At 72.4% G+C, this 56368-nt stretch carries 50 protein-coding genes (1 of these 50 cut by a window edge); 14 read left to right on the top strand and 36 right to left on the bottom strand.

Going from position 1 to position 56368, the window contains the following annotated elements:
- Both ACGFZK_RS36125 and ACGFZK_RS36120 read right to left on the bottom strand, forming a co-directional pair.
- On the bottom strand, positions 1-544 hold the 5' portion of the coding sequence (locus ACGFZK_RS36125) for a bifunctional salicylyl-CoA 5-hydroxylase/oxidoreductase (protein WP_393853067.1). It extends 1709 nt beyond the left edge of the window; the window shows 544 of its 2253 coding nt (coding positions 1-544); its start codon is at positions 542-544; its stop codon lies beyond the left edge, outside the window.
- 4 nt (positions 545-548) lie between these two features.
- Positions 549-1376, bottom strand: a complete 828-nt coding sequence (locus tag ACGFZK_RS36120) for an enoyl-CoA hydratase family protein (RefSeq protein ID WP_393853066.1) — start codon at positions 1374-1376, stop codon at positions 549-551.
- A gap of 181 nt (positions 1377-1557) precedes the next feature.
- On the opposite strand from ACGFZK_RS36120, the gene ACGFZK_RS36115 reads away from it, so the two are divergent.
- Positions 1558-1986, top strand: a complete 429-nt coding sequence (locus tag ACGFZK_RS36115) for an ATP-binding protein (protein ID WP_393853065.1) — start codon at positions 1558-1560, stop codon at positions 1984-1986.
- Between the two features lie 27 nt (positions 1987-2013).
- Here the strand turns inward: ACGFZK_RS36115 and argF are convergent, their stop codons facing one another.
- From argF to ACGFZK_RS36080, 7 genes are all read right to left on the bottom strand, one after another.
- Positions 2014-3036, bottom strand: a complete 1023-nt coding sequence (argF, locus tag ACGFZK_RS36110) for an ornithine carbamoyltransferase (RefSeq protein ID WP_393853064.1) — start codon at positions 3034-3036, stop codon at positions 2014-2016.
- Positions 3037-3164: 128 nt separating this feature from the next.
- A complete protein-coding gene (locus ACGFZK_RS36105; RefSeq protein ID WP_393853063.1) occupies positions 3165-4391 on the bottom strand; it encodes an arginine deiminase in 1227 nt (408 codons plus the stop codon).
- A 46-nt stretch (positions 4392-4437) separates the two neighbouring features.
- Complete coding sequence (locus ACGFZK_RS36100) at positions 4438-4944, bottom strand: hypothetical protein (protein ID WP_393853062.1); 507 nt, start codon at positions 4942-4944, stop codon at positions 4438-4440.
- A 173-nt stretch (positions 4945-5117) separates the two neighbouring features.
- Positions 5118-7673 carry a polynucleotide kinase-phosphatase gene (locus tag ACGFZK_RS36095; RefSeq protein WP_393853061.1) on the bottom strand — a complete coding sequence of 852 codons (2556 nt, stop codon included), beginning with the start codon at positions 7671-7673 and terminating at the stop codon, positions 5118-5120.
- Positions 7670-9166, bottom strand: coding sequence for a 3' terminal RNA ribose 2'-O-methyltransferase Hen1 (locus ACGFZK_RS36090; protein ID WP_393853060.1), 1497 nt, complete (start codon positions 9164-9166; stop codon positions 7670-7672). The genes ACGFZK_RS36095 and ACGFZK_RS36090 overlap by 4 nt, the downstream gene beginning before the upstream one ends.
- 71 nt (positions 9167-9237) lie before the next feature.
- A complete protein-coding gene (gene mmuM, locus ACGFZK_RS36085; protein ID WP_393853059.1) occupies positions 9238-10167 on the bottom strand; it encodes a homocysteine S-methyltransferase in 930 nt (309 codons plus the stop codon).
- Positions 10168-10181: 14 nt separating this feature from the next.
- A complete protein-coding gene (locus ACGFZK_RS36080) occupies positions 10182-11105 on the bottom strand; it encodes an LLM class F420-dependent oxidoreductase (protein WP_393853058.1) in 924 nt (307 codons plus the stop codon).
- Positions 11106-11308: 203 nt separating this feature from the next.
- On the opposite strand from ACGFZK_RS36080, the gene ACGFZK_RS36075 reads away from it, so the two are divergent.
- On the top strand, positions 11309-11563 hold the full coding sequence (locus ACGFZK_RS36075) for a hypothetical protein (RefSeq protein ID WP_393853057.1): 255 nt from the start codon (positions 11309-11311) through the stop codon (positions 11561-11563).
- A 46-nt stretch (positions 11564-11609) separates the two neighbouring features.
- Here the strand turns inward: ACGFZK_RS36075 and ACGFZK_RS36070 are convergent, their stop codons facing one another.
- The 4 genes from ACGFZK_RS36070 to ACGFZK_RS36055 all read right to left on the bottom strand — a co-directional run bounded on the left by ACGFZK_RS36070 (position 11610) and on the right by ACGFZK_RS36055 (position 14357).
- On the bottom strand, positions 11610-12095 hold the full coding sequence (locus ACGFZK_RS36070) for a DUF6099 family protein (RefSeq protein ID WP_393853056.1): 486 nt from the start codon (positions 12093-12095) through the stop codon (positions 11610-11612).
- 123 nt (positions 12096-12218) lie between these two features.
- Complete coding sequence (locus ACGFZK_RS36065) at positions 12219-12614, bottom strand: nucleotide pyrophosphohydrolase (RefSeq protein ID WP_393853055.1); 396 nt, start codon at positions 12612-12614, stop codon at positions 12219-12221.
- Positions 12611-13894 carry an AAA family ATPase gene (locus ACGFZK_RS36060; RefSeq protein ID WP_393853054.1) on the bottom strand — a complete coding sequence of 428 codons (1284 nt, stop codon included), beginning with the start codon at positions 13892-13894 and terminating at the stop codon, positions 12611-12613. The genes ACGFZK_RS36065 and ACGFZK_RS36060 overlap by 4 nt, the downstream gene beginning before the upstream one ends.
- 67 nt (positions 13895-13961) lie before the next feature.
- Positions 13962-14357, bottom strand: coding sequence for a cell division protein SepF (locus tag ACGFZK_RS36055; protein ID WP_214941072.1), 396 nt, complete (start codon positions 14355-14357; stop codon positions 13962-13964).
- Positions 14358-14514: 157 nt separating this feature from the next.
- Here ACGFZK_RS36055 and ACGFZK_RS36050 point away from each other — a divergent pair, with 157 nt between their 5' ends.
- Both ACGFZK_RS36050 and ACGFZK_RS36045 read left to right on the top strand, forming a co-directional pair.
- Entirely contained in the window at positions 14515-15234 is a 720-nt protein-coding gene (locus tag ACGFZK_RS36050; RefSeq protein WP_393853053.1) for a DUF2470 domain-containing protein, read from the top strand.
- A 58-nt stretch (positions 15235-15292) separates the two neighbouring features.
- A complete protein-coding gene (locus tag ACGFZK_RS36045; protein WP_393853052.1) occupies positions 15293-16213 on the top strand; it encodes an NADP-dependent oxidoreductase in 921 nt (306 codons plus the stop codon).
- 54 nt (positions 16214-16267) lie between these two features.
- On the opposite strand, the gene ACGFZK_RS36040 is transcribed toward ACGFZK_RS36045, so the two are convergent.
- The 8 genes from ACGFZK_RS36040 to ACGFZK_RS36005 all read right to left on the bottom strand — a co-directional run bounded on the left by ACGFZK_RS36040 (position 16268) and on the right by ACGFZK_RS36005 (position 24096).
- Positions 16268-16621 carry a 4Fe-4S dicluster domain-containing protein gene (locus tag ACGFZK_RS36040; RefSeq protein ID WP_393853051.1) on the bottom strand — a complete coding sequence of 118 codons (354 nt, stop codon included), beginning with the start codon at positions 16619-16621 and terminating at the stop codon, positions 16268-16270.
- Entirely contained in the window at positions 16618-18207 is a 1590-nt protein-coding gene (locus ACGFZK_RS36035) for an FAD-binding protein (protein WP_393853050.1), read from the bottom strand. Before ACGFZK_RS36035 ends, ACGFZK_RS36040 begins: the two co-directional genes overlap by 4 nt.
- A complete protein-coding gene (locus ACGFZK_RS36030) occupies positions 18204-19535 on the bottom strand; it encodes an LLM class flavin-dependent oxidoreductase (RefSeq protein ID WP_393853049.1) in 1332 nt (443 codons plus the stop codon). The genes ACGFZK_RS36035 and ACGFZK_RS36030 overlap by 4 nt, the downstream gene beginning before the upstream one ends.
- An 83-nt stretch (positions 19536-19618) precedes the next feature.
- Positions 19619-20647, bottom strand: a complete 1029-nt coding sequence (locus tag ACGFZK_RS36025) for an ABC transporter permease (protein ID WP_393853048.1) — start codon at positions 20645-20647, stop codon at positions 19619-19621.
- Positions 20644-21465: an ABC transporter ATP-binding protein gene (locus ACGFZK_RS36020; protein WP_393853047.1), complete on the bottom strand. Its 822-nt coding sequence runs from the start codon at positions 21463-21465 to the stop codon at positions 20644-20646. Before ACGFZK_RS36020 ends, ACGFZK_RS36025 begins: the two co-directional genes overlap by 4 nt.
- A gap of 6 nt (positions 21466-21471) precedes the next feature.
- Positions 21472-22506: an ABC transporter substrate-binding protein gene (locus ACGFZK_RS36015; RefSeq protein WP_393853046.1), complete on the bottom strand. Its 1035-nt coding sequence runs from the start codon at positions 22504-22506 to the stop codon at positions 21472-21474.
- A gap of 48 nt (positions 22507-22554) precedes the next feature.
- Positions 22555-23112, bottom strand: a complete 558-nt coding sequence (ssuE, locus tag ACGFZK_RS36010) for an NADPH-dependent FMN reductase (RefSeq protein WP_393853045.1) — start codon at positions 23110-23112, stop codon at positions 22555-22557.
- 21 nt (positions 23113-23133) lie between these two features.
- Positions 23134-24096 carry a TauD/TfdA dioxygenase family protein gene (locus tag ACGFZK_RS36005; RefSeq protein WP_393853044.1) on the bottom strand — a complete coding sequence of 321 codons (963 nt, stop codon included), beginning with the start codon at positions 24094-24096 and terminating at the stop codon, positions 23134-23136.
- A gap of 1243 nt (positions 24097-25339) precedes the next feature.
- On the opposite strand from ACGFZK_RS36005, the gene ACGFZK_RS36000 reads away from it, so the two are divergent.
- From ACGFZK_RS36000 to meaB, 4 genes are read left to right on the top strand one after another with little or no spacing between them, the layout of a single operon-like run.
- Complete coding sequence (locus tag ACGFZK_RS36000; RefSeq protein WP_393853068.1) at positions 25340-26581, top strand: ROK family protein; 1242 nt, start codon at positions 25340-25342, stop codon at positions 26579-26581.
- A complete protein-coding gene (locus ACGFZK_RS35995) occupies positions 26565-28430 on the top strand; it encodes a methylmalonyl-CoA mutase family protein (protein WP_393853043.1) in 1866 nt (621 codons plus the stop codon). The genes ACGFZK_RS36000 and ACGFZK_RS35995 overlap by 17 nt, the downstream gene beginning before the upstream one ends.
- A complete protein-coding gene (gene scpA, locus ACGFZK_RS35990; RefSeq protein ID WP_393853042.1) occupies positions 28427-30613 on the top strand; it encodes a methylmalonyl-CoA mutase in 2187 nt (728 codons plus the stop codon). Before ACGFZK_RS35995 ends, scpA begins: the two co-directional genes overlap by 4 nt.
- A 10-nt stretch (positions 30614-30623) precedes the next feature.
- Positions 30624-31613, top strand: coding sequence for a methylmalonyl Co-A mutase-associated GTPase MeaB (gene meaB, locus ACGFZK_RS35985; protein ID WP_393853041.1), 990 nt, complete (start codon positions 30624-30626; stop codon positions 31611-31613).
- A 32-nt stretch (positions 31614-31645) separates the two neighbouring features.
- Here meaB and ACGFZK_RS35980 read toward each other — a convergent pair whose 3' ends face one another.
- A complete protein-coding gene (locus ACGFZK_RS35980) occupies positions 31646-35080 on the bottom strand; it encodes an NACHT domain-containing protein (protein WP_393853040.1) in 3435 nt (1144 codons plus the stop codon).
- 65 nt (positions 35081-35145) lie between these two features.
- Entirely contained in the window at positions 35146-36147 is a 1002-nt protein-coding gene (locus ACGFZK_RS35975; protein WP_393853039.1) for an asparaginase, read from the bottom strand.
- 142 nt (positions 36148-36289) lie between these two features.
- Between ACGFZK_RS35975 and ACGFZK_RS35970 the strand changes: the two genes are divergently transcribed.
- Entirely contained in the window at positions 36290-36745 is a 456-nt protein-coding gene (locus tag ACGFZK_RS35970) for an Lrp/AsnC family transcriptional regulator (protein WP_393853038.1), read from the top strand.
- Positions 36746-36977: 232 nt separating this feature from the next.
- Positions 36978-37214 carry an MbtH family protein gene (locus tag ACGFZK_RS35965; RefSeq protein ID WP_393853037.1) on the top strand — a complete coding sequence of 79 codons (237 nt, stop codon included), beginning with the start codon at positions 36978-36980 and terminating at the stop codon, positions 37212-37214.
- 112 nt (positions 37215-37326) lie between these two features.
- On the opposite strand, the gene ACGFZK_RS35960 is transcribed toward ACGFZK_RS35965, so the two are convergent.
- From ACGFZK_RS35960 to ACGFZK_RS35910, 11 genes are all read right to left on the bottom strand, one after another.
- Positions 37327-39135 carry a galactose oxidase-like domain-containing protein gene (locus ACGFZK_RS35960; protein ID WP_393853036.1) on the bottom strand — a complete coding sequence of 603 codons (1809 nt, stop codon included), beginning with the start codon at positions 39133-39135 and terminating at the stop codon, positions 37327-37329.
- Positions 39136-39539: 404 nt separating this feature from the next.
- Positions 39540-40508 (bottom strand): ABC transporter permease subunit, encoded by a 969-nt coding sequence (locus tag ACGFZK_RS35955; RefSeq protein WP_393853035.1) that lies wholly within the window; start codon positions 40506-40508, stop codon positions 39540-39542.
- Positions 40505-41413 (bottom strand): ABC transporter ATP-binding protein, encoded by a 909-nt coding sequence (locus ACGFZK_RS35950; RefSeq protein ID WP_393853034.1) that lies wholly within the window; start codon positions 41411-41413, stop codon positions 40505-40507. Before ACGFZK_RS35950 ends, ACGFZK_RS35955 begins: the two co-directional genes overlap by 4 nt.
- A 28-nt stretch (positions 41414-41441) precedes the next feature.
- Complete coding sequence (locus ACGFZK_RS35945) at positions 41442-41819, bottom strand: GntR family transcriptional regulator (protein ID WP_393853033.1); 378 nt, start codon at positions 41817-41819, stop codon at positions 41442-41444.
- 93 nt (positions 41820-41912) lie between these two features.
- Positions 41913-43739 carry an ABC transporter ATP-binding protein gene (locus ACGFZK_RS35940; protein WP_393853032.1) on the bottom strand — a complete coding sequence of 609 codons (1827 nt, stop codon included), beginning with the start codon at positions 43737-43739 and terminating at the stop codon, positions 41913-41915.
- A complete protein-coding gene (locus ACGFZK_RS35935; protein WP_393853031.1) occupies positions 43740-45236 on the bottom strand; it encodes an alpha/beta hydrolase family protein in 1497 nt (498 codons plus the stop codon).
- Between the two features lie 58 nt (positions 45237-45294).
- Positions 45295-46146, bottom strand: coding sequence for a hypothetical protein (locus ACGFZK_RS35930; RefSeq protein ID WP_393853030.1), 852 nt, complete (start codon positions 46144-46146; stop codon positions 45295-45297).
- Position 46147: 1 nt separating this feature from the next.
- Positions 46148-46435, bottom strand: coding sequence for an actinodefensin-associated protein B (gene adfB / locus ACGFZK_RS35925; protein WP_393853029.1), 288 nt, complete (start codon positions 46433-46435; stop codon positions 46148-46150).
- Positions 46432-47940, bottom strand: a complete 1509-nt coding sequence (locus tag ACGFZK_RS35920) for a hypothetical protein (protein ID WP_393853028.1) — start codon at positions 47938-47940, stop codon at positions 46432-46434. The genes adfB and ACGFZK_RS35920 overlap by 4 nt, the downstream gene beginning before the upstream one ends.
- Entirely contained in the window at positions 47937-48338 is a 402-nt protein-coding gene (locus tag ACGFZK_RS35915) for a lasso peptide biosynthesis protein (RefSeq protein WP_393853027.1), read from the bottom strand. The genes ACGFZK_RS35920 and ACGFZK_RS35915 overlap by 4 nt, the downstream gene beginning before the upstream one ends.
- A gap of 175 nt (positions 48339-48513) precedes the next feature.
- Positions 48514-48696: a hypothetical protein gene (locus ACGFZK_RS35910; protein WP_329378290.1), complete on the bottom strand. Its 183-nt coding sequence runs from the start codon at positions 48694-48696 to the stop codon at positions 48514-48516.
- 289 nt (positions 48697-48985) lie between these two features.
- Between ACGFZK_RS35910 and ACGFZK_RS35905 the strand changes: the two genes are divergently transcribed.
- From ACGFZK_RS35905 to ACGFZK_RS35895, 3 genes are all read left to right on the top strand, one after another.
- Positions 48986-50365 (top strand): phosphotransferase family protein, encoded by a 1380-nt coding sequence (locus tag ACGFZK_RS35905; protein WP_393853026.1) that lies wholly within the window; start codon positions 48986-48988, stop codon positions 50363-50365.
- Between the two features lie 153 nt (positions 50366-50518).
- Entirely contained in the window at positions 50519-52048 is a 1530-nt protein-coding gene (locus tag ACGFZK_RS35900) for an alpha/beta hydrolase (RefSeq protein ID WP_393853025.1), read from the top strand.
- Positions 52049-52180: 132 nt separating this feature from the next.
- Positions 52181-53560: an AAA family ATPase gene (locus tag ACGFZK_RS35895; protein WP_393853024.1), complete on the top strand. Its 1380-nt coding sequence runs from the start codon at positions 52181-52183 to the stop codon at positions 53558-53560.
- 314 nt (positions 53561-53874) lie between these two features.
- Here the strand turns inward: ACGFZK_RS35895 and ACGFZK_RS35890 are convergent, their stop codons facing one another.
- Positions 53875-54687 (bottom strand): helix-turn-helix domain-containing protein, encoded by an 813-nt coding sequence (locus ACGFZK_RS35890; protein WP_393853023.1) that lies wholly within the window; start codon positions 54685-54687, stop codon positions 53875-53877.
- Between the two features lie 111 nt (positions 54688-54798).
- Between ACGFZK_RS35890 and ACGFZK_RS35885 the strand changes: the two genes are divergently transcribed.
- Positions 54799-55233, top strand: a complete 435-nt coding sequence (locus tag ACGFZK_RS35885; protein ID WP_393853022.1) for a hypothetical protein — start codon at positions 54799-54801, stop codon at positions 55231-55233.
- A gap of 4 nt (positions 55234-55237) precedes the next feature.
- Here the strand turns inward: ACGFZK_RS35885 and ACGFZK_RS35880 are convergent, their stop codons facing one another.
- On the bottom strand, positions 55238-56110 hold the full coding sequence (locus tag ACGFZK_RS35880; protein WP_393853021.1) for a class I SAM-dependent methyltransferase: 873 nt from the start codon (positions 56108-56110) through the stop codon (positions 55238-55240).
- Positions 56111-56368: the final 258 nt, after the last annotated feature.

The raw sequence follows: 56368 nt of genomic DNA, 5'->3' as shown, positions 1-56368 counted from the left end.
CGATCTCGAAGCGGAAGGCGTCGAAGGCGAAGTCGGCGGCGAGCCAGATGTAGCGGCAGCGTCCGCTCGTCAGCGTCGGCCCGTAGTGCGCGGCGCCGGCCTCGCGGATGGCGCTGTGCACCCCGTCGGCGGCGACCACCAGGTCGTACGAGGCCGCGAGCACGGCCGCGGCCGGGGCCTCCGAGCGGAAGCGGAGGCGGACGCCGAGTCCGGCGCAGCGCTCGTGCAGGATCTCCAGCAGCCGGCGCCGGCCGATGGCCGCGAAGCCGTGGCCGCCGGAGGTCAGCAGCCGCCCCCGGTGCACGATGTCCACGTCGTCCCAGCGCACGAACTCCGCGCTCAGGGACGCGTGGACGACGGTGTCCGCCCGCTCGATGCCGCCGAGGGTCTCGTCGGAGAGGACCACGCCGAAGCCGAAGGTGTCGTCCGGGGCGCTGCGTTCCCAGACCTCCACCCGGTGGCCCTGGCGGGCCAGCAGCGCGGCGGCGTACAGCCCTCCCGGTCCCCCGCCGACGACGGCGACCCGCATGGCACCCGGAGTCATGTGGCTACCTGCCCTTCCACTCCGGCGGCCGCTTCCCGGTGAAGGCCGCGTGGAATTCCGCGTAGTCCTGGCCGTGCATCAGCAGGGCCTGGGTGGCTGCGTCCAGCTCCACGGACGCGGCCAGCGGCATGTCGAGCTCGGCGGTGAGCAGCGCCTTGGTCTGTGCGTAGGCCAGGGCCGGGCCGGCGGCGAGGTGCGCGGCGAGTTCGGCGGCCCGTACGTGGGCCTTGCCCTCCTCGGTGAGCTCGCTGAGCAGTCCGATGCGCTCGGCCTCGGCCGCGCGGACGGGCTCTCCGAGCATGAGCAGCCGGGTGGCGTGGCCGAGGCCGACGACCCGGGGCAGCAGGTAGGCGGCGCCCATGTCGCCGCCGGAGAGGCCGACGCGGGTGAAGAGGAAGGCGAAGCGGGCGGTGGGGTCGGCGATCCGGAAGTCGGCGGCGAGCGCGAGGACGGCTCCGGCTCCGGCGGCCACCCCGTGCACGGCGGCGATCACCGGGAAGGGGCATTCGCGGATGGCGCGGACCACCTGGCCGGTCATCCGGTTGAAGTCGAGCAGCTGGGCGGTGTCCATGGCGAGGGTGGCGCCGATGATCTCGTCCACGTCCCCGCCGGAGCAGAAGCCGCGCCCCTCGCCGCCCAGTACGAGGGCGCGCACGGAGCGCTCACGGGACAGTTCGCCGAGCAGGTCGCGCAGGTCGGCGTAGGCGCCGAAGGTGAGCGCGTTCAGCTTCTGGGGGCGGTCGAAGGTGACGGTGGCGACGCCGTCCTGCCGGGTGATCCGGAGGTGGTGCCACCGTTCGGTCGCTGGTGTGGAACCGGTGAAGGGGCTCACAGGACCGAAGATATCACCAGATCGTGACTGCCGTCACAGAAGCGCGACACATTCGCGCGGGGGTGTTCTCGCCGGGGCGCCCTGCGGAACGATAATTCGACTTCGTATCGTTGAAAGCGGGAGTTCCCGCTCCCCGCCCGACCCCGACCCCGACCCCAGCCCCGGAACGGATGGCCCCACCTTGCCCGACCCCTCCGCCTGGCGGATCGCCCTGCCCCACACGGCGGCCGCCGTACCCCTCGCCCGCGCCCTCGTCCGTACCGCGCTGGCCGAGACCGACGCGCCCGCCGACCGGGACACCGCAGAGCTGCTGACGGCGGAACTGGTCGCCAACGCCGTGGAGCACACCCGCCCCGGCGCCCCGATCGAGCTGGTCGTGGAACTGCTGGCGAACGGCTGCCAGGTCGAGGTCCACGACGGCGATCCGTGCCCGCCCGCCGATCCGCCGGACGGTACGGGCGAGGTCCGGCCCGACCCCTGGCAGGAACACGGCCGCGGACTGCTGCTGATCCGGAGCCTGAGCTCCGAGTGCGGCCATCGCCCCACCCCGCTGGGCAAGGCCGTGTGGTTCACCCTGCCCGGGCAGCGGAGTGGGCCCGCCGCAGGGTGATCCGCCGCCGCGCGGCCCGGCGTATGACTATGCGTCACCCCGGCGGCCGGGCCGGCCGAGCGTGGCGACGAGCACGGCCTTGATGGTGTGCAGCCGGTTCTCGGCCTCGTCGAAGACGACGGAGTGCTCCGACTCGAACACCTCGTCCGTCACCTCCAGCGAGTCGAGGCCGTGCCGCTCGTGGATCTCGCGGGCCACCTTGGTGCCGAGGTCGTGGAAGGCCGGCAGGCAGTGCATGAACTTCACGTCCGGGTTCCCGGTGGCACGCAGCACGTCCATGGTCACCGCGTAGGGGGACAGGGCCGCGATCCGCTCGTCCCAGACCTCCTTGGGCTCACCCATGGACACCCAGACGTCGGTCACGACGAAGTCCGCCCCGGCGACCCCCTCGGCGACCTCCTCGGTCAGGGTGATCCGGGCGCCGCTCTCCGCCGCGAGCGTGCGCGCCGCGGCCACCACGGACTCGGCGGGCCAGTAGGAGCGGGGTGCGACGATCCGTACGTCCATGCCCAGCAGCGCACCGGTCACGAGGTAGGAGTTGCCCATGTTGAAACGGGCGTCGCCGAGGTAGGCGAAAGCGATCCGGTTCAGGGTCTTGGTGCTGTGCTCGGTCATGGTGAGCAGGTCGGCCAGCATCTGGGTGGGGTGCCAGTCGTCGGTGAGGCCGTTGAAGACGGGGACGCCGGACTGGGCGGCGAGCTCCTCGACGGCCTGCTGGCTGTCGCCCCGGTACTCGATGCCGTCGAACATCCGGCCCAGGACCCGTGCGGTGTCCTTGACCGACTCCTTGTGACCCATCTGGGAGCCGGCGGGGTCGAGGTAGGTGGTGTGTGCGCCCTGGTCCGCGGCGGCGATCTCGAAGGCGCACCGGGTACGCGTCGAGGTCTTCTCGAAGATCAGGGCGATGTTGCGACCCTGGAGCAGGCGCTGCTCCACCCCGGCCTTCTTGGCCGCCTTCAGGTCGGCGGCGAGCTCGATCAGGCCGCGGAACTCGGCGGCCGTGAAGTCCAGCTCCTTGAGAAAACTACGGCCGGCGAGGTCGATGGCCATGGGGTCGCTCCAGCGTCACGGTGACAGGGGATGGTGGAAGTCTATACGATCTACTGTATTGATATACAGACCGGCCTCCCCGGGATCCCTCTCCCGGGTCCGGGGCCCTCCCCCGGACCCGGCCCGCCTCAGACCGCGTCCCGCTCGACGGGACAGCTCATGCAGCGCGGCCCGCCCCGGCCCCGCCCCAGCTCGCTGCCCGGGATCTCGATCACCTCGATGCCCATCCTGCGCAGGTGCGTGTTGGTCGTCACGTTCCGCTCGTAGGCGACCACCACCCCCGGCTCCACGGCCAGCACGTTGCAGCCGTCGTCCCACTGCTCCCGCTCCGCCGAGTGCACGTCCTGCGTCGCGGTCAGCACCCGGATCGAGTCCAGACCGAGCGCCCCCGCGATGGCCCGGTGCATGTGGTCCTCCGGGTGGTCGGTCACCTTCAGCTCGTGCGGCCCGCCGCCCGGCTCGATCGTGTAGGAGGGGAGCATCCCCAGTCCCGCGTACTGAGTGAACGTATCTCCGTCGACCATCGTCATCACCGTGTCCAGGTGCATGAAGGCGCGCCGCTTCGGCATGTCGAGCGCCACGATGGTCGTCGCGGAACCGGCGGCGAACAGACCCCGCGCCAGCATCTCCACCGCCTGCGGCGTGGTCCGCTCGCTCATCCCGATCAGCACCGCGCCGTTGCCGATGACCAGCACGTCACCGCCCTCGATGGTCGAGGGGTAGTCCGCCTGCCCCTGCGACCAGTAGTGGAAGGCGCCGGAGGTGGTGAAGAGCGGGTGGTGCCTGTAGATCGCCTCGAAATGGACCGTCTCGCGCTGCCGGGCCGGCCAGCGCATCGCGTTGATGGAGACCCCGTCGTAGATCCAGGCCGAAGTGTCCCGGGTGAACAGGTGGTTGGGCAGCGGGCCCAGCAGGAAGCCGTCCAGGTCCAGCGCGTGGAAGCGCACGGACACCGGCTCGGCGTGCCGCTCCAGGAACTCCCGCTTGGTCATCCCGCCGACCAGCGCCTCCGCCAGATCGGCCGAGGGCAGGGCGTCGAAGACCGATCTCAGATGGTCGGTGGCGAGCGGCCCGTACTCCTTCTCGTCGAAGACCCGGTCCAGAACGAGGTGTCTCGCCTCCGGAATCTCGAGGGCCTCGCGCAGCAGGTCCCCGAAGAGGTGGACCTCCACGCCCCGGTCCCGCAGCACGTCCGCGAATCCGTCGTGCTCCTGGCGGGCCCGGCGCACCCACAGCACGTCGTCGAAGAGGAGTGCGTCCTTGTTGCTCGGTGTGAGCCGCTTCAGCTCCAGGTCGGGCCGGTGGAGGATGACGCGGCGAAGCCGCCCGGTCTCGGAATCGACATGGAATCCCATGCCGTACACATTCCCAGACCGAACGGCTTTTTGACGTGGCGTCTGCTCAGCGGGGGGTGGTGAGACCGAGAAGTGCCGCAGGGGCGCCGACGAGCTCCGGGGTGGTCAGGCCCAGTTCGGGCGTCTTCAGGTTCGGCACCCCGGAGTTGGAGGCGTCCGGCATCGTCAGCAGACCACCGGCGACCAGGCCGGGGGTCCGGGCGAGCAGGTCGGTGGCCGGCGCCTCCACCGAACCCTCCCCGTCCGTCTCCGGCTTGCCCAGCAGGTTCGGCACCGGGGAGGTGACGAGGGTGCTGCCGAGCTCGGTGCCGACCGGGATCACCGGGAGCAGTGGGGTCGGGAGCATGTTCCCCTTGTGGAAGCGGGGCGCCTCGGGCGCTCCCACGGCCGGCACCGGCACGCCGGTGGCCACGCGCGGGGTGTCCACGCCCAGCGTGGTCTTCACGGCGTCCAGCGGGACACCGACCGGCACCGACTGGGCCACGGCCGGGGTGGCCGCGCCGGCCGCGGCCATACAGGTCATGAGCGCCGCAATGCTTCCGCGCGCGGTCATCTTCATAAGTGACGTTCCGTCCTTCCAGGGTCGCGGACATTCCGCTGCCCTGGATGAACGATCCCGCCGGTGGTTTTCCCGGAGTTCTCCGCGAAAGTTCCCCCATACGACCTAATTAGGGGCCGTACGGGGGCCACCGCTTTACGGGCTGTGCTGACGGCCGCCCGGCCGGCTCACAGGCGCGGGTCCACCGGCTCCGACTCCAGCGCGAGCACCGCGAAGACCGCCTCGTGGACCCGCCACAGCGGCTCCTCGGCCGCCAGCCGGTCCAGCGCCTCCAGCCCGAGCGCGTACTCGCGCAGGGCGAGCGAGCGCTTGTGCCCGAGGAACCGTTCGCGCAGCCGCTCCAGGTGGTCCGGCCGGGTGTACTCCGGGCCGTAGATGATCCGCAGGTACTCGCGCCCGCGCACCTTGACCCCGGGCTGGACCAGCCGGCCGCGGCCGTCCCGGGCGTACGCCTGGAGCGGCTTGACGACCATGCCCTCGCCGCCGGCCGCCGTGAGCTCCAGCCACCAGCCGGTTCCGGCCCGTACGGATTCCTCGTCCCCGGTGTCCACCAGGATCCGGCCGGTGCGGCGCAGCAGCCCGGTCCCGGCCGCCTCGTCGGCCGCGACCAGCCGGTCCAGCCAGAAGAGCTGCTCGTCGTGGGGCACGGCGGCCAGCGACCGCCCGGCTGCCGCCAGCAGCTGGAACGGCGCGAACCGTACGCCCTCCAGCCCGTCGGTGGTCCAGCAGTAGCGGCGGTAGGCCTCGGTGAAGGCCGCCGCGTCGGTGGCCCGGCCGCGCTGGCGCTCCAGCAGCTCGCCGGTCTCGACGCCCCGGGCGGTGGCCGCCTCCAGGGCGGCGATGGCACCGGGGAAGACGGCGCCGGAGGCCGCGCCCACGGCGGCGTACTGGTTGCGCAGCAGGCCGGTGGACTTCAGGGACCAGGGCAGGAGTTCCCCGTCGAGCAGCAGCCAGTCGGCGGCGAGCTCCTCCCAGAGCCCGGCATCGGTGATCGCCGAGCGCAGCCGGGTGAGGACCTCCTCGGTGACCTCCGGGTCCTTGAAGAAGGGCCGCCCGGTGCGCGTGTAGACGGAGCCGGTCGGGCCGTCGACACCGAAGCGCGTCCGGGCCGCGTCGGCGTCCTTGCAGACCAGGACGGTGGCGCGGGAGCCCATGTGCTTCTCCTCGCACACCACCTGGACGATGCCGTCCTTGCGGTACTGGGCGAAGGCCTCGGCCGGGTGCTCCAGGTAGCCCTCCTCCCGCGAGGTGGCGGTCGGCGCCATGGTCGGCGGCAGGTACGGGACGAGCCGGGGGTCCACGGCGAAACGGCTCATGACCTCCAGGGCCGCCGCGGCGTTCTCCTCGCGCACGTTGACGTTGCCCAGGTGCCGGGTCTCCACGACCCGGCGGCCGTGCACGTCGGCCAGGTCGAGCGGGCGGCCGTCGTGTCCGCCCGGCGCCTCGGCGACGAGCGGCTTGACCGGCTCGTACCAGACCTTCTCGGCCGGTACGTCGACCAGTTCGCGCTCGGGCCAGCGCAGGGCGGTCATCCGGCCGCCGAAGACGGCGCCGGTGTCGAGGCAGATGGTGTTGTTGATCCAGGCGGTGTTCGGGACAGGGGTGTGGCCGTAGACCACGACGGCCTTGCCGCGGTAGTCCTCGGCCCACGGGTAGCGCACGGGCAGGCCGAACTCGTCGGTCTCGCCGGTGGTGTCCCCGTACAGGGCGTGCGAGCGCACCCGGCCGGAGGTGCGGCCGTGGTACTTCTCGGGCAGCCCGGCGTGGCAGACCACCAGCTTGCCGCCGTCGAGGACGTAGTGGCTGACGAGACCGCGGATGAACTCCCTCACCTCCTCGACGAACTCCTGCGGCTCCTGCTCCAGCTGCTCGATGGTCTCGGCGAGGCCGTGGGTCCGCTGGACCTTGGAGCCCTTCAGGTAGCGGCCGAGCTTGTTCTCGTGGTTCCCGGGCACGCACAGGGCGTTGCCGGACTTCACCATGCCCATGACGCGGCGCAGGACGCCGGGGCTGTCGGGGCCGCGGTCGACGAGGTCGCCGACGAAGACGGCGGTGCGGCCCTCGGGGTGGACCCCGTCCTCGTAGCCGAGCTTGGCGAGCAGGGTCTCCAGCTCGGAGGAGCAGCCGTGGATGTCACCGACGATGTCGAAGGGGCCGGTGAGGTGGGTGAGGTCGTTGAACCGCTTCTCCAGGACGACCTCGGCGGTCTCGGCCTCCTCGACGGAGCGCAGCACGTGGACCTTGCGGAAGCCCTCGCGCTCCAGGCCGCGCAGCGAGCGGCGCAGGTCGCGGCGGTGCCGCTGGATCACCGCGCGGGGCAGCCCGGCCCGGTCGGGGCGGGCGGCGTTGCGCTCGGCGCAGACCTCCTCGGGCATGTCCAGGACGATGGCGATGGGCAGCACGTCGTGTTCGCGGGCGAGCTGGACCAGCCCGCGGCGGGCGTCGGCCTGGACGCTGGTGGCGTCGACGACGGTGAGGCGGCCGGCGGCGAGGCGCTTGCCGGCGATGTAGTGCAGGACGTCGAAGGCGTCCCGGCTGGCGCTCTGGTCGTTCTCGTCGTCGCTGACCAGGCCCCGGCAGTAGTCGGAGGAGATGACCTCGGTGGGCTTGAAGTGCTTGCGGGCGAAGGTGGACTTGCCCGATCCGGTGGCCCCGATCAGGACGACGAGGGACAGGTCGGTGACGGGAAGTGTGCGCGTACGGGCGGTCTCGGTGCCGGTCATGCTGCCTCGCCCTCCTTCGGGGTGCCGGTGGCTTCGTCGGTGTCGGTGATGGTGTCGCTCTGGGTGAAGACGGCCATCTGGGTCGGCGGCCCGACCTCGGGGTCGTCGTCGCCGACGGGCAGGTACGCGACCTCGTAGCCGTGGCGCGGCGCGACCTGGTCGGCCCAGGCGCGGAACTCCTCGCGGGTCCACTCGAAGCGGTGGTCACCGTGGCGGACGTGCCCGGCGGGCAGGGTCTCCCAGCGCACGTTGTACTCGACGTTCGGGGTGGTGACGAGGACCGTACGGGGGCGGGCCGAGCCGAACACCGCGTACTCCAGTGCGGGCAGCCGCTCCGGGTCGAGGTGTTCGATGACCTCGCTGAGCACGGCGGCGTCGTATCCGTTCAGCCGCTTGTCGGTGTACGCGAGCGAGCCCTGCAGGAGCGTGATGCGCGCGCTCTGCCGCTCGCCCAGCCGGTCCAGCCGCAGCCGCCGGGCCGCGATGTGCAGGGCCCGCACGGACACGTCCATGCCGACGATCTCGGTGTACGCCGGGTCCCCCAGCAGCGCCTGGAGCAACTGCCCCTGGCCGCAGCCGAGGTCCAGCACCCGCTGGGCGCCGGCGGCGCGCAGCGCGGCGAGGATCGCCTCGCGCCGCTGCACGGCGAGCGGCACGGGCCGCTCCTCCGTGTCGCGGTTCTCGTCCACGGCGTTGTCGAGCTCCTCGACCTCGCTGCCGTCGGCCTCGGCGAGGCGGACCAGTTCCAGACGCTCGATGGCGTTCTGGGTCAGCCGCTTGTGACGGGCCAGGTAGCGGGAGGTGATCAGCCCGTTCTCGGGGTGGGCGGCGAGCCAGCCGTCTCCGGCGCGCAGCAGCTTGTCGACCTCGTCCGGGGAGATCCAGTAGTGCTTGGCGTCGTCGAGCACCGGCAGCAGCACGTAGAGCTGCCGCAGGGCGTCGGCCAGGCGCAGCTCGCCCTCCAGGACGAGGCGTACGTAGCGGGAGTCCCCCCACTCGGGGAACTGCTCGTCGAGCGGTACGGCCTCGGCCCGGACGAGGTCCCAGCCGAGCGGGCCGAACAGCCGGTGCACCAGGTCGGCGCCGCCGCGGGCGGGCAGCACCGGAATCTCCACGCGCAGCGGCCGGGTCTGCTCCGCAAGCTCCGGGCGGGCGGCGCACTGCCCCTTGAGCGCGGTGCGGAACACCCCGCTGAGTGCGACGGCGAGCAGCGAGGACGCGGCGTACGGCCGGTCGTTCACGTACTGCGCGAGCGCGGCGTCCGGCGCCCCGCCCCGGCCCTTGCCCCGGCCGCGCCGCACGAGCGCGACGGGGTCCACCTCCAGCAGCAGGGCGGCCGTGCACCGCTGGGCCGAGGCCTCGGGGTAGAACACGTGGGCGGTGCCGTGGGAGGTGGAGAACGCCTGCGTCTTCCCGGGATGCTTGTGCAGCAGGTAGCCCAGGTCGGTGGCGGGTCGTTCGGGGGAGCCGGTGGTGGAGATCGTCAGGAACACACCAGCGATTGTCGCTGGTCACCAGCCCTGTCTGCCTCCGGTTTTTCGCTCCCTCGGCAAGGCTCCCCCACCTAGTGCCGCTGGTACCGCGGGCGGTCCCGCGGCAGTTGCGCTCCGAGGGCGGCGATCCGGTCCGGGCCGATGCGGCAGCAGCCGCCGACGAGGCGGGCGCCGGCGGTGCACCAGGCCCGCGTGGGCCAGGGGGCGGGGGTTTCGGGGGCGCGCCAGGTCTGCGTGGTGGAGTTCCAGACCGAGCCGTCGTTGGGGTAGGCCAGCAGCGGTCCGGCGGTGACGGCGGCGGCCGCCTCGAGGGCGGGCAGGACGTCGGCGGGGTCACAGCAGTTGACGCCGACCGCGATGACCTCCGGGGCCTGTGCGGCGAGGGCGAAGGCCCCGGGGAGGGGCTGGCCGGCCCGGGTACGGCCGGCGGCCACCGTGTACGAGAGCCATGCGGACGCGCCGGTCTCCGCGAGGACGGTGAGCACGGCCTCGGCCTCGTCGGTGTCGGGGATGGTCTCCACGGCCAGGACGTCCGGGCCGGCGTCGAGCAGGGCCTCGATGCGGGGGCGGTGGAAGGCGGCGAGCTCGCGCACGCCGAGGCCGTACCGGCCGCGGTACTCGGAGCCGTCCGCGAGCACCGCTCCGTACGGGCCGACGGAGGCGGCCACCCAAACTTCGTGGTCGGCGGCCTCGGCCGCCCGGGCGGCCAGCCGCACGCTGCGGTGCAGCAGGGCGGTGGTCGCGGCGCGGTCGTGGCCATGGGCGGCGAAGGCCTCGTAGCCGACCTGGTAGCCGGCCGTGACCAGTACCTCGGCGCCGGCCCGCACGTACGCCGTGTGGGCGGCCTCGACCTGATCCGGGCGCTCGGCGAGCACCCGGCCCGTCCAGAGACCGCCGGACAGGTCACAGCCCTGGGCGGCGAGCTGGTTGCTGAGCCCGCCGTCCAGGAGTACGGCCCTGCGGGCGAGGGCTTCGGCGAGCGGGCCGGACGCGCGGGGCACGGCTTCCCCCTTCTTCAGCCGAGCTGGGAGAGCACCTGGGCGGAGATCAGCTCCAGGTGGTCCAGGTCGTCGAGGTCGAGCAGCTGGAGGTAGATGCGGGAGGAGCCGGTGGCGCCGTAGGCCCCGATCCTCTCCACGACCTCGGCCGGGGATCCGGCCAGGCCGTTGGCCTTGAGCTCGTCCACGTCGCGGCCGATGGCGGCGGCCCGGCGGGCCACCTCGGCGTCGTCCTTGCCCACGCACACGACGAGGGCGTTGGAGTAGCGGAGGTCGTCGGCCTTGCGCCCGGCCTCCTCGGCGGCCTCCCGGACCCGGCCGAACTGCCGCTCGCTGTCCGCGATCGACGCGAAGGGCATGTTGAACTCGTCCGCGTACCGGGCGGCGAGCCGCGGCGTGCGCTTGGCGCCGTGGCCGCCGATGAGGACGGGGACCTTGGCCTGGGCGGGCTTGGGGAGCGCGGGCGAGTTCTCCACCCGGTAGTGCTTGCCCGTGTAGTCGAAGGTCGCGCCGGGCGCGGTGGCCCACAGGCCGGTGACGATGGCCAGCTGCTCCTCCAGCCGGGACATCCGGTCCGCGGGGAAGGGGATGCCGTACGCCTTGTGCTCCTCCTCGAACCAGCCCGCGCCGAGGCCGAGTTCGATGCGGCCGCCGGACATCTGGTCGACCTGGGCCACCTGGATGGCGAGGACTCCCGGCAGCCGGAAGGTGCCCGCCGTCATCAGTGTGCCGAGGCGGATCCGCTTGGTCTCCCGGGCCAGGCCCGCGAGGGTGATCCAGGCGTCGGTCGGCCCGGGCAGGCCGTCGGCGGATCCCATCCGCACGTAGTGGTCGGAGCGGAAGAAGGCGTCGAAGCCAAGGTCCTCGGTGGCCTTGGCGACGGTCAGGAGGGTGTCGTAGCTCGCACCCTGCTGCGGCTCGGTGAAAATGCGGAGATCCATACCCCCCATCCTGCACTTCCCGCCCCGGCAGGGTGAATCTTCGTCAACCGGACGGCCCGCCCCCGGGCCCGCCAGTGACCAGCCCGGAGGGGGATCGTTGGCTCGGACGGAGCCGGACCGCCCGGCCCGCGCGCCGGCGGCGTCTCGCCGGTGCGTCCACCGCCCCCTTCCGCCTTGGAAGGGCCAGGGCCGAGGAGGCCGCCATGTCCCACGAGGCCGTGCCGGAGACCCGCCGACACACCGGACCCACCGGACAGGCAGCGCAGGCAGCACACGACCCAGCAGGTCAGGAGCCCCCGGTGCCCGCCCAGGGCGGCGGCGCGCCGAAGGGCCTGCTGCAGCAGATGGAAGAACTGATGGCGGCGCTGAACGCCGACCTGTCACAGCTCGACGCCGACCTCCAGGCCTCCACGGACCGCACCCCCGAGGGCGAGCGCCCGTCCTACCGGTCGTCCTGACCGTGCGGGTCCCGTCGCGCACGGCGGGACCCCACCCGTACCGCCCTCAGGCCACGCCCGAGGCCGACCCCCGCTCGCGCACCGTCATCCGGCGCAGGATCGCCCGTACCCGGTCGCTCGACTCGTCGGCCGCGTCGATCGACTCTATGCACTGCCAGTACAGGCCCTCGTCGTCCGTCCCGCAGGCCACCCCGACCAGGGCTATGCCCACTTCGCCCAGCAACGCCTGGAGTCCGAGCAGCGCCTGCCGGACATCCGTCACCTCGCTCAACCGCGCCGCCCGCGGCGGGTGATCGGGCGCACTGCCCTCGCCGCGCAGGGCCGCCCGGTCGAGCACCCCGCAACCTCTGCCTCCCGCTTCCCCCAGTCCCCGTGCCTCCGATCTCAGCTCCGGCGGCCCGGTGACCGCCAGATAGCTCCCTATGCCCTGCGCGAGCGCCTGGGCCTGCCAGGCCTCGCCCACGATGTCCCACGCAGCCCCGCTCTGTGCCAGCGCGTGCCGGCCGGCCGCGATGAGCCGTACCGCATCCATATGCCGTCCCCCGTCCGCACGACATCCCGCCGTCCTCACCACTACCCAGAGTGAGGGCAACACGCCAGTAAAGCCAGGGGTATTCGGAAAATGTGGACACAAACGTGATTGTGGATGAGTCCATCACTCCGAAGAGTGACGATTCGATGTCGGTTCACCCGGCACGGGGAAGCGGAGTTCGTTCCTTTCGATCTTCGCGGCGAGCGCATCCAGCACATCCACCCCGAGAACCTCACAGAACTGCAGCAGATACGCGAGCACGTCGGCCACCTCGTCGGCCACACGATGGGCCGATTCCGGCTTCTCCATGATCTTCGCCGACTGCTCCGGTGTCAGCCACTGGAAGATTTCGACCAGTTCGGCCGCCTCCACGCTGAGCGCCACCGCCAGGTTCTTGGGCGTGTGGTACGGCTCCCAGCCGCGCGCCGCCGCGAACTGCGCGAGCCGCCGCTGCAGTCGGTCCAGCCGCTCGTCGGGCCGCCGCTCGTGCGGCCCGGGCGGCTCCTGCGTCTCGTTCATGCCCCCAGGTCTACCATTGCGACGCCCGGGAGGTCGCGGGCGCCGGCCGCCGTCCCCTCCCCCACCGCCGCCACCAGCCGGATGTGGCCTCGGCCGCAGGACAGCCGGGCCAGGCGCAGCAGTTCGGCGCTCTGCCGCCGGTCCAGGCCGCGGTCGAAGCCGTCGGCCAGTACCGTCAGCGCCTGCCGCGCGGAGAGCAGTTCGGCGGCCGGGTCCATGGCCAGCACCCCCGGCCCGGTGAGCAGGACCAGCGCCAGTGCGAGGAAGCGCAGTTCGCCCGCGCCCAGCCGGGCCAGTTCCGTGGCGGGCCGGCCGGGGCCCCGGTCCAGTACCGCCACGACGGGGCCGCCGCCCGCGGGAGCCCGTACGTCCAGTCCCGCGACGGGCCCCGCGCAGCCGGTACGGGCCGCCTCCGCCAGCAGCGCGTGGCGGGTGCCGCATTCACTGCGGGTCCGGCGCAGCACGTCGGCCAGGTTGGCACAGTCGCCCAGCAGCCGGCCCTCGCCCGGCGGGACGGCCGCGCGCATGCGGTCGGGACCGGGGTCGCACGGGAACACCGAGCGCAGGGCCACGACCACTTGCTCGGCGGCGGCCAGGACCTGCCGCTGGCCCGCCGTCGATCCGGCGACGCGCAGCGGGAGCAGGGCCGTGCCGAGCCGGTCGTCGGGCAGCGGGGCCCGGGTGACACCGATGGCGCCGCCGGTCAGCCAGGCGGCCTGGACCGAGCGCCGGCCGGGGTCTCGCAGGGCGGTGGCGAGCAGGATCTGCCCGTCCTGCGAGAGCCGTTCGCCGACGATCCGCACGGTGGGCTCGGCCTGGACGGCGAGGTCGAGCCGGACCGGGCCGGCGGGTCCGTCGACGGTGCAGCCGAGGCGGAATCCGCGGCGCCGCTGCGCGTCGGGCACCGCCCGGTCGGGGATGCGGGCGTGCGGATCGGGGAAGGCCTCTTCCAGCGTGGCTCCGGAACCCAGCCCGGCCAGGGCCGCGTAGGCGTCGAGGGCCTGGGACTTGCCGCTGCCGCTCGGCCCGGCGAAGAGGGTGAGGGGGCCGAGCGGGAAGACCGCCGACCGGTGCGGCCCGAAGGCGGAGAGCCGCAGCTCGGTGACCACGGGCCTCGGCTGCTGCTGCGCAGGCGGAGCGCCGGGGGCCGCGGCGGCCTCGGCGGAACGGGCGGCCTCGGGGGAACGGGTGACCTGGGCGGCCTGGGCGGGAACGGTACGGGGATCGGCTAACGCGACGGGGGCGGTGCGTTGCGCCGTCGCGTCCGGGGTGGCGTCCATGCGCGGGACGGTACGGCCCGCCGGACCCCCCGTGGCTCCGGCGAACCGTTCCCTCGCGGGGACCTTCCTACGATCGGGGGACGGCCGCGGCCGCGATCCCCTCGACCTCGGTCCCCACCGGGGCGAGCAGGAAGACGTTCCGGTCCACCCGGTGCATCCCGCTGCCCAGTCCGAAGACCACGCCGCTGCTGAAGTCCAGGATCCGTTTGGCCACTTCGCTGTCCGCCCCGGTGAGGTCGAGCAGCACCGGGATCTGCGCGATCAGGTACTCCGCCACCTCCCGCGCGTCCGCGAAGATCTGGACTCTGATCACCACGAAGCGCCGCTGTTCCGCCGCAGACGCCCCGGGCGTCGTCGGAATCGTGCGGTGGTCCACCCGGGAGGGCCATTCGTTGCGACTGCGCAGGGGGACCACCTGCGCGAGCCCCTCCCACTGTTCGTCGGTGACGTCGTACCTGCTCACCGGGCCGCCTCGGCCGTGCGCTTCATGTGCATCCCCCCATCCTCTCGTGTTTCACCCGTTCAGCCCAACAACGACACGAGCCATGACGGGTACTCTCGACGGGCCAGGTAGGTTAGGTTAGGCATACCTAAGTCACTCGGACGATGGAGAGATCCGCATGCGCCTGTTCGGTGCCCCCGCCACCCCGGCCGACCGGCCCACCGATGCCGAGCGCATCCGGTCGATCCTGACCGCCGCCCACTCCCTGACCGTGGTCACCGACGGACTGCGCTCCGAGGTCCGCCACCTCGACGGCGGTGACCCGATGGGACGACTGCACCTGCACCCCGCCGAGCCCGGCGGCGAGGCCGAGCACCGGCCCACGATCCGGCTGGAGTTCACCGACATCGCCCCCACCCCCGTACGGGACCGGGTGCGCGCCCGCGTCACCGTGCTGGGCCGTCTGCTCACCCCCTACTCCGACCTGGCCGAGGGCTCCGGCGCCGACTCCACCTGCATGGAGTTCGACCGGGCCGTCCTGGAGACCCCGGACGGCCGCGCACACGTGGGCCTCGACGAGCTGGACGCGGCCTGCCCCGATCCGCTGGCCCCGTACGAGGCGGGCATGCTCACGCACCTGCTCGACGACCACCACGACCTCGTCACTCTCCTGCTGCGCCTGGTCCGGCCGCTGCCCACCGCCGCCGTGGTCCGTGCGCTGCCGGTCGCCATGGACCGGTACGGGATCACCCTGCGGCTGGAGGAGCAGCGCGGCCACCGCGACGTACGGCTGCCCTTCCCCTCCCCCCTCGACGACGTCGAGCAGGCGGGTGCGCAGATCCAGGCCCTCTTCAGCGCGGCCCGGCGCAGCTCGCACCGCAACACCCTGCCGGCCTGACGGCCGGGCGGCCGGACCGCGCGGAATAGGCGGCCGCGGCCCCGCGTTGGGTTCGATCATGAAGGCCATCACATACAGCGCATACGGAACTCCAGCCACCATCACGCTCGTTGATGCACCGAAGCCGAAGGTCGGCCCGGGGGAGGTGCTCGTCCGCGTCAAGGCCGCCGGGGTCAACCCGGTGGACTGGAAGCTCGCCGCCGGATATCTCGACCCGATCCTCGAGGTCCGCCACCCCGTCATACCGGGCTGGGACGTGGCCGGTGTCGTCGAAGCGGTCGGCGAGGACACCTTCGACTACGCCGTCGGCGACGAGGTGTACGGCTACGTCCGCAAGGAGTGGGTGGAACTCGGCACGTACGCCGAGCTGGTGTCCGCCCCCGTCCGCACCCTCGCCCGCAAGCCCCGCGAGCTGAGCTTCGAGCAGGCCGCGGGTCTCCCGCTGGCCGGCCTCACCGCCTACCAGTCCCTCACCCGCGTCGGCCTCAAGGCCGGGGAGACCGTGGTCATCCACTCCGCGGCCGGCGGCACCGGATCCTTCGGCGTGCAGATCGCGGTCGCGCTCGGCCTGCGGGTCATCGGCACGGCGGGCGCGCACAACCACGACTACCTGCGCTCCCTCGGCGCGGAGCCCGTGCTCTACGGGGAGGGCCTGGCGGACCGGATCCGCGAGCTCGCGCCCGAAGGCGTCGACGCGGGCCTCGACTTCTACGGCGACGACGTCGTCGAGACCCTGCAGTCGCTGGTCAAGGAGCGTCACCGGGTGGTCTCGATCGCCGACTACAATGCGGCCGCCAAGGGCGCCCACCAGCTGTGGGTACGCCCGGACACCGCCGACCTGACCTTCCTGGCGGAACTGGCCGACGCGGGGAAGCTCACGGTCAACGTGGAGCACGCGCTGCCGCTCGCCGAGGCCGCCAGGGCATGGGAGCTGAGCGCCTCGGGCCGCACCCGCGGCAAGATCGTCCTCACGGTCTGAGCGCGGACGAAGGGGCGGGCCGGCCGGGGACCGGCCCGCCCGCCTCCCCCGCGGTCAGGACGTGATCGGCGGCGCCGCCGGTGCCGGCGCCGGTCCGACCGCCCGCAGCGCACCGGGCGTCCGCCCCTCGCCCCAGCCGATCTCCCGCCGGTAGCTGCCGAGCAGCCCGCGCCCCACCAGCCCCGCCTCGTCCCGTACGGCCGGGTCCTGCGGCAGCGGCCGGGTCAGCGGGGACACGTACAGCGCGTCCACCGGACAGTTGGCCTCGCACAGGAAGCAGGTCTGGCAGTCCTCGTGCCGGGCCAGCAGCGGAATGCCCTCCGGCCCCCGCTCGAACACGTCCGTCGGGCACACCTCGATGCACTTGTCGCAGGCGATGCACCTGGCGTCCGAGATCAGTTCGATCATGCGGTGGCCTCCGTTCCGGCCAGGGCCGCGGGCCGGGTCCACACCCGGTCCAGGCCGCCCACCAGGATCCGGTGGTGCTGCTGCGGGTCCTGTTGCGGGTGGTCCAGGCGCTTGGCCATCCCCCGGGTCTCGGTCCGGGCGAGGGCGGCCGCGTACATCCACCGCGCGTGCGCCGTCATCGCCGCCGCCTGCCGGGTCCTGACCAGCTCCGCCCCCTCACCGTGGAGCGTGGCCCGCAGCTCGGACCAGGCCGCGTCGAGGGTCCGCAGCGAATCCGCCAGGACCTCGCCGCGACGCAGGTAGTTCTTGTCGTACGGAAGGACCTGTGCCTGTACGAGTTCCACGGCCGCCCGGTGCCCGCCGGGACGGGCCCGGTGCCCCGTCGGGCGCAGCCCCGCCCCGCCCGCCCCGGTGACGGTGCGGTGGGCGGCGCGGCCGGAGCCCAGGGAGAGGGCGTGTCCGGCGGCGCCCCGGCCGGCCCAGCTGCCCGACGAGATGGCCCAGGCGGCGTTGTGGCTGCCGCCTCCGGTGAAGCCCCCGCAGATCTCCTCGCGGGTGGCCGCGTCCCCGGCGGCGTACAGCCCGGGAACGCCGGTGGCGCAGTCGTCGCCCGTGATGCGGATGCCGCCGGTGCCGCGGACCGTGCCCTCGGCGAGCAGGGTGACGGCGAAGCGGTCGGTGAAGGGGTCGATGCCGAGCCGGTCGAAGGTCAGGAAGAAGTTGGGCTGCGCGAGGCGCATCGCGGCCCGGGCGGCCTCGTCGGCGCGGTCGAGGCGCGCGTACACCTTGGCACCCGTGAGGAGTTCGCGGGCGATCGCCGAGCGGCCGCCCTGGCTGGCCGCGCCCTCCAGGACCTCGCCGTCCTCCCGGTAGAAGGTGGCGAAGGAGTAGAAGGCGGTCTTGGTGACCGAGGTGCCCTCGGGGGCGATCCCGTAGGCGTTGGAGAACTCCATCCCGGAGAGCTCCGCCCCGGCCTCGGCGGCGAAGAGCGCGCCGTCCCCGGTGTTGGTGTTGGTGCCGAGCGCCCCGCTGAGGAAGGCGCAGCCTCCGGTGGCGAGGACGACGGCGCCGGCCCGTACCCGGTAGGACTCGCGCACCTGGCGGCGGTAGCCGGCGGCGCCCGCGACGGCCCCGTCCGCGTCGGTGAGCAGCTCGGTGACCGGGCTGTGGTCGAGGACGCGGACCCCGGCCCGGCGGATCCGGATGCGCATCCGCCGCATGTACTCGGGGCCCTGCAGGCCGCCGCGCAGCGGTTGCCCGTCCGGGCCGGTGGGGAACGGGTATCGGCCCTGGGTGGCGAGCTCGTTCACCCGGTCGTAGGTCTCGTCGAGGACCCGGGCCATCCAGCGGCGGTCGGCCAGGTACCCGCCGAGTCCCTCCCGGGAGGCCATGGCGGCCTCCCGGGCGGCGGGTTCGGGCGGGACGTACCAGACACCGGTACCGCCCGCGGCCGTGGCCCCGCTCGTCCCGCAGTAGCCCTTGTCGGCGAGGACGACCCGGGCCCCCGCCTCGGCGGCCTTGAGGGCCGCCCAGGTGGCTGCCGGGCCGCCGCCGGCCACGAGGACGTCGGTGGCGTACTCGGTCATACGCTCTCCCGGGTGTGCCGGTTGACCGGCCGGGCCAGGCCGTAGTTCTCGCGGAGGGTGGCGCCGGTGTACTCGGTGCGGAAGAGGCCGCGCCGCTGGAGGATCGGCACGACGTGGTCGACGAAGGCGGTCAGGCCCGTGGGCAGGACCGGCGCCATGATGTTGAAGCCGTCGGCGGCGCCCTGGGTGAACCACTCCTGGAGCTGGTCGGCGATCTGCTCGGGGGTGCCGGCGAAGACGCGGTGGCCGCGGCCGGCGCCGAGGCGGGCGATCAGCTCGCGCAGGGTGAGGCCGTCGCGGCGGGCGAGCTCGGCGACGAGGGTGAAGCGGCTCTTGTTGCCGTTGATGTCCCGCTCCTCGGGCAGGTCCGGGAGCGGGCCGTCGAGGGGCAGGCCGGTGAGGTCCACGTTCAGCATCCCGGAGAGCTGGGCGAGGCCGTACTCGGGCACCTGGAGGTCGGTGAGCTGCTGCTCCAGGGCCTTCGCCTCGGCCTCGGTGGATCCGATGACGGGGGCGATGCCGGGCAGGACGAGCAGGTCGCTCTCGGCGCGGCCGTACTGGGCGAGGCGGGACTTGAGGTCCTTGTAGAAGGTCTGGCCGTCGGCGAGGGTCTGCTGGGCGGTGAAGACGGCCTCGGCGTACTGGGCGGCGAACTCCTTGCCGTCCTCGGAGGAACCGGCCTGCACGAGCAGCGGGTAACCCTGCGGGGAGCGCGAGACGTTGAGCGGTCCGGCGACGCCGAAGTGCTCGCCGCGGTGGGCGGCCGGGTGCAGCTTGTCGGTGTCGGCGTAGATGCCGCGCTCCTTGTCGAGGACGATCGCGTCGTCCTCCCAGCTGTCCCAGAGCTTCGTGGCGACGTCGAGGAACTCGCGGGCCCGCTCGTAGCGGACGTGGTGCTCCAGGTGCTCGTCGCGGTTGAAGTTGCGGGCCTCGTCGACGGTGCCGGAGGTGACGATGTTCCAGCCGGCGCGGCCGCCGCTGATGTGGTCGAGGGAGGCGAACTTGCGGGCCAGGTTGTAGGGCTCGTTGAAGGTGGTGGAGACCGTGGCGATGAGCCCGATGTGCTCGGTGACGGCGGCGATGGCGGCGAGCAGGGTGAGCGGCTCGAAACCGCCGAGCGCGTTGTGGCGGGCCTTGCCCCACAGGGCGACGCCGTCGGCGAAGAAGATGGAGTCGAGCAGGCCGCGTTCGGCGGTGCGGGCCAGGTCCTGGAAGTAGCGCAGGTCTGTGATCCGCTCGGGCCGGCTGTCGGGGTGGCGCCAGGCGGCGTCGTGGTGACCGGCGTTCATCAGGAAGGCGTTGAGGTGGAGGGTGCGGTTCGCGGTCATGGCTGTTCCTCGTGTTCGGGGGCGGCGCGGGTGTCGGAGGCGGCGCGGGTGTCGGGGGCGGCGCGAGTGTCGGGAGGAGGGCGTCAGGCGGGGACGCGCCAGGTGCTCAGGCGGCGTTCGATCGTGACCAGCAGCTGGTTGAAGGCCACGCCGACGGCGGAGATGGTGATGATGCCCGCGTACATCTGCGGGATCGCGAAGTTGTACTGCGAGGCGTTGATCAGGTAGCCGAGGCCCGCCTTGGCGCCGATCATCTCTGCGGCCACCAGGACGAGGATGGAGACGGCGCCGGCCAGCCGGATGCCGGTGAAGATCGCCGGTACCGAGGACGGCAGGATCACCTTCTGGAAGAGCCTGGGGGTGGACAGGTCCATCGAGCGGGCCAGTCGCACGAGGGTGGGGTCGGCGTTGCCCACCGCGCTGATGGTGTTCAGCAGGACCGGCCAGAGGCAGGCGTAGACGACGATCGAGACCTTCGAGGTCTCGCCGATGCCGAGCAGGAGTACGAAGACGGGCAGCAGGGCCAGCGCGGCGGTGTTGCGGAACACCTCCAGCAGCGGGCCGAGCAGCGCGGCGACCGGCCGGTACCAGCCGATGAGCAGGCCGAGCGGGACCGCGACGACGACGGCGATGGCGAAGCCGCCGAAGGAGCGGGCGAGGCTGGCCCGGGTGTGCTGGCCGAGCTGGCCGTTGCCCAGGAGTTCCCACCAGGCGGTGGCGACCTCGCTGACCGGCGGCAGGAAGGTGGCGTCGACCAGGCCGAGGCGGGGCGCGGTCTCCCAGAGGGCGAGCAGCGCGACGAGGGCCGCCGAGCGCAGGGCGGCGGAGCGCAGCCACCGGCCCAGTGCCCCGGCGGCCTTCCGGACGGGGGACGGGGCGTGGCCGGTGCTGCGGCCGGTGACCGGGGAGGCGGCGGCCTTCGGTGCCGGCGCGGCATCCGGTCCGGTGGCGGGGGCCTCCGGGGCTTCGGGGGCCTCCGGAAGGGTCGATGCCACTGCTGCGGCCGCCCGGTCGGCGGATGCGGGCGCTGCGGGCGCCGCGGGCGCCGAGTCCTCCCGTACCGCCTCCTGCCCGGCCGGGGCATCGGCGGGCGTCGTGACGTTCGTGGTCATACGGTGGCCTCTTCCTTCTCCAGTTGCTGGGCGCGGGCCACCTCGTCGTGGAGCAGGGTCCAGACCTCGTGGCGATAGCGGGCGAACTCGGGGCTGGAGCGCAGGTCCTCGCCCTGGAAACCGGCGCCGCGGGCGCCGAAGGAGACCGGAACGATCTCCTTGATGCGGCCCGGGCGGGAGGTCATGACGGCCACCTTCTGGCCGAGGTAGACCGCCTCCTCGATGCCGTGCGTGATGAAGACGACGGTCTTGCCGGTGCGCTGCCAGATGCGCCGCAGCTCGTCCTGGAGGGACTCGCGGGTCTGCGCGTCGAGGGCGGCGAACGGCTCGTCCATCAACAGCACGTCCGGGTCGTACGCCAGCGAGCGGGCGATGGCGACGCGCTGGCGCATGCCGCCGGAGAGTTCGTGGGGGTGCCGGTCCTCGAAGCCGGTGAGACCGACGAGGTCCAGGAACTCCCGGGCCCTGGCCTTGCGTTCGCGGCGCGGGACGCCGGTCGCCTCCAGGCCGAACTCGACGTTGCCGAGCGCGGTCCGCCACGGCAGCAGCGCGTACTGCTGGAAGACGATGCCCCGGTCCAGGCCCGGCCCCGTGACCGGCTTCCCGTCGAGCAGGATCCGCCCGGACGTCGGCCGGGACAGTCCGCCGAGCAGGTCCAGCAGGGTGGACTTGCCGCAGCCGCTGGGGCCCACGACCACCACGAACTCCCCCGCCCCGATCTCCAGGTCGATGCCGTCGAGTGCGGTGAACTGCTCCTTGTTCTTCTTGTCCTTGGTCGGGAAGGTCTTGGTCACTTCCTCGAACACGATCTTCGCCATGGCCGGTCAGCCCTTCCCGAAGCCGTTGAACTCGTTGGTGTACAGATCGGCGGGCTTCAGCTGGCCCGACTTGATCTCGCCGCGCTCGCCGAGCCAGTCGAGCCAGAGCTGGAACTCCTTGTCCTCGATCCGGCCGCCCTGCTCGGCGACGCCGTACGAGCGCCAGTACTGGAGGATCGAGGTGTCCTCGTTGCGGCCGCGCTTCTTGACGATCTCGGTCTGCCGCGCGATGACCTCCTCGCGCGGGGTGGTGCGGGCCCACTCGATGGCCTTGGCCACGCCGGTCACGAAGGTGCGTACGGTGTCCGGGTTCTGCTTGATGAACCGCTCGGTCATGATGTAGGAGCCGGCGCTGAACTTGCCGAGCAGGTCGAAGTCGGTGAACAGCGGTCTGATCCCGCCGGCCGCCACGGCCTTGTCGCGCAGGATGCCGCCCAGCACGCCCACGTCGATCTGCTTCTGGCGCAGCACCTGATCGGTGTTGACGGGCGGCACGACGAGCGACTCGACCTTGGCGGAGTCGGCCTTGGCGAGGCCGTTGCGGCCCAGGAAGATGTCGAGGACGGCCTGGGAGTGCGCGCCCAGGGTGTTCATGCCGACCTTCTTGCCGAGGAGGTCGCGGGCGGAGCGGATGGGGCTGTCCTCCAGGACGTAGTAGCCGCTGTACGAGTGCTCGTCGACTCCGTAGTAGGAGATGACGGCCTTGATGGGGGCCTTGCTGGAGGCGAGTTTGACGATCGCGCCGTTGAAGGCGCCGCCGAAGTGGGTCTGGCCGGTGGCGGCGGACTGGATGTCCTGCGGGCCGCTGATGGTGTTGCCGACCCACTCCAGCTTGAGGTCGCCCAGGAAGCCGAGGTCGGCGGCGAGTTCGGGGAGCGTGACGGCGCCGACGGAGCCCTGGTACTTCAGGGTCTTGATCTGCCCGCCGGAACCGCCGCCGTTGGCGGTGGCCGTGCCGCAGCTCACCGCGGCCGCCGAGATGCCGAGCAGGGTGAGGAACTGGCGCCGGGAGGTGGTGGTCGAGGTGAAGGCTGCGGGCATGACGGTTCCTTGTCGGTGCGGGGTGCAGGGTGCGGGGTGCGTGGGGTGTTACGGGGTGGCGGTCAGGGCGGCGGCGTGCGTCGAGCGCAGTGCCGCGGCGAACTCGTCGACGGCCTGGTAGAGGTCCAGTTCGGCTTCGGGCCGCAGCCGGTCCGGGCCGGCTCCGCGCTCGACGGAGGAGTCCAGGACGAACCGGCCGGCGGTGACGTGCCGGGCTCCGAGGGCGGCGAGCACGGGACGCAGGGCGTAGTCGATGGTCAGGACGTGGGCGAGGCTGCCGCCGGTGGCGAGCGGCAGAACCGTTTTGCCGTCGAGGCCGTCCTGCGGGAGCAGGTCGAGGAAGGCCTTGAGGAGGCCGGTGTACGAGGCCTTGTAGACCGGGGTCGCGATGACCAGGCCGTCGGCCTCGGCGACGGCTTCGAGCGCCCGGCGGATCTCGGGCTCGCCGCGGCGGGCGGCGAGGAGGTCGGCGGCGGGGAGGTCGCGCACGGAGAGGTGCGCGGTCTCGAAACCGGAGTGCGACAGACGGCGCAGCACGTGTTCGGCGACGACGGCGGTGCGGGAGTGGGCGGAGGGGCTGCCGGTGATGGCGAGCAGGTGGGGCACGGGGGCGCTCCTTGGGTGTCGTCAGGCGGAGGCGGAAGCGGAGGCAGTGGCGGAGACGGGGGTGGACGCGCCGGAAGCGATGCCGAAGGCGGGGTCCGGGACGGCCTCCGGGCTGATCAGGCGGGAGGGCTCGCCGTCGGGGCCGACCGGGACGTCGCCGTCGACGGTGACGCGGCGCAGGGTGCGCTCGTGGTCGTCGGAGTCGTCCACGCCGTAGTGCTGGGTGGCGCGGTTGTCCCAGATGGCGACGTCGCCGGCCCGCCACTGCCAGCGGACGGTGTTCTCGGGGCTCTCGATGTGCGCCTGGAAGAGGTCCTGGAGGGCGCGGGAGTCGCGGCCGGTGAGGCCGCTGATCCGCTGGACGAAGTTGCCGAGGAGGAGGGTGCGCTCGCCGGTCTCGGGGTGGACGCGGACCACCGGGTGCTCGGTGAGGAACGTGGTGGAGGTGAACACCTCGCGGTACTGGGCGAGGGCTTCGGGGAGGGCGTCGGGCTTGAGGGCGGCGTAGTCGTATGCGTTGGAGTGGACGGCGCGCAGGCTGTCGGCGAGGGCGCGGAGCGGGGCGGGGAGGTTGCTGTAGGCGGTGGCCGTGTTGGCCCAGAGGGTGTTGCCGCCGTACGGGGGGAGGGTGACGGCGCGGAGGATGGAGAAGGCGGGGTAGGCGGGTACGAAGGTGACGTCGGTGTGCCACTGGTTGGCGCGGGCGCCGTGGTGGGAGTCGATGCCGAGGGCGTAGCGGCCGTCGGCGGAGGGGACGGTGGGGTGCGCGACGGGCGCACCGAGCAGCTGGGCGAAGGCCTCGTGCGCGGCCTCGTCGAGGTGGTCCTGGCCGCGGAAGAAGACGACCTTGTGGGCGAGCAGGGCGGCCCGGATCTCGGCGACGGTCCCTTCGGACAGATCGCCGCCGAGCTGTACCCCACCGATCTCGGCGCCGATCCGGCCGCCGATCCTGGTGACGGTGGTGGCGGTGGTGGCAGTGGCCATGAGGACTCCCTGGGTGGGGCCGCGGGGATTATTTCCGCAGCGGAAGAAATGGGCTTACGGGGCGCTGCAGTGTTCGCTTGTGCGGTGCGGGTGTGCGGCGGGGGCTGGTGTGCGGTGCGGGTGTGCGGCGGGCGGGGCTGGTGTGCGGTGGGGTGCGCGGTGCGGGTGCGGCTGGTGTGCGGTGGGGTGCGCGGTGCGGGTGCGGCGGTGCGGGCTGGGGTGCGCGGGGGTACCGGTGCGCGGCGGTGCGGGCTCGGTATGCGGTGCGGACATGAGGTGGTGCACGGGTATGCGGTGGTGCGGGCACCGGGCTCCCGAGGGCGCGGAGGCCCCTCGGGTGCCCCCGATGCCGTCGGGACCCCGGAGAGCGGCGCCGCCCGGGCGGACGCCCCGGGGCCATCCCGGCAGGGCGCTCCCCGCGGGGCGCACCGCCCAGCAGGGCTCCCGGCGACGGTCCCCCACTGTTCCCAAGGGGCGACACCGCAGGCACCCGCCGCTCGGAGGACACGCCGTGGACGTCGCCCGAGCTGGGACCCGGCACGTGCACCACCCCGGTTCCTCGCGGAGGGCCGGCTGGGGGACGCCCCCCTGGGTCACCCGCAGGGGGACGCCGTCCCTCAAGCCCCGCCTGCGTTCGAGGCGACCCTTCTGGCCCCGACGGCGCTTGAGGCGCGCTCCCCCGGGCCCCACCGGAAGGTTTCCCGGTGGCCCCCCGAAGGCGGCGGCCCCAGAGGTTTCCCGGTGGGACGCCGCTCGCAAGCCTCTCCGTGAGGGGGCGTGACGGGGTCGGCCGGAGGACAGCGTCCCGAGGGGCTCCCCGAGGTGGCGCGGTCAGGCGGTCCGCCGGATCGGCGGGGTCAGGCGCGGCCGGGGGCCGGACAGCGGCCCGGACACTCGCCCGGCTCGGTACAGAGGCCGGGGGTGTGGAGCCGCGGGGCGAGGAATGCGTTCGCGGACATGTCCCGGAGCGTGTCAGCGGCCCCGGCCCCCGGTCAACCCCCGTCCGCAGCCACCCGACGCTCCCTTACCCGAGCCCCCGGACCACCCCACAGACCCCCTATGACCTGGGATTTCACCCGCACCCGAACCGCCCACCACCCCCTTCCGGCGGCCGAAAACCGTGGCCGGATTTCACGCCCCCGCAACGCGGCCGCCATGCGTTCGCCGGGGTACGGGCCGCCGGGGTGGACCCGGCATGATCGGGGGGGCACACCCCCGCACCCGAGGAGACCGTGTGACGCGTATGGCCGGCGACAGCCGCAGCCCCGCCAATGCCGCCACCGTGTTGCGGACGGTGCTCGACCACGGGCCCGTCGCGCGCAGCGGCATCGCCCCTCTGTGCGGACTCAGTCCCGCCGCCGTGTCCCGGCAGACCACCGGGCTGCTCCGCGGTGGGCTGTTGCGCGAGCTGCCCGGGCCCGGCGGCGGGGTGGGGCGGCCGCGGATCCCGCTGGACCTGCACACCGGGGCCGTCGGCGGGCCGGTCGCCGCCGGACTGCACATCGGGGTGCCCCGCTCGACCTTCAGCCTCGTCGACCTGCGGGGGCAGCTGCTCGCCCGCAGGGCCTTCCCGCACGACGGGCGTCCGACGGCCGGCCTCTCCGCCGCGATCGCCCGCGAACTCGGCCGCTTCCTCACCGAGTTCGAGAGCGGCCGACCGCTCCTCGGCGTCGGCGCCGCCCTGGGCGGCTGGGTCGGCCCCGACGACGGGATAGTCGTACGGCACCCCGCCCTGGGCTGGACCCGCAAGCCGCTGGCCGCCGAGCTGTCCGCCGCCCTCGGGCTGCCGGTACGCATCGACAACCACGCCCGGGCCGTCGCGCGGGCCGAGATCCTCTTCGGCCGGCCCGAGGCCCGCCGGAGCGTGGTGCACCTGTTCATCGGCCGGGTCGTCGACGCCGCCTTCGGGATCGAGGGGACCGTGCACCAGGGTCCGGGCGCGGCGGCCGGCGACGTGGCTCACCTCCCGGTGCCCCGGTCGGCCGCCCCGTGCGCGTGCGGGCGTACCGGCTGTCTGGAGGCGACCGCGTCCGACACCGCGCTCGGCGCCGAAGCCGTGCGCCGGGGCATCGTGCCGGACCCTTCGGTCAACCTGCTGGTGGACGCGGCCGCGACCGGCGACCCGCGCGCCGACCGGCTGCTGCGCGAGCGCGCCCGGGCGGTGGGCCGGGCGGCGGCGCTCCTGTTGGATGTCTTCAATCCGGCGGTCATGGTCGTGACCGAGCTGGCGAGCGTCCTGCACGAGGGATATCTGCAGGAGATCCGGGCCGCCGCGATGGAGCTCTCGCACGTCTGCGACGACCCCGAGCGGATCGTGGTCCCGCACGCGGGACCTGCCGTACTTCCGGAGGCGGCGGCAACCGTGCTGCTCAGCCGGGTGTTCCAGGATCCCTTCGGCATGGCCCGAGAGGGCGAGATCACACCCACCGGTATGGTGCCACCTGAGCGCCCTCCCCTACATTCGAGCCATGACGGTCCTGCCTGACGACGGGCTCTCCCTGGCCGCCGAGTTCCCTGACGCGACGCATGAGCAGTGGCAGCGCCTTGTAGAAGGCGTACTGCGCAAGTCGGGCAAGGAAGTCTCCGGCGAGGCCGCAGAAGACGCGTTGTCCACCCCAATCGAGGACGGGCTCACCACGCGCCCGCTCTACACCGCGCCGCCCGACGGGGCGGCTCCCGACACCGGTTTCCCCGGCTTCGCCCCGTTCGTCCGCGGGGGCAGGCCGGAAGGCACCACCGCGAACGGCTGGGACGTGCGCCAGCGCCTCGCGGGCGCCGACCCGGTGCGCCTGAACGAGGCGGCCCTCGCCGACCTGGAGAACGGGGTCACCTCCCTCTGGCTCGCCGTGGGTCGCGGCGGTCTCCCGGTCGAGGGCCTCGCCCGGGCGCTGGACGGGGTCTACCTGGACCTCGCCCCCATCGCCCTGGACGCCGGAGCCCAATACGCCGAAGCCGCCCGTGCATTGCTGCGCCTGTTCGCCGAGAGCGCGGTGGCCCCCGAGGCCGCTCGGGCCTCGCTGGGCGCCGACCCCCTGGGCCACGAGGCCCGAACGGGTGAGGCACTGGACATGGCCGGCGCCGTGGAGCTGGCCCAGGAGGCCGCCGCCGGCTGGCCCGGGGTGCGCGCCCTGACCGTGGACGCGCTGCCCTACCACGAGGCCGGTGGCAGCGCCGCCGAGGAGCTGGGCCTGTCCCTGGCCACCGGCGTCGCCTATCTGCGCGCGCTGACCGGGGCCGGGCTGAGCACCGAAGCGGCGCTCGGGCAGCTGGAATTCCGCTACGCCGCCACCGCGGACCAGTTCCTGACCATCGCCAAGCTGCGCGCCGCGCGCCGGCTGTGGGCCCGTATCGCCGAGGCCTCGGGGGCCCCGGAGGCGGGTGCCCAGCTCCAGCACGCGGTGACCTCGCCGGTGATGATGACCCGCCGCGACCCCTGGGTGAACATGCTGCGCACCACCGTGGCCTGTATGGCGGCGGGTGTGGGCGGCGCGGACTCGGTGACCGTGCTCCCCTTCGACAACGAGCTGGGCCTGCCGGACGCCTTCGCGCGCCGGATCTCCCGCAACACCTCCACCATCCTGCTGGAGGAGTCGCACCTGGCCCGGGTGATCGACCCGGCCGGCGGCTCGTACTACGTCGAGCGCCTCACCGACGAACTCGCCCACGCCGCCTGGGGGTTCTTCCAGACCCTGGAGAAGGCCGGCGGTCAGGCCGTCGCCCTGCGCTCCGGGCTGGTCGCCGAGCGGCTCGCCGCCACCTGGGCCGAGCGCTCCAAGAAGCTCGCCAAGCGCCGCGAGCCGATCACCGGCGTCAGCGAGTTCCCGCTGCTCTCGGAGAAGCCCGTCGTACGCGAGCCGGCGCCCGCCGGACCCACCGGCGGACTGCCCCGCGTCCGGCGCGACGAGGCGTACGAGGCGCTGCGCGCCCGCAGTGACGCGCACCTGGCGGCGACCGGCGCCCGGCCGAGGATCTTCCTCGCCGCGCTGGGCCCGGCGGCCGCGCACACCGCGCGCGCCACCTTCGCCTCGAACCTCTTCCAGGCGGGCGGCATCGAACCGGTGCACGATCCGGTGTCGGTGGATCCGGAGACGGCCGCCGAGGCCTACGCCGCGAGCGGCGCGGACGGCATGGCCGTGCTCTGCTCCAGCGACGCGCTGTACGAGGAGCAGGCCGCGGCGGTGTCCGGGGCGCTGCGCGCGGCGGGCGCCACGACCGTCTTCCTCGCCGGCCGGCCGGGCACCGCAGAGGCTTCCGTGGACGAGTACGTCTTCGCCGGCTGTGACGCCGTCGCCGTGCTGTCCTCCGTACTCGACCGGATGGGAGTGCCGTCTTGAGCATCCCCGATTTCTCCGAGCTGGCGCTCGACCCCGCCTCCGTCTCCGGGGTGTCCGAGGAGCAGTGGCGTTCCTCGGTGAAGGAGTCCACCGGCACCGCGGCCGCCGACCTGCTGTGGGAGACGCCCGAGGGCATCGGCGTCAAGCCGCTGTACACCGGGCGGGACCTGGAGGGCCTGGACTTCCTGCGGACGTACCCGGGCGTGGCCCCGTACCTGCGCGGGCCGTACCCGACGATGTACGTCAACCAGCCCTGGACGATCCGGCAGTACGCCGGCTTCTCCACGGCCGAGGAGTCGAACGCCTTCTACCGGCGCAATCTGGCGTCCGGCCAGAAGGGCCTGTCGGTGGCCTTCGACCTGCCGACGCACCGCGGCTACGACAGCGACCACCCGCGGGTGACGGGCGACGTCGGCATGGCGGGCGTGGCGATCGACTCGATCTACGACATGCGGCAGCTGTTCGACGGGATCCCGTTGGACAAGATGTCGGTGTCGATGACGATGAACGGCGCGGTGCTGCCGGTCCTCGCCCTCTACATCGTGGCGGCGGAGGAGCAGGGCGTCTCCCCCGACAAGCTCGCCGGGACCATCCAGAACGACATCCTCAAGGAGTTCATGGTCCGCAACACCTACATCTACCCGCCCAAGCCCTCGATGCGGATCATCTCGGACATCTTCTCCTTCACGTCGCAGAAGATGCCGCGGTACAACTCGATCTCCATCTCCGGCTACCACATCCAGGAGGCCGGGGCCACGGCCGACCTGGAGCTGGCGTACACCCTCGCCGACGGCGTGGAGTACCTGCGGGCGGGACAGGCCGTCGGGCTGAACGTGGACGCGTTCGCGCCGCGCCTGTCGTTCTTCTGGGCGATCGGCATGAACTTCTTCATGGAGGTCGCGAAGCTGCGCGCGGCCCGCCTGCTGTGGGCGCGCCTGGTCAAGCAGTTCGACCCGAAGAACGCCAAGTCCCTTTCGCTGCGCACGCATTCGCAGACCTCGGGCTGGTCGCTGACCGCCCAGGACGTCTTCAACAACGTCACGCGCACGTGCATCGAGGCGATGGCGGCGACCCAGGGGCACACCCAGTCGCTGCACACCAACGCCCTCGACGAGGCGCTCGCGCTGCCGACGGACTTCTCGGCGCGCATCGCCCGCAACACCCAGCTGCTGCTGCAGCAGGAGTCGGGGACCTGCCGGTCGATCGACCCGTGGGGCGGCAGCGCGTACGTCGAGAAGCTGACGTACGACCTGGCGCGCCGCGCCTGGCAGCACATCGAGGAGGTCGAGGCGGCGGGCGGCATGGCGCAGGCCATCGACGCGGGCATCCCGAAGCTGCGCGTGGAGGAGGCCGCGGCCCGTACGCAGGCGCGGATCGACTCGGGCCGCCAGCCGGTGATCGGCGTCAACAAGTACCGCGTCGAGAACGACGAGGCGATCGACGTCCTCAAGGTCGACAACTCCTCGGTGCGCTCGCAGCAGATCGCCAAGCTGCGGCGGCTGCGCGAGGAGCGCGACGAGGCGGTCACCCAGGACACCCTGCGGGCGCTGACGAACGCGGCCGAGCGCGGCGAGGGCAACCTGCTGGCCCTGGCGGTGGACGCGGCGCGCGCCAAGGCCACGGTCGGTGAGATCTCGGACGCACTCGAGAAGGTGTACGGGCGGCACGCGAGCCAGATCCGTACGATCTCGGGTGTGTACCGCACCGAAGCAGGCGAGTCCCCGTCCGTGGAGCGCACCCGTGCGCTCGTCGACCGGTTCGAGGAGGCGGAGGGCCGCCGTCCGCGCATCCTGGTCGCCAAGATGGGCCAGGACGGGCACGACCGCGGCCAGAAGGTGATCGCGACCGCCTTCGCCGACCTGGGCTTCGACGTGGACGTCGGCCCGCTGTTCCAGACCCCGGCGGAGGTGGCCCGGCAGGCCGTCGAGGCGGACGTCCACGTGGTGGGCGTGTCGTCGCTGGCGGCCGGCCACCTGACCCTCGTACCGGCACTGCGCGAGCAGCTGGCGGAGGAGGGCCGCGAGGACATCATGATCGTCGTGGGCGGGGTGATCCCGCCGGCCGATGTCCCGACGCTGCTGGAGATGGGCGCGACGGCGGTCTTCCCGCCGGGCACGGTGATCCCGGACGCCGCCCACGACCTGGTGACGCGGCTGGCCGCGGACCTGGGCCACGAGCTGTAGGCCGGCCGCGATGGCGAGGATCGACATCGAGGCCTACGCGAAGGGGGTGCTCGACGGGAAGCGTGCGTTCATCGCGCGCGCGATCACCCTGGTCGAGTCCACCCTGCCCGCTCACCGGGCGCTGGCGCAGGGCCTGTTGACGGAACTGCTGCCGCACGCGGGCCGGGCCCGGCGGATCGGCATCAGCGGTGTGCCGGGGGTGGGCAAGTCCACCTTCATCGACGCCTTCGGCACGATGCTGACGGGGCTCGGCCACCGGGTGGCGGTGCTCGCGGTGGACCCCTCGTCGACGCGCACGGGCGGCTCCATCCTGGGCGACAAGACCCGGATGGAGCGGCTGTCGGTGGACCCGGCGGCGTTCGTGCGCCCGTCCCCCTCGGCGGGCACGCTGGGCGGGGTCGCCAAGGCCACCCGCGAGTCGATGATCGTGATGGAGGCGGCGGGCTACGACGTGGTCCTCGTCGAGACGGTCGGCGTGGGCCAGTCGGAGACCACGGTGGCGGGGATGGTCGACTCCTTCCTGCTGCTCTCCCTGGCCCGCACCGGCGACCAGTTGCAGGGCATCAAGAAGGGCGTCCTGGAGCTGGCCGACGTCCTGGCGGTGAACAAGGCGGACGGCCCGCACGAGCGGGACGCGAAGGCGGCCGCCCGCGAACTGTCGGGCGCGCTGCGGCTGATGCACCCGGTGGACGCGGCCTGGACGCCGCCGGTCCTGACGTGCAGCGCGCGGGAGTCCACCGGGCTGGACGAGGTGTGGAACCGCCTCGAACAACACCGGACCCTGCTGGACGCGGGGGGCCGGCTGACCGCGAAGCGCGCGGCGCAGCAGGTGGAGTGGACCTGGTCGATGGTCCGCGACGAACTGCTGGAACGGCTCCGGGCGGACCCGTCGGTACGGGAGCTCGCGCCGGGCCTGGAGTCCGAGGTCCGGGCGGGCACGGTCACGGCGACCTCGGCGGCGGACCGCATCCTGTCGGCGTTCGGGAACGCCGGGAACTGACGACGGGACGGCGCCGGGCGGGCGCCGTCCCGTCACAGACAGACCAGTTGCACGGTCGGCTGCAGCAGCCCGGCATTGCGGATACGGTCTCTGCCGACGGAGATGGCGACGTACTGCAGTTCGCGAAGTCCGGCCAGTGGCGCGACGTCGATGTCTCCCTCTGCAGGGAGGTCCCCCATGAATGTGCACTCGTTCAACCGGGGGAACGCTGAGGCCAGTCGCGCGATCGCCGCCTGTACGGTCCTATCCCCTCCGCCCGCCAGGAGCACCAGACTGGTGACGCCCGGCAGCGCCGCGTCCGACGGAAGCGCTTCGAGCGACAGGGCGAACACCTTGAGGTGGAAGAGGGCCGGCAGGGCGCCGATCTCCCGCCATTCGGCCGTCGAGGCCGGGCTGGACAGGTCGTCGAGCATCAGCTCCCGCAGCGCGGATTGGGTGCCGAGCCCGTCGAGCCCGTGCGCGGAGGTCGCGAAGCCACCCACCGTCAGCTGACGCAGCGGGGCACCGGCCGGCAGGGTCCGCGCGGACCAGGTCATACCGCCGGTTCCCTGGACACTGAGGGATTCCAGTCGCCCCAGGTCCGCGACCGGACTCAGGTCGATGTCCGGCCGGTGCGTCGTGATGCTCAGCCGCCGGATCGGCAGGCCGCCCATCGCGGACAGGTCCATCAGGTCCGGGCAGCGGTTGATGTCGAGGACTTCCAGGGCGGACTGCTGCCTCAGGAAACCCAGATCGGTCACGGCGTCGTGCGCGAGCGCGACTTCCGTGACTCTGTTCCGGTCGAAGTACCCGGCCAGGGCTTCCAGGGACACCTCGCTCCTGACGTCCAGGCGGTCCGGACGGAGTTGGAGACGTTCCAGTTGGCGCAGCTGGTCGTTCGAGCGGATGGAGTAGCGCAGATCCGACGGATCCAGCCGTGCGATCACCTCCTCGGCGTAGTCGGCGCATTCGAAGCGTGACCAGGCCCACAGGAGCTGGGATCGGATCGGGAGCAAGGGGTGCTTGGCGAACTGCGCGAGGAAGGCCAGAGCGGCGTCCGACTTCACGTGCGAGGCAGCGATCACCACATGGTAGGCATCCCGGTCGCCGAGGCCCTCGGGTCCCGGGAGCAGGCCCAGGATCAGCGGCCCGACCTCCGCGAGGGCGCGCGCCTCCTGCTCGTTCGACGGCGGAATGAGCATGGAGGTGCAGACTTCCACGGCCGTGCGGATCGCGGGGTCCAGGGTGGTGGCATGCTCCAGGCAGGCGGCGGCGAGCAGGTAGATGCGGGACTGTATGCGCTTGTCGTAGGAGCGGTCTCCCCGGTCGAGCAGGTCTCGGATCAGCGCCCCGCGCTCCCCCGGACGGGCGAGGGCGACCGCCATCCGGATGACGTCCTCCCACTGGTCGTCGTCGGCGTGGGCGATGAGCAGGCCGAAGTCGCCCTCCTCCACCGCGGCCCGCGCGCCGAGGAAGTCCTGGAAGGTGCGGTGGACGAACTGCGCCGTGTCGGGCGCCGGTTCCCGCAGGAGGCCACTGCGCTGGAGGAAGTGCTCGAAGACCACCGGGGCTCCGCCCAAGGCGGCCGCCTCCGGGACTGAGGGCAGGGCCCGGTCGATGATGTCCTCTGCGCGCGAGCGGTCCATCACCGTACGGCCGTTCTTGATCAGCCAGTACGCGAGGCGCTGCAGCAGGTCGAGTTGCGGTTCCTCCCGCAGGTCCGGGACCTTCATGTCCCGCTCGCGGTCGCGGCGGCTCAGCAGCATGGAGAGCGCCGCCTCGTAGAGGTCTTTGCGGCCGTGCGGCAGGTAGCCGCGCCGGTCCCGGTGCAGGGCGCAGATCAGCCCGCACATCAGGGGGTTGGTGGCCAGCTGCCCGAGGTCGGGCTTGGTCCGTACGGCCGCCAGGAGCTGGGTCTCGTACTGCTGGAGATCCGCGTCCGCGTCTGCGCCGTCGCGGGCAGCGTTGTGCCACCGCCTGATGAAGGTGGCGACCTCCGCCGGACCCATCGCGGACAGGGTCAGCTCGGTGAAGTCCTCCTCGGCGAGCCAGTCCGCGCCCACGGCTGAGGGCCGCGAGGTGACGAGCCAGCGGTTGTCGCCGCCGTAGGTGTCCATCAGGTCCCGCAGCCAGCGGCGGGCCCGCTCCCGTTCGGCGTCGGGAATCTCGTCGATGCCGTCGACGAGGACCAGCCCGCGGCCCGCCGTCAGGACACGGTGCGCCCAGCCGTCGGGCTGCTCGGCCCCGAGCGGGCAGTCGGAGGAGGTCAGGAAGTCCGCGGGAGCGGGCAGCCGTTCGCCATGGCGGGTGAGCGTGCGCAAGGGCAGAACGAAGGGGATGCGGTCGTAGAGATAGTCCATCAGCGGAGGCAGGTCCTGGCGGGCGGCTGTGACGGCCAGCCACTGCACCAGGGTGGTCTTGCCGGAACCCGCCTCGCCGCGCAGGAGAACGCGGGGACTGTCTGCCAGGGCCTGATCGGCGGGCCGCGCGTCCTGCGGGACGGAAGTCAGCCACTGCACCAGCGCGCTCTTGCCGGCGCCGGCCCTGCCCCGCACGATGCCGCGCGGGCTGTCGGCCGGGGTCTGATCGGCGGCCGGCGACGCGAACATCTCGTCGACTGCCTGTTCGTATCCCTCCCGGAGTGCCGAGTCGATCACGACGGGGGGGTTCCCGTCACGCTGGACGGGCGGTGCGGCGTCCGCAACGGCGTGGGACGCCGATGTACGCAGCGGCGGCGGCGACGCCGTGAGTGTCTTCCCCCACATCAGCGACCACCGCGGGAGCGACGTCGCCTCCAGGCTCAGGTACGCCGCGTCCAGTGGCCACCGCGTCGGGGAGTTGCTGAGGTCGATGCCGTAGATGGTCAGCTTGCCGTGCTTCTTCTCCACGTACGGCAGGTACAGCTGCTCGAAGGCCGCGTCCTCGGCACCGGGCAGTGGATCGCGGCGGATCAGTTCGTCGACCTTGGCCGTCAGCTCGGCGATCCCGCGGGTCTGCTGCACCAGCGCGTGGGCCACGAACGTCGAGCGCTGCGTGAAGAACTGCAGGATGTGCAGGCAGGCGGCGTCGACGAGCCGCTCGTAGAAGTACGTGGCGTCGGCGCCGAGTTCCCGCTCGGGGCGGCCGCTCACCGCCCGCAGTTCGCGGGCGAATGCGGTGGAGCCGAGCCGTACGGCGTCCAGGTCGGTCATCGTCAGGTCGCCGAGGCCGCGCAGGGTCTGAGCGAGGGCGTCGGTGACGGCCTGCTGTTCGTCCGTGGCGATCGGGCGCTCGCCGGTGCGGAGCGCCTGTTTCACCAGCTTGGCGGCGAGCGACTGGAGGTCGGATTCCGTGAGGGAGCGCTTCTCGCCCGTGAAGGACACGTGGCCCGAGATGCGGATCGGCTTGTCGACGAGGCCGGCCCCGCCCCCCTCGGTGACGAACAGCTTCTTGACGAGGGGTCCGATGGCCGCCGAGGCCAGCCGGATGCCGATGGTCCCGGGCTCCATGCAACCCCCCGCAGCGTAGCGACCGTTGCCCCGGATCCTAACGGCCGCTCACGCCGCCCGGAGGGTTATGCGTCGACGAGCACCGAGCCGCTCGCGCCCAGCGCCTCGCGCAGGATGCGGGTCTGCTCCACCTTGTTCTCGGTGGCCAGCAGCGCGGACAGGATCGCGATGCGGGCCTGTCCGGCGCGCAGGGTGCCGCTCGGGACGGCTCCGGCGGCGACGAGGTCCACCGCGCCGCCGTGCGTGTAGATCTCGGTGACCGGTCCGGCCATGACCCGGGTGGTCAGGGCGACCAGGACCCCGCGGCCCACGGCGGCCCGGACGGCGTCCACGATCTCCGGGGTGGCGTTGCCGGCGCCGGTCCCGACGAGGACGATTCCGCGGGCGCCGGCCTCGACGGCGGCGTTCAGCAGGACCGGGTCGCCGTCGGCGTGGTGCACCACCACGTCCACGCGCGGCGGGATCTCCGGCATCGCGGGCAGCGGGAGCGGCGCCGGGCGCTGCGGCGTGCGCAGGATGGTGACCTTGCCGAAGCCGATCTTCCCGAAGAGTTCCTTGGACGGGTCGGCGAACGCGTCCAGCTCCACGGCCTGCGTCTTCACGGTGCCGCGCGCGGCGTGCACCCGTCCGGCGAAGGCGATCAGTACGCCGAGCCCGCGCGTGTTCGCGGCGGTGAGCAGGGCGTCGTAGAGGTTCCCCGGGCCGTCCCCGTCGGCGGTGCCCATGGGGCGCTGCGAGCCGGTGAAGACCACGGAGCGCGGGTCGTGGTGGTGGAGGTCGAGGAGGAACGCCGACTCTTCCAGGGTGTCGGTGCCGTGCGTGACGACGATGCCGTCGACGGCGGGGTCGGCGAGCACCTCGTGCACGGTGCGCAGCAGGGTGAGCTGGTGTGCGGTGGTGAGCCGCGGGCTGTTCACGCTGAACAGGTCGACCAGTTCGACGGTGATGCCCTCGGGGAGCGGTGCGGTGGCGATCACCTCGTTCCCGTCGGCGTCCGCCGCGAAGCCGGAACCCTGCCAGCGGCTGGCTATCGTCCCGCCGGTGCTGATGACGACGATGCGTCCCATTGGCCGTGGCCACCCTTCACTCGTGTCACTCGTACGTCACTCGTACATATGTGCTCAAAGCAGCAATGATAGAGCGATCTACGCGCAATGTGATTGCGTCTTCCACCCGGCCCGTTCACACTCGCCGGGTGATAATTGCGCCATGGATGCCATTGACCGAGATATCTTGCGCGAGCTCCAGGCGGACGGCCGCCTGAGCAACCAGGAACTCGCCCAGCGCGTGGGACTGACCGCCTCCCCCTGTATGCGCCGGGTGCGCCAGCTGGAGCAGGACGGGGTGATCCAGGGCTACCGCGCCGTGATCTCCCCCGAGGCGGTGGACCGCGGGTTCGAGGTGCTCGTCTCGGTCGAGGTGCGCCGCGACCGGGAGGCCGTCGAGGCCTTCGAAGCGGCTCTGCAAGACATCCCCGACGTCGTCGAGGCCTACCGCCTCTTCGGCAGCCCCGGATGCCTGCTGCGGATCGCCGTCGCCGACCTGCGCGCGTACGAGCGGCTGTGGATCGAGAAACTGACGGCCCTCACCGGCATCACCGAGGTCAACTCGCAGATCATCATGAAGCGCATCAAGGAACCGACGGGCCTGCCGGTCGGCCACTGACCCCGCGCGGGCGGGGCCGGCAGCGGCGGCGTTCACGGCACGGGGACGAGCAGGAACGACAGCGACAGCGACCTTGAATCCGTTCTCGCGGACCGGTGCAGAACATCAAAAATCTGGTGCAAGGTGTCAGTGCCGTCCCGCCGACAGAACCGCCGGGGAGACGGACCGAAGCCGTGCTCGGGTTCGATGACCTCACCACACCCCCCGCCAGTGAATGACTTGGAGTGGATGCATGAGCAACGACCCCTTGGACGCCGACGACGGCCGGTTCTACGTCCTGCTGAACGACGCGGGGCAGCACTCGCTCTGGCCGTCGTTCGCCGAGGTTCCCGTCGGCTGGCGGATCGTATTCGGCGAGGAAAGCCGCCTGCTCTGCCTGGAACACGTCGAGGCGAACTGGACGGACCTGCGGCCGAAGAGCATGCGCGAGGCGGTGACCGGCGACCGGGCCTCCGTCGCCGCAACGTAACCGTGGACGGGGCGGCGCCCGGCTGATGCACAACGGTCCGCACGGGCGACGGCCCGCCCCGGAATCCGTGAGTCCGGAATCCGGGGCGGGCCGCCGCTCCCGCTCGTCTCCTTCAGCGCAGGGACACGAACTTGGCGGTGCTCGGTACCCCCTTCTCGTCCAGCAGGAAGAGCATGTAGTAGCCGGGCGGGGCGTCGTTCGCGGAGGGCGGGGCCTGCAGCCCGATCGTGTGGTCCTGGCGGTGGACGATCCGCAGTTCCAGGTGGCGCTGACTCGTGTTGACCGCGTGGGTCGCGGTGGTCGGCGCCAGCAGGATCGCCTTCTTGACCTGATCGGGGGTCGAAGTCGTCACCCTGAACCGGGAGTCGTAGCCGATGGGGCCGCCGGGCACCTGGTCGAGCTTGGGCCGGGCGCCCTGGTGGAGGTAGGCAGGCTCGAAGATCTCGATGCTGCCGTTCATGTCGTCGTCGATCTTCGGGTCGTTGGCGAGCTGCTGGAGTTCGTCGCCGGTGACCAGGACGCGGCCGTCGGGCAGGACGACCGAGTTGGCGTGGTAGCCGCGCGGCAGCCGCTGCACGGGGCCGAGCCGCCACTCCCCGAGCGCGTTGCGGGTCTCGATCTGGCGGTACTTGAGATCGGACTTGGGGTTGTAGTCGCCGTTTCCGTAATCCCGGATGCCGTAGGCGCCGTTGACCGTCAGCAGGCTGGCGTCCGGGAGCAGGAGGGTGTTGTCCTGGGTCCGGCCGAAGGCGCGCGGTTGCTTCTTCTCCCACACCCCGTCCGCCAGCTGGTAGGTGTTGGGGTCGTCACGGTCACCGCCGAGGACCAGCACCGAGTTCGGACCGCGGAAGCCGGCGGGCAGCGCCACCGCCGAGCCGTAGCCGCGGTGGACGCCGTCCGGGCGGGCGGGAAGGTCCGTACGCGTCTCGGCGACCGGATCGAAGGCCCACTGCCGGGTGGCGTGGCGGCCCAGGCCGTACACCTTGCCGTCGCGCAGGGTGAACAGGTGCGGGTAGTCGCTGTCCTCGCCGAAGGGGGCGTCGACGCGCAGGGTGTCGGTGGGAACGTCCCGCGGGACCACGGTCTTCTCGAAGGGCACCGGGTGGCCCTTGGCCGGGAACGGCTCGATGACCGAGGTGGAGGTGCCCCAGCCCTCCTCGGTGTGCCCGGACATGATGAGCAGGCGCCCGTCGGGGGCGGTGGCCACGGTCGGGTACCAGCGGCCCACCGCCATGTCCTTGTTGACCGCCCACGTCTCGGTCCACGGGTCGAAGACGAGGGACAGCTTCGCCCCTGCGCCTCCGCCGTAGCCGAGGTTCCCGCCGAAGACGCCGAGCATGCCGTTGGGCAGGAAGGCGTGACCGGCACAGAAGAAGGGGGCCGGGCGTTTCACGTCCGTGCCGTCCGGCACGACCAGCTCGGGCGGGGCGACCTTCTTGAACGCCTCGGGGCCGGTGCCCTTCCGCGGATCCCAGAGGAAGGCGCGCCCGGCGTTCTCCGGCCCGAGCGTGTTGGTCGGCGCCGGCTCCTCCGTGGGGTCGGTCTCGACGCGCTCGAAGGAGAACAGCAGCACCTTGCCGGTGGGCAGCATGGCGATGTGGGCGGCGAAGTCCGGCGACTGGAAGTACTCCGCGAACTGCCCGTACGCCTTGGGGTGGAACTTCGAGTTGGCCAGCTCCTGGGACCTGGTCAGATCGCTCAGACTCTCGATCCGCGCCAGCTGGGAGTACCCGCCCAGAGCCTGGGCCGCCGCGCGGATCTTCGCATGCTCCCGAGCATGCCCGGTCCCCAGCGCCGCGGCTTCGTCGGGATGGCTTTCCCCGTCGTGGGCAGCGGCAGGAACGGTGGCGACGAAGAGAGCGGTGGCTGCGAGCGCGGAGAGCGACGCCGCGATTCTCTTCGGGCGGTGCCTGCGTGACATGTGACTCCTCACCTGTGAGCACGTGCGGACAGGCGGGGAGCCTGCCGTGGGTGTTGATCACCCACGGCAACAGATGTATGACGAGATACACGCAGCGTGCTCGCCCAATCCGGAACCCCGCGACAGAGCCGTCGGTGTCACGGACCAGCACCGCCCGCCCGACACGCCGACCCCCCGTCCCCGCCCCGGTCCCCCGCACGGCCGTCACTCTTCGTAGACGGACACGCCGACGGGACCACGGCACACCGGGAACACAAGGTGGACGCCCGGAATGCATTCCGGGCGTGCGCGGCATGCAGAAGCCGCCTCCCGGATCGGGCTCACAGCCGGGTCCGAGAGGCGGCTTCCTCCTGATGGCAGTCCGTCATCAGGGCCATGCGCAGGGGGCGGGCCGGAGCGGTGGCTCAGAGGACCCGACGGCGCAGCGACCAGGCGCCGAGGCCCAGGAGGGCGGTCGAGAGGGCGAGGAAGACGGTGCTCTCGGCCACCTGGAAGCCCCAGAACTGGCCGGCGGGGTGGTAGTCGGCCGACTGCCGGGTCACGCCCTGCCTGCCCAGGCAGCTCTGGATGGTCTCCGTGCCGTCGCAGCCGGACGGGTTGAAGGAGATCTTCCGGCCCGTGCTGTCGTAGTACGCGGATCCGACCCGCCAGGCGTCGTCCGGGATCCAGCTGGTCCCGCCGCGCTCGCTCTCCCCGGTGCTCTGGGCGACCGTACCCGTGATCCGCTCGGCGGCGAGGTAGTGCGGACGTGCTCCACCGCCGAGGACGACGAGGACGACGAGGTAGAGCCCCAGGGTGATCGCCATGGCGGCGAGCGTGTTGCGCAGCAGGAGTCCCGCGGCCACGCCGATGGCGAAGGCCAGCAGGGTGTACGCGGCCAGGACCAGCCCCTGCGTCTCGAAGCCCGGGGTCATCATGGGGCCGCGCGTCACATGGTTGAGGGGCTTCAGGGCCCATACGCCGACCAGCCCCAGGACGAGCATGAGGACGGTGACCGGACCTCCGCCGACGAGCAGCTTGGTCGCCAGCCAGCGGCGCCGGCTCACCGACTGGGTGAGCCCGAAGACATGGGTGCCCTGCTCGAACTCGCCCGCGAAGAGCGGTGCACCGGCGAACATGCCGAGGAGCACGGGCAGGCACAGCAGCACCATCGGGATGATGGACACGTACGACTTGTACTCGGAGCTCAGCGCGGCCATGGCGCTCCGTGAGCAGGGGTCGGCGCCGATCCGCAGGCAGCCGGCGATGCCCCGGTCCTGCATGAAGGAGACGGCGTCGAAGCGGTAGAAGAGCATCACGGCGCCCACGGCCGCGATGAGCAGGGCGGTGATGAGGAGCTGGAGGCGCTGCTGGCGCCAGGCGACCCAGATCATGCTGCGGACACCTCCACGGCCTCGCCCTTGCGCGCAGCCGGCCGTGCGGCCCTCAGGTGCGCCAACGCCAGTTCCTCCAACGTCGGTTCGTGCGCCTCCCAGCCCGGCAGCATCGCCGGGCCCGTGCCGCGCACGAGGACCGTGGCCTGACGCGGGGTGCTGCGGGCCTCCACGACGATCTCGTCCGGGAAGGGGCCCTCCGCGCCCTGGGCCGGGCCGATCATCAGCCGGTGGCCGGCGACCAGGTCCTCGACGTCCCCGGCGAGCCGGACGCGCCCGCCCGCCAGCAGGAGCAGGTGGTCGCAGATGCCCTCGAGATCGGCGAGGACGTGTGAGGAGAGCAGGACGGTCATCCCGGTCTCGGCGACCTCCTCCATCAGGGCCTGCATCACCTCCTCACGGGCGAGCGGGTCCAGATCGGCCAACGGCTCGTCCAGGACGATCAGTTCGGGCCGCCGTCCGAGGGCCATCGCGAGCGCGACACGGGTGCGCTGTCCTCCGGAGAGGGTGGAGATCCTCGCCCCGGCCGGGACGCCGGCCGCGTCGACGAGGCGGCGCGCGTAGGTCTGGTCCCATTCGGCGTTCAAGGCCCGGCCGGCTCGTAACATCTCCTCGACCGTGAACCGGCGGTAGAGCGGCTTGTCCTGCGCGAGGAAGGCCAGGCGGGGGTGAGTGCCCCCTCGTCCCGGCGTATCGCCCAGGACGCGGAGCGTCCCGGTGGTCGGGGTCAGCAGGCCGGTGGCCAGCGCCATGAGCGTGCTCTTGCCCGCCCCGTTGGGACCGACCAGCGCGGACACCCGGCCTCGCGGCAGCTCGAACGTCACGTCCTCCAGCGCCCAGCCCCGCTTGTAACGCTTGCCCAGCCCGTCCGCCGCCAGTGCGGCGGCGCCCTCGGTGGTACCCAACCGGTCACGCTCCTTCATATGTCATATGTCAGTACTGCGAGTCGATGACGGACTTGACCAGTGCTTCGACGTCCTCGCGGGACAGGCCCTCGGCCCGGGCGGCCGCCATCCACGCCGCCAGGTCCCGGCGCAGCGGCGAGTCCCAGGCGGCGGCCGGGCTGGCCAGGGAGCGCTGGACGAAGGTGCCGAGGCCGGGCCGCGGCTCAACCAGCCCCTCACGCTCAAGTTCCCGATACGCCTTGAGCACCGTGTTCGGATTCACCGCTGTGGCGGCGACCACTTCCTTGGCCGTGGGGAGGCGGTCCCCCACCTCCAGCAGGCCGAGGCGCAGCGCGTGCTTGACCTGCTGCACCAGCTGCAGGTACGTGGCCACTCCGGACCGGCGGTCGATCCGGAACTCGATCACGCAACACCCTTCCACTAATCAGTTAGTGGAACCATGATGAAGTGATCGGATCCGCGGTGTCAAGCACATCGGCGGGAGGGGCGGGGCGCCGTGTTACGCCTCCTGGTACGCCTCGGCCTGGAGGCGGAACAGCCGGGCGTACGTGCCGTCCTGAGCCATGAGCATCTCGTGGTTGCCCTGCTCGATGACCCGGCCCGCGTCCAGGACGTAGATCCGGTCGGCGTCGCGCACATTGGCGAAGCGGTGCGAGATGAGCACCACCGTGCGGTCCGTGAACAGTTCGCGGATCCGGCCGAAGAGGTCGGCCTCGGCCTGCGGGTCCAGGGAGGCCGTGGGTTCGTCGAGGATGACGAGCGGCGAGTCCCGGTAGAAGGCCCGGGCCAGCGCGAGGCGCTGCCACTGACCGAGCGAGAGATCGGCGCCGCCGGTGAACTCCTTGCTCAGTACGGTGTCGTAGCCCCGGTCCAGCCGGTCCAGGAACGCGTGGGCCCCGGCCCGCTCGGCGGCCAGCACCACCCGGGCCCCGTCGCGCGGGGTCTCGGGGCGGCCGAACGCGATGTTGTCGGCGGCCGTCAGCTTGTACCGCACGAAGTCCTGGAACACGACGGCGCTCGCGGCGCGCAGTCGCTCCGGTTCGGCGTCGACGTCCGTGCCCCCGTCCGCGTCCCCGTACAGGAGGCGCCCGGAGTCCGGCCGGTAGAGGCCGGCCAGGATCTTCGCGAGGGTGGTCTTGCCCGAGCCGTTGGCGCCGACCAGGGCCACGACCTCCCCGGCCCGTACCTCGACGCTGACGTCCTCCAGGGCGCGGACCGAGGACCCGGGGTAGCCGAAGGCCAGGGACTCCGCGCGCACCGACACGAACTCCCCCGAAGGGAAGGCGGGTTCGCCGGGGTCCGAACCGGCCTCCGCCGCGAAGCCCCGTAGGTCCTTCATGTACAGGACCGACTCGCCGAGGCCGTTGAGCAGGGCGCCGATCATCTGCGTGCGCAGCGACAGCTGCCACAAGCCCGCGAGCGCCGTCAGCGCGGTCGCCAGTTCGATCCGGCCGGTCGCCACCAGCCACCACATCGCCCCGATCACCGCGCCCGTCGTCAGGTCGCCGGCCAGGCGGGCCGCGATCTTGCGGCGGACGTGGACCGCGTGCATGGCCTCGACCTGGGCGATCTCCTGCCCGTAGCGGCTCGTCCAGCGCCGGCGCAGGGTTCCGGCGAGCCCCAGGGCGCGGATCTCCTTCGCCTCGTCGCGGCCGGTGAGCAGCCGTTCGAGGTACTGCCGGGCCCGGCGGTTCTCGGACAGCGTGTGGTGCAGGTCGTAGCCGGCCCCCCGCTCGTCGCGGGCGGCTTTGAGCGTGGGCAGGACCGCGAGGAGGGCGAACGGCAGGAGCCACCAGACCAGTACGGCGAACACGGCCGTGACCGCGACCACGGTCAGGACGGCCTGGAAGCCCGCGGCCAGAGCCGTCACGACCATCGCGGGCTGGGCGCGCGAGGCGAAGACCGCCCGCTGGAGCCGGTCGTGGAAGGCCGGGTCCTCGAACTCGGGAAGCTCCGCACGTCCCGCGGCGCCCAGGACGATGTCGAGCGCGAACCGGTCCACCTTGACGGCGAGCACCCGCTGGCGTGCCCCGGCGACCGCGCGCAGGATGCCCGCTGCCGTACCCAGCAGCACCAGGCCCGCGATCACGCCGATCAGCCACTCGCTCTGCGGGGCCTGGGCCGTCGTGCCGCCCTGGGTGACGGCGCCGCCGACTGCATGGCGGATCAGCAGCAGGACCGCCATCAGCCCCAGTGCGGTGACCAGTTGGGCCAGAAGCACGCGCAGCAGACTGCTCCGGTCGGCTTGCCAGGCCAGCCGCACGGCGAACATCGCGCAGTCGGCCAGCTCCCTCAGGGGCACCGACGCCTTTTCGTCACGGGCCATTCAGCTCGTCTCCAGCTTTTCCAGCCACGCCCGGTGTTCCTCGGCCACCGCCGCGAGTGCTTCGCGGGACTGGAAGGTGTGCCCCTCCTGTGGGAGCAGCACCAGCCGGGCGGTGCCGCCGGTGGCGACCACGGCCCTGTACAGCTCGACGGCCTGTTCGGGAGTGGTGGCGGGATTGATGTCGTCGGTTCCGTGCACGAGGAGCACCGGGCGGTCCAGTCGGTCCGCGAAGTGCAGCGCGCTGAACGTCTGGTAGACCTCCGGGGCGGTCCACAGCGAACGCCGTTCGTAGTGGAACCCGGTCGGGGTGGAGGTGCGGTTGTAGCAGCCGCTGTGGGCCACGGCTCCTGCCAGCTCCGGGAGACGGGCGAGGGCGTGCAGGGCGAGGGTCGCGCCGAAGCTGTGGCCGCCGACGGCGACCGACGTGCCGGCGCCGTCGGTGGTCAGCAGGCCGACGGCGGTGGACACCGTGGTGGTGATCTGGCTGTTCAGCAGGGCCGGTCGGGCGTCGTCCGGCCAGTGCAGCGGCAGGTCGAGAAGGGCGGACGGGTGTGCTGCAGCGGCCAGGAACTGCGGAATTCCGTCCGATGGCGGCTCCCCTCGGCGCAAGGCCCGGATCCACAGCAGCAGCGGACCGGATCCGGCGTGCGGCAGGAGGGTGAGCCTGGCATCGCCGAAACCGGTGGGGATCGCATGGACGGTCGACGGGTCACCGAGTGCGGACGGACGCGGTGCCTGCGCGGGCGGACGCTGTGCCTGCGCGGGCGGACCCGGCACGGGTGACGGTGCTACGGGCACCAGCCTGCCGGGGTCGGCCGGGTCCAGGCGCGAGGTGGCCCAGCACAGTCCGTGCTCATCGGGACCGGTGCCGGCCGGGTGGACGTGCCCGAGCACCACTCCGTCCGGGCTCGCGGCGAGGGAGCGGACCAGCAGAGTGGGTCCCACGGTCTCCGCGGCCCCGTCCTGTGGTGCGAGCAGCACGAGGCGGGTACCCGCCGTGCGGACGAGTTCGTCCTGGCCCGGCTCGAAACCGACGAACGCCGGTCCCGTGGCCTCGAAGACCGCCGGCCGCCACGCCGCCTGCTCCGCGGGGTTCCGTCGCGGGGCCGGCGTCAGCAGCGCCAGGCGGCCGTCCTCGCACCATGCGAGCGGTGGCACTCCCGGTTCGGTGAGACCGGTCGCCGCGCGCGTCTGCGGGTAGGGGCGGACCGTACGCGCCGCGAGGTCGGCGATCCACGGATGGGCGTGATGGTCGTCGCCCACCGCAAGTCCCGCCACCAGGGGCCGGTGCGGATGCCACGCGAGCGGGATCGGCAGGACGTCGGCGACCGGCAGTTCCCAGCCGTCGTCCGGTCGCCCCGTGGTGAAGAACTCGATCCGCAGGGGCCTGGCCCGGCCCGGCACTGCTCCCGCCAGGGCGGGATCGAGGACGAGGGTGCGCCAGTGAACCGGCGAGGGGTGGCGTTCGGCGATCGGCGGATGGGCGGGCGAGGTCACCTCGGCCCACCTGTGTCCGTCCGGGCCCTGGTCCCGGCGCCGCCGGGTGCGGTGGAGGTCAGCGGGCACGGCCGGCCGCCGGGACGGAGACGAGGGTGATGCCGTCGATGAGGGCCTTGACGGCCCCGATGCCGGAAGCGGGGGCGCACACGGGTTCACCGGCGTCATCGAGGCCGATCGCGCAGGGTACGCCGAGTCCGTGCAGGGCCCCGGGGAGTTCGGCCTCCTTCGCCACGGTGACCATGCTGACGGCGGCCAGCCGCTCCGGTTCGGCCGCGGCCAGGAGGTGCTTGAGCGAGCGGCACGAGGGGCAGTCGTCGGCGACGTAGAGCCGAACCGTGCTGATGTGCTGTGTGCAGGGCGGGATGTTCGCCCCGGCCGAGGCCCGGCGCCGGTCGGCCGCCAGCAGGGCGATCAGGGTGAGCACCGCGACCACAACGGTGGCCGCCGCGCGTGGCAGTGGCCGCGCGGCCGCTGCCGCGTCGGACAGGATGAGCACGGCTGCCGCGAGCACTGCGGCCGCGGCGTTCGCTCCGATGTGGGCGCGACCCACGGCGGCGAGCCGGGCCAGGCCGAAGCAGGCGCACTTCTGCCCCCGGGCACTGACGGCGACGGCGGTGAGGGCGACGTACGCGAGGAGTGCGACGGCCGCGGCCCAGCGCACCGGCAGCAGCAGCACGGCGACGGTCGCGGCGAGTTCGGCAGCTCCGACCAGGCGGGGGCCGTGGGGCGCGGCCAGGATTCCGGAGCTGATGGGCCACGACAGCTTCTCCGGGGCCGTGACCAGCTTGGCCGCGCCGGCCACGGCGAGCGGCCCGGCGGTGACGGCGAGGGCGAGATCCGCCGGCCGGACGCCGAGGAGCGGGCCGTCCGCAGCCAGGGCGGTCAGGGCGGTCAGGGCTGTAGACATGTCAGGCACTCCGATCCGGTACGAGCCAGCCGGCCGCGATCAGCTGAGCGGTGAAGCGGGCCACGGGCCCGCCTGCCTCGGGCGGCGGCACGCCGACACCGAGCAGCCGGCCGAGGATTTCCGCGTCGCGTTCGCCGCAGTCGCTCACGGCGAGGGTGGATCCGGCGGCGAGCACGGCACCGCCGAACGGCAGTGCCGTGAAGGTGACTCCCTCACCGAGCCGCAAGGGGGTGCCGGGCGGCGGCAGTTGCGGTGGCGCGGGCGGCGTGGTGGAGGGTGTGGTCGTCATCGGCGCTCCCTCAGCCAACGGTCCAGCCAGACGAGGCGCAGCAGGGGCAGGGCCTGGGTGGCGAGGGAGCGGCCGTCGCGCAGACTGGCCATGACCAGCCGGGGCTCCAGCAGGCCCAGGTCCCCCAGAGCGCATTCACGTTCCAGCTCGGACATGATCTTCTTGCGTTCACGGTGGAGATGGGCCGCCGCGCCCAGCCGCAGCCAGTGCCCGGGGGAAGCCGCCCGTAGTCCGGTGACGCCCGCCCGCTCGACCGCGCGCCGCAGCGGCAGATGGTTCTCGAACGCGCCCCGGCGGATCCGGCCGAGCTTGTGGGGCGGCAGGGCGGCCGCCGCGGCGAGCACGCCGAGGTCCATGGCGGGGAGGACGGCACCGGCCGCGCCCCGTTCGGCCAGGCCGCCGACGAGTCGGCCGACCACCGGTTCCTCGGCGTCGAGCTGATCCTGCCAGACCGCCATGGCGCCACGGTGGGCCGTCTCGTACGCCTGTCTGCCCTGGTCGGTCAGCCAGGGGAGCTTTGTGCCACCGGTCGGTGACGGTGGCGGGGGCGCGCCCAGCTGCTGCGCGTCGGGACCGCTGCCTGCGGTGTCGCGCCGGCCGGGGGTGTAGACGACGCGGTTGTCGAGCAGCTCCCGGGCTTCGGCGAGGGTGCTGAGGGTCCCGGAGATGTGGAACGGTTCGCAGGCGAGCAGCCGCCACGCCTTCGTGCCCCGCGGCACGTCGGGAAGCTTGACGGAGACCAGCGACTCCAGCAGCGCCCCGGAGACCAGGGGCAGTCCGGTGCCGGCGGCGAGAGCGGCGTGCAGCCGGGCCGGCACCTCGAAGTCCGGGAGCGGAGGCAGGTGTTCGGCGCCGCTGACCGTGTGGTGGTCGAGCAGCTCGTGCAGGTCGAGGGCGATTTGGCGCGACTCGACACCCGGTACGGGAGCCTTCGGTGGCCGGGTGCCCTGCGGGCCGAAGCCGGGCAGGCCGAAATCGGCGTGCACGAGGTGGGCGCGATGGCCGGCGGCCGCGGCGAGTACGGCGAGGTAGGCGGAGGCCAGACCGCCGCTGTAGGCGAGGCCGTACTCGTCACCGGCCGAGGCCAGCACCCGCGTCACGGCATGGGACAGGTCTCCGTCCGCCGCCGGCAGTGCGCAGCGCTCGCGGGTCACGGTGACTCCGCGGGCGTCCACCCGGATGCGGGTGCCCACGGTCATCCTTCGGACTCCGGACAGAGGCGTCTCGTCGGGGGGTGAGGCCTGGCCGTGCAGCATGGCGAGCAGTGCGCCGGGCCCGGGCTCCACGCGTCCGCCGGGCGGCAGGAACGCGGCCGGGTCCCCGCTCCACTCGAGGCGTCCGGGGCGCGCCCGGAAGTAGACGGGACGCACGTCCGGCCGGGGCCGGCGCAGTTCGATCGAGTGGTCCGTACGGACGGTCAGGACGCCCAGGGCGGAGGCACCGTCGGGTTCGGTGCAGCGCAGAACGGCGCCGTCCATCTCGGCCACGGCCGGTACGGCGCTCATGCGTCCCCCGATCGGTGAACCTCGATGTACTCCTCCCGCACGGGCAGGGAGGTGCTGACGACCTTTCCGTCGCACTCGACCCAGGCGTAGAAGCCCGCGGGCGGGGAGGCGGGGACGACTTCGCGGCCGAGGTGGAAGGTGGCGGGCAGCCCGACTCCGCGCAGGCCCGCGGTGAGGTAGACCGCGTCCTCCACCGGGTCGAGGAAGCCGGTCGTGAGGCGTTGCGCGATGCGCAGCCGCGCTATGGCCCGGCCGACGGCCCGCGGCGTGGGCCGCAGGTCTCCGCGACGGGCCGGCCACCGGTCGATCTGGTAGATGCCGCCTCCCGCGCGTGCCGCCGCCAGGAAGGCAGCCGCTTCGCGTGCGGACCGTGGCACTGCGAACAGTCCTGTCGCCATGCGTATCCGACCTTCCGATCCCCCGTCCCCGTATCGAGCGGGACGGACGTGATGTGGAATCCGCCGGACCGCAGCGCGGGCGCCCGCTTCCGCCGTCCGACGGATTCCACTCGTTCATGTCACAAGACCGCGTTCACCGGAGGCCGGTGCGACCGCGGCGGGAGGGTGCACCCGCTTACGCGTAACGGCAGGTCCACCACTCACAGATGAGGCCGACCGACTCGTTGCAGCAGTCCGAGTCCCACCAGCAGCTGTATCCCGCCATGCGGCACTCCTCGGCGACCGCCGTGGGCTCCGAGTAGAGGTGCTGCTGCAGACCGTTGCTGGCGAGTTGCGAGGCAATCGAAGTAACCGGCACAGTGTTCCCCTTTCTGATGAGAATGGCGCCGCGATCCGAATGGACAAGCACGGCATCCAAATTCCGACGAGGGGAACGCTAGCCACAGCACGACGGGTCACGGAATAGGGGAAGGCCCGGAATCGTGTCCGGGACAGAACGGGACAGCCGGATGGTCAACTCCCGGCAATGCGCCACCATTCGGACATGCCGCCAAATGCGTTGACTCGACCGAGGACAGCCAACTACCGTGCCTCATTTACGAAGACGTACTTCGGTTTTCTCGCACGCACGGGGGTGTGGCGCAGGTATGCGGCAGGTCACGGGGGAGCTGTTCGGAATCGTCGGCCGACGACGGGGCACGGGGACGGAGGTACTACTCCTGCGGGGTCCCGGCGGCTGGTCCCTGCCACGGCTGCACCACCGCGACCCACCTGCCGCGCACGCCGAGATCGCCGGGCGCTTCGGCCTCACCGTCACCACGCGTGACTGTCTCGAACAGCGCGACACGCAGGCCGGGGCCACGGCGCGCTACTACGTCCACGAGGTCCACACCGATCCGGCTGCCTCCGGCGCCGCCCCCCACGGAGCCGCGGCCACGCCTCACGGGCCTGCGGAAAGCCGCTGGTTCGGGGCTGCGGGGCTGGCCGGCGCGGACCTGGACCCCGACCAACGCCGGGTCCTGGAACGCTGGTTCGCCGACGCCACGGCCACTGCCCCGGCCTCGGGGCGCGAGACCGGTGGGGGCCTGCCCTGGACGCGCGAGGGTTGGTACGCGACGGCGGCGGCCTGGGCCGACGAGCAGCTGCGCCGCGCCGGGAACACCCCCGTCGGCGCACCCGAGCAACCGTTTCTGCGAGTGTGGTCGTTCCAGTTACGGATCCCCGTGGCGCACGGGGCGGCGTACTTCAAAGCCTCGCCGCCGGTCTTCGGACACGAGGCCGAGGTGACGCGGCTGCTGTCGGACCGATTTCCGGACAGCATCCCGCGAGTTCTGGCCATTGATGCACAACGGCACTGGATGCTGACCGATGACTTCGGTCCTGTGCACCGTCCGGCTTCCGCTGAGGCCGTCGAGGGATATGCGCGCATGGTGCCTCAACTGGCGACAATTCAGCGGTTTACCGAGGGCCACGCCCGGGCATTAGGTGCCGCTGGATGCCCGGATCACCGTACAGCCAGGCTTCCGGAACTCCTCGCGGAACTGATCGAGGACAATGAGCGGCTCGAATCAGCCGAAAGACATCGGCTCGCCGACTACGTCCCGCATTTCCGCGACCTCTGCGCAGAGCTGGAAAGCGCCGGCGTCCCGGACTCCCTGGTCCATCTGGACATCTGGCGCGGAAACTTCACCGACCGGGACACGGGACCGCTCCTCTTCGACTGGGCGGAAAGCGTGCTCGGTCATCCCTTCATCTCGCTCGACGTGGCCCTTCGGGACCTGCGGTCGGCGGCGCCCGGCGACGAGAGCGCCGTACGGCGGGTGACCGACGCCTACCTCCGCCAGTGGTCCGGCATCGCACCGATGGAGCGCCTCGTACGGGCCGCCCGGCTCGCCGCGACCGCCGGCATCGTCAGCCGCGCGCTGCTGTGGCAGGACGCGCTCAAGGGTCTGGACCCGGAACGTGCCCGCCCGTACGCGGGTACGGTCGCGGCCCAGCTGCGCGAGCTGCCGCTCGGCTCCGGCTGACTCCGGGCAACGCCGACCCCCACCCCTCCCCCACCGGTTCGTTCCCCTCTCCGCACCCATACGAGTCGGCGCGCGCCCGCGCGGCGGCGACGCGAACGTGAGCGTGCGCGCACAGCCGCCCCGTCGGCACTCCCCCACCCCCAAGGAGAATCGATGCCCCGCCGGTTACCCCTGCTCCTCGCGGCCGCCCTCTCCACCGCGGCGCTCCTCGCGCCGCCGGCCGCCGCCGTGCCCCAGGACGGCGGAGCCCCCTCCAGCGCCGCCCAGTGGCAGGACTGCGTGAAGCTCATCGGCATCCCCGTCGACCCCGGCGTCGCGGACTGCGCCGTTCAGCCCGTACCCCGCGACCACGCCCGCCCCTCCGACGGCACCGTCGCGATCGTGATGCTGCGCCGCCGGGCGACCGACCCGGCCCACCGTGAGGGCACGTTGTTCGTCAATCCCGGAGGGCCCGGCACCTCCGGGCTGCACACCGCCTACCGCGCGGAACGCTTTCTGGACCCCGAGGTGCTCGCCCGCCACGATGTCATCGGCTTCGATCCGCGCGGGGTCAACACCAGTTCCGCGCTCAAGTGCTACCTCAGCCAGGAGGAGTACCTCGCCGACGCGGCCGGCCGCACTCCCGTGCCGGTCAGTGCCGACGAGACCGCACGGACCATGCGCGCGACCGCCGGCTACACGCGGGCATGCGCCCGCAACGCCGGTCCCCTGCTGGCCCACACGACCACCCTCAACGCCGCCCGCGATCTGGAGGAACTGCGCCGCGCCATCGGCGTCGAGCAGCTCGACTACGTCGGCTTCTCGTACGGCACCCTCCTCGGCGCCACGTACGCCAACCTGTATCCGCGGCGGGTCAGGGCCATGGTCCTCGACGGCAACGTCGACCCGGCACTGCGTTCGGCCAGCGGCATCGAGTACGACCGTCAGCGCGCGGCCGGAACCGAACTCGCCTTGAAGGAGTTCATCCGCCGATGCGCCGTGGCGGGGAGCGCCTGCCCGTTCGGCGGCGACGACCCGCAGCGGACGTTCGACCGCGTCCGCGACCGGCTGCGCACCGCGCCGCTGACGATGCCCGACTCCACCACGATGACGTTGAGCCGCTTCACCGCCGTCGTGGCCGATTCGCTGGCCACACCGTCCCGGCACGCCTCTCTCGCCCGCACCCTCGCGGATCTGGGCCGGGCCGTCGACGCCGCACCGTCGGTCCGTACGGCCGAGACGGCCCAGGCCGCCGCCCCCTATCGCGGCGACGACTCCGAGACGGCGTACAACTGCCTCGACAAGCCCTACCCGCCCACGCCCGCGCTCTGGCCCGTGCTGGCCGCGCGGTGGGAGCGGGAATCCCCCACCTTCGGCCGGATGGCCGCCTTCGAATCGCTGCCGTGCGCCACGTGGCCCGTTCGGTGGTGGGAGAGCGACCGGTACACGGGACCGTGGAACCGGCCCACGGACCAGCCGGTGCTGGTGATCGGCAACCGTTTCGACCCGACGACGCAGTATCGCTTCGCCGAACGCATGGCCGCCGTCCTCGGCAACTCCCGGCTGGTCTCCGTCGACATGATCGGCCATACGGCGCTGGGGCTGAGCCGCTGCGTCGACGACATCACCACGGCCCATCTGCTCGGCCGCGGCGAGCCCCCGCGCGGCGCCGCCGACTGCCGGCCCGACACCGAGCCCTTCTGACGAGTACCTCTGAACGCCGCGCCACAGATCACGCACTGCGAGGGAGTACACGTGTTGCCCGATCGTTCGCCGTTATCCGCCTGTACCCCGCCGGAGCCCGGTGATGCCCGAACTCCGGGGGAGTTCAACACCATGCTCCGGCTGCTCAAGGAAGGCGCGGGACTCACCTTCCGCCAGTTGGAGAACCGTGCCGGCCGGGCCGGGCGGCGGCTGCCCCGCTCCACCATCGCCTCCGCCCTGACCCGGCCCACCCTCCCCCGCGAGGAGTTCACCGAGGCTCTCGTCTCCGCCTGCGGCCTGGACGCGCGGCCCTGGCTGGCCGCTCATCGCCGGCTCGCGTACGCGCGGCCCCCACAGCCCACCACCGCGGCCGCTGCCCACACCACGCCGCTCCGGCCCTTGGTGGTGCCCCGCCAGCTGCCCTTCTGTCGGCCCGACCTGACCGGTCACGAGCATCGGCTCGCCGATCTGATCGCCCTCCTGACCGACCCGCGCTCTCCGGCGCCCTCAGCCGTCATCAGCGGTCCGCCGGGGTCCGGGAAATCGGCCCTCGCAGCCCGGGCCGCGCACCGGGTGGCCGCTCACTACCCGGACGGGCAGCTCTACGTACAACTGCGCGGCACGACTCCGCACGCGGAGCCCCTCACAGCGGCGGAGACGATCGCCAGGCTCCTGCGCGGCCTGGCCATCCCCGTTCCCGCACCACCCCACGACGCCTCGGAGACGGCCGCCCTGCTCCGGTCGGCGCTCACCGGCCGCCGCGTGCTCATCCTGCTGGACGACGCGGCGTCGGCAGCGCAGGTGCGCCCCCTGCTGCCGACGGGCGGCCACAGTGCGCTCCTCGTCACCGCCCGCTCGGGCCTGACCTCGCTGGACGGGCCACGGTCCTTCCCGCTCGGGACGCTGCTGCCCGGTGAGGCGTACACCGTGCTGGAGCAGCTCCTCGGCAGCGAGCGCGTGGCGCGTGATCCGTCGGCCGCCTTCCGGCTGGCCGAACTGTGCGGGTGGCTCCCGCTGGGGCTGCGCGTCGCCGCCGCCCGGCTGACCGCGCGGCCCCGCTGGCCCCTGTCCCTGCTCGTCGACCGGCTCACCGACGAGAGCACCCGGCTGGACGAACTGCGGGTGGACGAGCTGCAGGTCCGGGAGAGCCTCGCCGTCAGCTACCGGGCGCTGCGGCACACCGACGGGGCGTCGGGCACGGCGGTGCGGGCCTTCCTCCTCTTCGGCTCCATGCGACTGCGGGAAACCGGGATACCTCTCCTGTCCGAGCTGCTGTGCGTGCCGCTCGCCGAGGCCGAGCGGGCCGCGGAACGGCTTGTCGACACGAGTCTGGCCGAGAGTACCGGCCCGGGCCGCTACCGGATGCACGACCTCGTCAGGATCTACGCAGGCGAACAGGCGGCCCAGGAGTTGCTGGCACAGGCCCGCGCCATAAGACCGCAGACCCCCGCGGTCGAGCAGCAGCAGAGACCCGTCCGTCGTGATCACGGCTCAGCAGTGGGGCGAAGGTGAAGGACGTGCCCCGACCCCGGACGGCAAGCGCGCCGGGATCCGGGCACGGCCCGGCCCAGAGGGCAAGACGACACTACGACACGGGCTGCAGGCTGCCGCGTCCCGAGCGACCCCGGTGACGAGATCGACCTGCTTGGGGACGGCCTTCGGTAGACCAGCGGCTTCCGAGAACCGGTGGGACACCGGTCGATGGCATGCCGGAGCCGGACTCCGGACGCCGCAGGGGTTCCCTCGGCGGCCGACAACAGAGGAAGCCGCCTTCCCCACCCGGGCGGTAGCCCTGGTGCGGGAGACGGCTTTTCCGTGCGACCTGGTCATGGGGCCCGGTTGCCCGCCGCCGCGTGGTCGCGCAGGAGCCGGGCGGTCTCCTCGTCCATCGGGAAGAACGTCTCGACCGCGAGTTCGGACAGGGTCACGTCCGCGGGTGCGCCGAAGGTGGCGATCATGCTGAACAGGGCCATGTCACCGAGGGGGGTACGGATGCGCAACGGGACGACCATGCCGGTCGGGTCGACCGGGCCGGCCGGGGGCCCCGCGTCCGGCGGTGCCGGGTAGGCGGACACCTCGTGGTAGAGGGCCCGGAGTTCAGGGTGGCCCGTGGCATTGACCTGGTGCAGCAGACGCCCCAGCGCATGGGCCCGTACCTCCGCGAAGTTCAGGCAATGCTGCGGAAGGCCGTCCGGGTGCAGGATCAGCCGCATGACGTTCGCTCCCTCGGTCAAGGCGGGGGGAACGCTGTCCAGCAGGACGGACATGGCCCGGTTGCAGTCGACGATGTCCCAGACCCGGTCGACGACGGCCGCCGGGTACGGCTCGTGTCCCGCCAGCATGCTCGTGAGTGCCTGGCGCGCCATCGCCATACGGTCGCTGTCCAAGGGGCTCTCTGCGTAGGCAGGGGCGTAACCGGCCGCCAGCAAGAGGCCGTTGCGGTCGCGCAACGGTACGTCGAGGTGCTCGGCCAAGCGCAGCACCATATCGCGGCTGGGTCGGGCTCGGCCCGTCTCCACGCAGGACAGGTGCCGGGTGGACGTGTCGGCGCGCAGCGCGAGGTCGAGCTGGCTGTACTTCCTGCGCTGTCGCCAGTCGCGCAGTAACAGCCCGACACGGGGCAGGTTGTCCGTCTCCATGTCCCCCACCGTAGCCCCCCAGGTCGCGGACTCCATGACCTCGGAGGTCATGGAGTCCGCGACCCATCCCGTGTCACGGTGGGGCACATCCCGAGGTGAAGGAGTCCCGTGATGACCCAGACCATGCCCATGTCCATGTCCGACACGGCTGGCCGACCGGCGTCCGACCGCTTTCTGCGACTGGTCCTGCGCGTCGACAGTGTCAGCACCGCCGTGATGGCCGCCGTGCTGATCGCGGCGTGCGGCCCGCTCGGCTCCGCCACCGGAATGCCGGTGGCCTTCTCCGTGGGCTTCGGGCTCTACCAGCTGGGCGGCGCGGCCGCGCTGGCACTCATCGCCGGCTATCCGGTGATCCCGGCCGGACTCGTCTGGGCCGTGATCGGGGTGAACCTGTGCTCCGCTGTCGCCTGCCTGGTGGTGGCGGCCGCGGACTTCGTTCCCCTGACCGGATTCGGCGTCGTGTTCATGCTGATCGGCGCACTGGTGGTGGCGGTGTACGCCGCCCTGGAATACGCCGGCCTGCGGCGTATGACGGCGGCGGGATGACACCTCAGGCCTGAGGGGCCCGGGCGCGCATGTACACGATCGGTGTCGGCAGCGTAATGGTGCCATCGGCGGAACGCAGGGCGTCCAGGCGCCCGGCCACCTCCGCTGCCAGCTCCCGGGCCTCCTGCTCGTCCAGTCGATCCCACAGCCGGCGCATTCCGTGCGACCGGGTCCACGCCACCCATTGAGCACCCGAATCCACGACGATGGGCAAGTCCTCCTCCCGCACGGTCACATCGACGAAACCCGCCTCGGTCAGGGTCTTATCGACAGCCTCCGGGGTAACCAGCCAGTTGTTGTGGATGTTCGTGAACGGGCAGTCGTAGGCATCACCGTCCTTGGGCTGGGTCAGGTGCGGGAGCAGCAGGTCATGCACAACCTCGGGAAGGAATCCCCACTTGCCCGTACTGGTGGGGAAGAAGGAGGGCGCGCTCGCCGCGAAGGTCCCGCCCGGACGCAGGATCGTGCGGTAGGGGCGCAGTTCGGCGGCGCCGTGCGTCCAGATGAAGACGCTGAAGCTCCCGATCACCGCATCGAACCGGGCGGCCGGAAAGTCCGGCACCTGCCCATTCATGACCTGGGTGGTCACCTGCGTGAGGCCCCTCGACCGCGCGTCGGCATCCGCATACCTGACCATCTCTTCTGCGAGGTCGATTCCGACGACTTCTCCGGTGCCGCCGACTGCCTCTCCGGCCGGGAAAAGAGCGGCACCGCGGCCGCAGCCGACGTCCAGAACCGCCTGCCCGCGTTCGATACTCGAGAATTCGACCAGACGGCGACCTATGGGGCCGAAGAACTCGACTCCACTCTGGTCGTACGCTTCCGCGGCACTGTTGAAGACACGGTGCATCTCAGCCGTGCTTTCCGAATTACCCATATCGACTCCTTCGCTTGAGCTCTCCCGGCAAAGCGTGCGGTACCTTGCGCGACCGCGTCCAATAGTCAGGGCTTCTGGCAGGCAGCACGGTTACGTATTGGACACGAACCGCCGGCCGCTTCAACATCATTTATACAGACGGGGCTCAGCCTCGCCCCGGTGGAAAGGTTGTCCTATGAGTGAGTTCTCCTGGCTGGTGTCGCGTGTCGAGGGTGAGGTGTTCCTGCCGGGCGGGGACGGTTTCGATGCGGAACGCAT

The organism is Streptomyces sp. NPDC048257 (assembly GCF_043201855.1).
In the GTDB taxonomy this organism is placed as follows: Bacteria; Actinomycetota; Actinomycetes; order Streptomycetales; family Streptomycetaceae; genus Streptomyces.
The sequence above is the reverse complement of the archived record's forward strand: the minus strand, read 5'-3'. Positions and strand labels throughout refer to the sequence as shown.

Coding starts and splice junctions, on each gene's coding strand:
- argF (WP_393853064.1), bottom strand. CDS start 3,036: ATGGCCATCGACCTCGCCGGCCGTAGTTTTCTCAAGGAGCTGGACTTC.
- ACGFZK_RS36105 (WP_393853063.1), bottom strand. CDS start 4,391: ATGGGATTCCATGTCGATTCCGAGACCGGGCGGCTTCGCCGCGTCATC.
- ACGFZK_RS36100 (WP_393853062.1), bottom strand. CDS start 4,944: ATGACCGCGCGCGGAAGCATTGCGGCGCTCATGACCTGTATGGCCGCG.
- ACGFZK_RS36095 (WP_393853061.1), bottom strand. CDS start 7,673: ATGACCGGCACCGAGACCGCCCGTACGCGCACACTTCCCGTCACCGAC.
- ACGFZK_RS36080 (WP_393853058.1), bottom strand. CDS start 11,105: ATGGATCTCCGCATTTTCACCGAGCCGCAGCAGGGTGCGAGCTACGAC.
- ACGFZK_RS36075 (WP_393853057.1), top strand. CDS start 11,309: ATGTCCCACGAGGCCGTGCCGGAGACCCGCCGACACACCGGACCCACC.
- ACGFZK_RS36070 (WP_393853056.1), bottom strand. CDS start 12,095: ATGGATGCGGTACGGCTCATCGCGGCCGGCCGGCACGCGCTGGCACAG.
- ACGFZK_RS36065 (WP_393853055.1), bottom strand. CDS start 12,614: ATGAACGAGACGCAGGAGCCGCCCGGGCCGCACGAGCGGCGGCCCGAC.
- ACGFZK_RS36060 (WP_393853054.1), bottom strand. CDS start 13,894: ATGGACGCCACCCCGGACGCGACGGCGCAACGCACCGCCCCCGTCGCG.
- ACGFZK_RS36050 (WP_393853053.1), top strand. CDS start 14,515: ATGCGCCTGTTCGGTGCCCCCGCCACCCCGGCCGACCGGCCCACCGAT.
- ACGFZK_RS36045 (WP_393853052.1), top strand. CDS start 15,293: ATGAAGGCCATCACATACAGCGCATACGGAACTCCAGCCACCATCACG.
- ACGFZK_RS36040 (WP_393853051.1), bottom strand. CDS start 16,621: ATGATCGAACTGATCTCGGACGCCAGGTGCATCGCCTGCGACAAGTGC.
- ACGFZK_RS36035 (WP_393853050.1), bottom strand. CDS start 18,207: ATGACCGAGTACGCCACCGACGTCCTCGTGGCCGGCGGCGGCCCGGCA.
- ACGFZK_RS36030 (WP_393853049.1), bottom strand. CDS start 19,535: ATGACCGCGAACCGCACCCTCCACCTCAACGCCTTCCTGATGAACGCC.
- ACGFZK_RS36025 (WP_393853048.1), bottom strand. CDS start 20,647: ATGACCACGAACGTCACGACGCCCGCCGATGCCCCGGCCGGGCAGGAG.
- ACGFZK_RS36020 (WP_393853047.1), bottom strand. CDS start 21,465: ATGGCGAAGATCGTGTTCGAGGAAGTGACCAAGACCTTCCCGACCAAG.
- ACGFZK_RS36015 (WP_393853046.1), bottom strand. CDS start 22,506: ATGCCCGCAGCCTTCACCTCGACCACCACCTCCCGGCGCCAGTTCCTC.
- ACGFZK_RS36005 (WP_393853044.1), bottom strand. CDS start 24,096: ATGGCCACTGCCACCACCGCCACCACCGTCACCAGGATCGGCGGCCGG.
- ACGFZK_RS36000 (WP_393853068.1), top strand. CDS start 25,340: ATGGCCGGCGACAGCCGCAGCCCCGCCAATGCCGCCACCGTGTTGCGG.
- ACGFZK_RS35995 (WP_393853043.1), top strand. CDS start 26,565: ATGACGGTCCTGCCTGACGACGGGCTCTCCCTGGCCGCCGAGTTCCCT.
- meaB (WP_393853041.1), top strand. CDS start 30,624: ATGGCGAGGATCGACATCGAGGCCTACGCGAAGGGGGTGCTCGACGGG.
- ACGFZK_RS35980 (WP_393853040.1), bottom strand. CDS start 35,080: ATGGAGCCCGGGACCATCGGCATCCGGCTGGCCTCGGCGGCCATCGGA.
- ACGFZK_RS35975 (WP_393853039.1), bottom strand. CDS start 36,147: ATGGGACGCATCGTCGTCATCAGCACCGGCGGGACGATAGCCAGCCGC.
- ACGFZK_RS35970 (WP_393853038.1), top strand. CDS start 36,290: ATGGATGCCATTGACCGAGATATCTTGCGCGAGCTCCAGGCGGACGGC.
- ACGFZK_RS35965 (WP_393853037.1), top strand. CDS start 36,978: ATGAGCAACGACCCCTTGGACGCCGACGACGGCCGGTTCTACGTCCTG.
- ACGFZK_RS35960 (WP_393853036.1), bottom strand. CDS start 39,135: ATGTCACGCAGGCACCGCCCGAAGAGAATCGCGGCGTCGCTCTCCGCG.
- ACGFZK_RS35955 (WP_393853035.1), bottom strand. CDS start 40,508: ATGATCTGGGTCGCCTGGCGCCAGCAGCGCCTCCAGCTCCTCATCACC.
- ACGFZK_RS35940 (WP_393853032.1), bottom strand. CDS start 43,739: ATGGCCCGTGACGAAAAGGCGTCGGTGCCCCTGAGGGAGCTGGCCGAC.
- ACGFZK_RS35930 (WP_393853030.1), bottom strand. CDS start 46,146: ATGTCTACAGCCCTGACCGCCCTGACCGCCCTGGCTGCGGACGGCCCG.
- adfB (WP_393853029.1), bottom strand. CDS start 46,435: ATGACGACCACACCCTCCACCACGCCGCCCGCGCCACCGCAACTGCCG.
- ACGFZK_RS35920 (WP_393853028.1), bottom strand. CDS start 47,940: ATGAGCGCCGTACCGGCCGTGGCCGAGATGGACGGCGCCGTTCTGCGC.
- ACGFZK_RS35915 (WP_393853027.1), bottom strand. CDS start 48,338: ATGGCGACAGGACTGTTCGCAGTGCCACGGTCCGCACGCGAAGCGGCT.
- ACGFZK_RS35905 (WP_393853026.1), top strand. CDS start 48,986: ATGCGGCAGGTCACGGGGGAGCTGTTCGGAATCGTCGGCCGACGACGG.
- ACGFZK_RS35900 (WP_393853025.1), top strand. CDS start 50,519: ATGCCCCGCCGGTTACCCCTGCTCCTCGCGGCCGCCCTCTCCACCGCG.
- ACGFZK_RS35895 (WP_393853024.1), top strand. CDS start 52,181: ATGCTCCGGCTGCTCAAGGAAGGCGCGGGACTCACCTTCCGCCAGTTG.
- ACGFZK_RS35890 (WP_393853023.1), bottom strand. CDS start 54,687: ATGGAGACGGACAACCTGCCCCGTGTCGGGCTGTTACTGCGCGACTGG.
- ACGFZK_RS35885 (WP_393853022.1), top strand. CDS start 54,799: ATGACCCAGACCATGCCCATGTCCATGTCCGACACGGCTGGCCGACCG.
- ACGFZK_RS35880 (WP_393853021.1), bottom strand. CDS start 56,110: ATGGGTAATTCGGAAAGCACGGCTGAGATGCACCGTGTCTTCAACAGT.